The 44283-nt window shown below is 70.9% G+C and carries 39 protein-coding genes and 1 pseudogene; 1 reads left to right on the top strand and 39 read right to left on the bottom strand.

Annotated elements, in window-relative coordinates; translation table 11 throughout:
• Window positions 1-29: 29 nt before the first annotated feature.
• The 15 genes from B1729_RS18085 to rpe all read right to left on the bottom strand — a co-directional run bounded on the left by B1729_RS18085 (window position 30) and on the right by rpe (window position 16134).
• Window positions 30-419, bottom strand: coding sequence for an SHOCT domain-containing protein (locus tag B1729_RS18085; protein ID WP_163617104.1), 390 nt, complete (start codon window positions 417-419; stop codon window positions 30-32).
• Between the two features lie 76 nt (window positions 420-495).
• The gene (pyk, locus tag B1729_RS18080; RefSeq protein WP_163617105.1) at window positions 496-1944 is read right to left on the bottom strand and encodes a pyruvate kinase; all 1449 of its coding nucleotides are present in this window, start codon (window positions 1942-1944) and stop codon (window positions 496-498) included.
• Between the two features lie 47 nt (window positions 1945-1991).
• Window positions 1992-3458: a glutamate synthase subunit beta gene (locus tag B1729_RS18075; protein ID WP_163617106.1), complete on the bottom strand. Its 1467-nt coding sequence runs from the start codon at window positions 3456-3458 to the stop codon at window positions 1992-1994.
• Window positions 3451-7971, bottom strand: a complete 4521-nt coding sequence (gene gltB / locus B1729_RS18070) for a glutamate synthase large subunit (RefSeq protein WP_204318964.1) — start codon at window positions 7969-7971, stop codon at window positions 3451-3453. Before gltB ends, B1729_RS18075 begins: the two co-directional genes overlap by 8 nt.
• A gap of 184 nt (window positions 7972-8155) precedes the next feature.
• Window positions 8156-9133 carry a prolipoprotein diacylglyceryl transferase gene (gene lgt / locus B1729_RS18065; RefSeq protein ID WP_163617108.1) on the bottom strand — a complete coding sequence of 326 codons (978 nt, stop codon included), beginning with the start codon at window positions 9131-9133 and terminating at the stop codon, window positions 8156-8158.
• Between the two features lie 64 nt (window positions 9134-9197).
• The gene (trpA, locus tag B1729_RS18060; RefSeq protein ID WP_163634159.1) at window positions 9198-9992 is read right to left on the bottom strand and encodes a tryptophan synthase subunit alpha; all 795 of its coding nucleotides are present in this window, start codon (window positions 9990-9992) and stop codon (window positions 9198-9200) included.
• A complete protein-coding gene (gene trpB, locus B1729_RS18055; RefSeq protein WP_163634157.1) occupies window positions 9989-11272 on the bottom strand; it encodes a tryptophan synthase subunit beta in 1284 nt (427 codons plus the stop codon). Before trpB ends, trpA begins: the two co-directional genes overlap by 4 nt.
• Complete coding sequence (gene trpC / locus B1729_RS18050; protein WP_163634155.1) at window positions 11269-12078, bottom strand: indole-3-glycerol phosphate synthase TrpC; 810 nt, start codon at window positions 12076-12078, stop codon at window positions 11269-11271. The genes trpB and trpC overlap by 4 nt, the downstream gene beginning before the upstream one ends.
• Before the next feature lie 2 nt (window positions 12079-12080).
• Window positions 12081-12311 (bottom strand): DUF6704 family protein, encoded by a 231-nt coding sequence (locus B1729_RS18045; RefSeq protein WP_163617112.1) that lies wholly within the window; start codon window positions 12309-12311, stop codon window positions 12081-12083.
• 51 nt (window positions 12312-12362) lie between these two features.
• Window positions 12363-12998 carry a Trp biosynthesis-associated membrane protein gene (locus tag B1729_RS18040; RefSeq protein WP_163617113.1) on the bottom strand — a complete coding sequence of 212 codons (636 nt, stop codon included), beginning with the start codon at window positions 12996-12998 and terminating at the stop codon, window positions 12363-12365.
• Complete coding sequence (gene hisI / locus B1729_RS18035) at window positions 12995-13360, bottom strand: phosphoribosyl-AMP cyclohydrolase (RefSeq protein WP_163634153.1); 366 nt, start codon at window positions 13358-13360, stop codon at window positions 12995-12997. The genes B1729_RS18040 and hisI overlap by 4 nt, the downstream gene beginning before the upstream one ends.
• A complete protein-coding gene (gene hisF, locus B1729_RS18030; RefSeq protein ID WP_163617115.1) occupies window positions 13357-14145 on the bottom strand; it encodes an imidazole glycerol phosphate synthase subunit HisF in 789 nt (262 codons plus the stop codon). The genes hisI and hisF overlap by 4 nt, the downstream gene beginning before the upstream one ends.
• Window positions 14145-14987, bottom strand: coding sequence for an ATP phosphoribosyltransferase (gene hisG / locus B1729_RS18025; RefSeq protein ID WP_163617116.1), 843 nt, complete (start codon window positions 14985-14987; stop codon window positions 14145-14147). Before hisG ends, hisF begins: the two co-directional genes overlap by 1 nt.
• 43 nt (window positions 14988-15030) lie before the next feature.
• On the bottom strand, window positions 15031-15294 hold the full coding sequence (locus B1729_RS18020) for a phosphoribosyl-ATP diphosphatase (RefSeq protein ID WP_045302883.1): 264 nt from the start codon (window positions 15292-15294) through the stop codon (window positions 15031-15033).
• A 147-nt stretch (window positions 15295-15441) separates the two neighbouring features.
• Window positions 15442-16134 (bottom strand): ribulose-phosphate 3-epimerase, encoded by a 693-nt coding sequence (gene rpe / locus B1729_RS18015; RefSeq protein ID WP_275575856.1) that lies wholly within the window; start codon window positions 16132-16134, stop codon window positions 15442-15444.
• Between the two features lie 20 nt (window positions 16135-16154).
• Between rpe and glsA the strand changes: the two genes are divergently transcribed.
• The gene (gene glsA, locus B1729_RS18010) at window positions 16155-17327 is read left to right on the top strand and encodes a glutaminase A (protein WP_163634151.1); all 1173 of its coding nucleotides are present in this window, start codon (window positions 16155-16157) and stop codon (window positions 17325-17327) included.
• Between the two features lie 17 nt (window positions 17328-17344).
• Here glsA and B1729_RS18005 read toward each other — a convergent pair whose 3' ends face one another.
• From B1729_RS18005 to B1729_RS17890, 24 genes and pseudogenes are all read right to left on the bottom strand, one after another.
• A complete protein-coding gene (locus tag B1729_RS18005; protein ID WP_163634149.1) occupies window positions 17345-18715 on the bottom strand; it encodes a transcription antitermination factor NusB in 1371 nt (456 codons plus the stop codon).
• A complete protein-coding gene (fmt, locus tag B1729_RS18000; protein ID WP_163634147.1) occupies window positions 18712-19632 on the bottom strand; it encodes a methionyl-tRNA formyltransferase in 921 nt (306 codons plus the stop codon). Before fmt ends, B1729_RS18005 begins: the two co-directional genes overlap by 4 nt.
• 22 nt (window positions 19633-19654) lie before the next feature.
• Window positions 19655-21676: a primosomal protein N' gene (locus B1729_RS17995; protein ID WP_239539705.1), complete on the bottom strand. Its 2022-nt coding sequence runs from the start codon at window positions 21674-21676 to the stop codon at window positions 19655-19657.
• Window positions 21677-21686: 10 nt separating this feature from the next.
• Window positions 21687-22880 (bottom strand): methionine adenosyltransferase, encoded by a 1194-nt coding sequence (gene metK / locus B1729_RS17990; protein ID WP_163617120.1) that lies wholly within the window; start codon window positions 22878-22880, stop codon window positions 21687-21689.
• A 116-nt stretch (window positions 22881-22996) separates the two neighbouring features.
• Window positions 22997-23251 (bottom strand): DNA-directed RNA polymerase subunit omega, encoded by a 255-nt coding sequence (gene rpoZ, locus B1729_RS17985; RefSeq protein WP_018170775.1) that lies wholly within the window; start codon window positions 23249-23251, stop codon window positions 22997-22999.
• 142 nt (window positions 23252-23393) lie between these two features.
• On the bottom strand, window positions 23394-24254 hold the full coding sequence (gmk, locus tag B1729_RS17980; protein ID WP_163617505.1) for a guanylate kinase: 861 nt from the start codon (window positions 24252-24254) through the stop codon (window positions 23394-23396).
• A gap of 82 nt (window positions 24255-24336) precedes the next feature.
• Entirely contained in the window at window positions 24337-25170 is an 834-nt protein-coding gene (gene pyrF, locus B1729_RS17975) for an orotidine-5'-phosphate decarboxylase (RefSeq protein WP_163617121.1), read from the bottom strand.
• Complete coding sequence (gene carB, locus B1729_RS17970) at window positions 25167-28454, bottom strand: carbamoyl-phosphate synthase large subunit (RefSeq protein WP_163634145.1); 3288 nt, start codon at window positions 28452-28454, stop codon at window positions 25167-25169. Before carB ends, pyrF begins: the two co-directional genes overlap by 4 nt.
• A complete protein-coding gene (gene carA / locus B1729_RS17965) occupies window positions 28454-29611 on the bottom strand; it encodes a glutamine-hydrolyzing carbamoyl-phosphate synthase small subunit (RefSeq protein WP_163634143.1) in 1158 nt (385 codons plus the stop codon). Before carA ends, carB begins: the two co-directional genes overlap by 1 nt.
• Entirely contained in the window at window positions 29608-30117 is a 510-nt protein-coding gene (locus tag B1729_RS17960) for a hypothetical protein (protein WP_163617124.1), read from the bottom strand. Before B1729_RS17960 ends, carA begins: the two co-directional genes overlap by 4 nt.
• Window positions 30114-31424, bottom strand: coding sequence for a dihydroorotase (locus B1729_RS17955; RefSeq protein WP_163617125.1), 1311 nt, complete (start codon window positions 31422-31424; stop codon window positions 30114-30116). Before B1729_RS17955 ends, B1729_RS17960 begins: the two co-directional genes overlap by 4 nt.
• Window positions 31421-32434 carry an aspartate carbamoyltransferase catalytic subunit gene (locus B1729_RS17950; protein ID WP_163617126.1) on the bottom strand — a complete coding sequence of 338 codons (1014 nt, stop codon included), beginning with the start codon at window positions 32432-32434 and terminating at the stop codon, window positions 31421-31423. The genes B1729_RS17955 and B1729_RS17950 overlap by 4 nt, the downstream gene beginning before the upstream one ends.
• Window positions 32435-32441: 7 nt before the next feature.
• A complete protein-coding gene (pyrR, locus tag B1729_RS17945; protein ID WP_163617127.1) occupies window positions 32442-32975 on the bottom strand; it encodes a bifunctional pyr operon transcriptional regulator/uracil phosphoribosyltransferase PyrR in 534 nt (177 codons plus the stop codon).
• A 122-nt stretch (window positions 32976-33097) separates the two neighbouring features.
• On the bottom strand, window positions 33098-33637 hold the full coding sequence (locus tag B1729_RS17940; RefSeq protein WP_163617128.1) for a DoxX family membrane protein: 540 nt from the start codon (window positions 33635-33637) through the stop codon (window positions 33098-33100).
• Window positions 33638-33810: 173 nt separating this feature from the next.
• A complete protein-coding gene (locus tag B1729_RS17935; RefSeq protein ID WP_163617129.1) occupies window positions 33811-35385 on the bottom strand; it encodes a Rieske 2Fe-2S domain-containing protein in 1575 nt (524 codons plus the stop codon).
• Window positions 35386-35524: 139 nt separating this feature from the next.
• Window positions 35525-38854 (bottom strand): DEAD/DEAH box helicase, encoded by a 3330-nt coding sequence (locus B1729_RS17930; protein ID WP_239539704.1) that lies wholly within the window; start codon window positions 38852-38854, stop codon window positions 35525-35527.
• A gap of 49 nt (window positions 38855-38903) precedes the next feature.
• Entirely contained in the window at window positions 38904-39314 is a 411-nt protein-coding gene (gene nusB, locus B1729_RS17925) for a transcription antitermination factor NusB (protein WP_163617131.1), read from the bottom strand.
• A 19-nt stretch (window positions 39315-39333) separates the two neighbouring features.
• Window positions 39334-39894, bottom strand: coding sequence for an elongation factor P (gene efp, locus B1729_RS17920; protein WP_163617132.1), 561 nt, complete (start codon window positions 39892-39894; stop codon window positions 39334-39336).
• 129 nt (window positions 39895-40023) lie between these two features.
• The gene (aroQ, locus tag B1729_RS17915; protein ID WP_163634138.1) at window positions 40024-40482 is read right to left on the bottom strand and encodes a type II 3-dehydroquinate dehydratase; all 459 of its coding nucleotides are present in this window, start codon (window positions 40480-40482) and stop codon (window positions 40024-40026) included.
• Between the two features lie 37 nt (window positions 40483-40519).
• Window positions 40520-41068, bottom strand: a complete 549-nt coding sequence (locus B1729_RS17910; protein ID WP_163634136.1) for a GNAT family N-acetyltransferase — start codon at window positions 41066-41068, stop codon at window positions 40520-40522.
• A gap of 31 nt (window positions 41069-41099) precedes the next feature.
• Window positions 41100-42179, bottom strand: coding sequence for a 3-dehydroquinate synthase (aroB, locus tag B1729_RS17905; protein WP_163617135.1), 1080 nt, complete (start codon window positions 42177-42179; stop codon window positions 41100-41102).
• Entirely contained in the window at window positions 42176-42784 is a 609-nt protein-coding gene (locus B1729_RS17900; RefSeq protein WP_163634134.1) for a shikimate kinase, read from the bottom strand. Before B1729_RS17900 ends, aroB begins: the two co-directional genes overlap by 4 nt.
• Complete coding sequence (gene aroC / locus B1729_RS17895; RefSeq protein WP_163634132.1) at window positions 42768-43997, bottom strand: chorismate synthase; 1230 nt, start codon at window positions 43995-43997, stop codon at window positions 42768-42770. Before aroC ends, B1729_RS17900 begins: the two co-directional genes overlap by 17 nt.
• A gap of 30 nt (window positions 43998-44027) precedes the next feature.
• A pseudogene (locus B1729_RS17890) lies at window positions 44028-44283 on the bottom strand (shikimate dehydrogenase); the annotation flags it as partial.

The raw sequence follows: 44283 nt of genomic DNA, 5'->3' as shown, positions 1-44283 counted from the left end.
GAGGCATCCGCTCTGCTGTTGTCGTCCGGCTACGCGCCGAAGTACTGGTTGCCCAGCGCCTTGCTCTTGAGGGCATCGAACTCGCCCTGCGAGATCGTGCCGGCGTCGAGCAGGGCCTTGGCCTTCGCGATGTCTTCCGCGGGGCTGGCCGACGCGCTCGGGCGATAGTCGTCGGATTCGGCGACCACTCCCCCGCGGACGGACTGAGCGCGGGCCGCCATCCCCTTGCCGCGCGCGATGATGTAGACGATCGCCGTCAGGAAGGGCACGAACACCAGGGCGATGATCCACAGCGCCTTGAGCCAGCCGTTGAGGTCATCGTCGCGGAACAGGTCCGTGATGATCACGATCACCACATACAGGTAGGCGATGAAGTAGAAGCTCCACAGCAGGAACCACCAGAAGTCACCGAAGAACATCGGCGTCACCTTTCTCGAAAAAGCCGGGACGGCTGCGACCACAGTAGTGGTCGCAGCCGTCCGCTGGAGAGAGGTGTTACTCCCGTGTCTTGTAGATCGGCGCCTTGCCGTGCACCGCATCGCCCACCTTGTGGATGCGGATGTCGTTCGTGGAGCCGATGATTCCGGGAGGGGATCCCGAGATCACGACCACCTTGTCGCCGACCTTCGCGAGGTCGTTCGACAGCAGGTAGTCGTCGACCTGGATGAACATCAGGTCGGTGTGCGCGACGTGCTCGACGAGCGTCGACTGCACGCCCCACGTCAGCGCCATGCGGCGACGGATCGCCGGTTCGGGTGCGAAGCCGATCATGGGGATGCGCGGGCGCAGCCGTGACATGCGGCGCGCCGTGTCACCGGACTCGGTGAAGATGCAGACGAACTTCGCGTCGACGAACTCGGCGACCTCCATCGCGGCGAGCGTGATCGCGCCGCCCTGGGTGCGGGGCTTGGTCGTGAGCGGCAGGATGCGATCCAGCCCGTGCTCCTCGGTCGAGTCGACGATGCGCGCCATCGTCTCGACGACGACGACCGGGTACTTGCCGACGCTCGTCTCGCCCGAGAGCATGACCGCGTCCGCGCCGTCGAGCACCGCGTTGGCGACGTCGCTGGTCTCGGCGCGGGTGGGCACCGGGTTCTCGATCATCGACTCGAGCATCTGCGTGGCCACGATGACGGGCTTCGCCATGCGACGGCAGAGCTCCACCGCGCGCTTCTGCACGATCGGCACCGCCTCGAGGGGCAGCTCGACGCCCAGGTCGCCGCGGGCGACCATGATGCCGTCGAACGCGTCGATGATCTCCTCGAGGTTGTCGACGGCCTGCGGCTTCTCGATCTTCGCGATGACCGGGATGTGGCGCCCTTCCTCCGCCATGATGACGTGCACGCGCTGGACGTCCTTCGCGTCACGCACGAAGGACAGCGCGATGAGGTCTGCGCCGGCGCGCAGGCCCCAGCGCAGGTCGGCCTCGTCCTTCTCCGACAGCGCGGGGACGTTGACGGCCACACCCGGGAGGTTGATGCCCTTGTTGTTCGAGACGGGCCCCGCGACGATCACCTTGGTGGTGACGACGGTGTCGTCGGTCTCGATGACCTCGACGCGCACCTTTCCGTCGTCGATCAGCAGGAAGTCTCCCGGCTTGACGTCGTGCGGAAGACCCTTGAACGTCGTGCTGACGATCTCCTTGGTACCCAGGATGTCGTCGGTGGTGATCTTGAAGATGTCGCCGACAGCGAGCTCGTGGGGTCCGTTCTCGAACTTGCCGAGGCGGATCTTGGGCCCCTGCAGGTCGACGAGGATCGCGACCGCTCGTCCCGCGTCGTCGGCGGCCTTGCGCACGTTGGCGAAGTTGTTGTCGTGGACCGAGTAGTCCCCGTGGCTCAGATTGAAGCGGGCGACGTCGACGCCGGCATCGATGATCGCGCGGACCATCTCATATGTCGACGTGGCGGGCCCCAGGGTGGCGACGATCTTGGCGCGTCTCATCCGTGGTATCTCCGGGTGGGTTGAAGGTGGCGAGTGCCTCGGCAAGCCTACGCGGGCTGCATGCCGATGGCGACATCGGTCGGGCGGACCGGAGCAGGCAGCTCCGTCTCCCCCATGAGGAAGCGGTCGACGCTGGCTGCGGCGGCACGTCCCTCGGCGATCGCCCACACGATGAGCGACTGCCCGCGGCCGGCATCGCCGGCCACGAACACGCCCGGGGCGGTCGTCTGGTAGTCGTCCTCGCGGCGCACGTTGCCCCGCTCGGTGAAGCGGGCGCCGAGCTGCTCCTCGAGGACCGCGCGCTCGGGACCGGTGAAGCCCATCGCGATGAGCACCAGGTCGGCGGGGATCTCGCGCTCGGTGCCGCTCTTGGGCACGCGGCGGCCGTCGACGAACTCGGTCTCGGCGACGCGCAGGGCGCGCACCTCGCCTGCGCCGTTCGCCAGGAACTCCACGGTCGAGGCGAGGTAGGTGCGCTCGCCGCCCTCTTCGTGGGCCGACTGCATCTCGAACACGAGGGGGTCCATCGGCCAGGGCTGGTGCTCGGGACGCTCGCCCGGAGGGCGGCGGCCGATCGCGAGGTTGGTCACGCTCAGCGCGCCGTGACGGTGGGCCGTGCCGATGCAGTCGGCGCCGGTGTCACCGCCGCCGATCACGATGACGTGCTTGCCCTCGGCCGTGATCTGGTTCGGCACGGAGTCGCCGGCGACGGCCTTGTTGGACTCGACGAGGTACTCCATCGCGAAGTGCACGCCGGCGAGGTCGCGCCCCGGGATGGCGAGCTCGCGCGGGACGGTCGAGCCGGTGGCGATGACGACCGCGTCGTAGCGGGCGCGGAGGTCGGCCCACGAGATGTCGCGGCCGATCTCGACGCCCGCGCGGAAGCGGGTGCCCTCGTCCCGCATCTGGCGAAGACGCGACTCGAGGTGCTTCTTCTCCATCTTGAAGTCAGGGATGCCGTAGCGCAGGAGTCCGCCGATGCGGTCGTCGCGCTCGAACACGGCGACGGTGTGGCCAGCGCGCGTGAGCTGCTGGGCCGCGGCGAGACCGGCGGGACCCGAGCCGACGACGGCGACGGTCTTGCCGGTGAGGCGCCCCGGGGGCTCCGGCTCGATCCAGCCGTTCGCGAAGGCCTCGTCGGCGATCGACACCTCCACCTGCTTGATCGTCACCGCGGGCTGGTTGATGCCCAGCACGCAGGCGCTCTCGCACGGCGCGGGGCACAGCCGCCCCGTGAACTCGGGGAAGTTGTTCGTCGCGTGCAGACGCTCGCTGGCGGCGCGGCCCTCACCGCGCCACGTCAGGTCGTTCCACTCCGGGATGAGGTTGCCGAGCGGGCAGCCCTGGTGGCAGAACGGCACGCCGCAGTCCATGCAGCGACCCGCCTGCCGGCGGAGCACCGCGCCGTCACCCGGCTCGTAGACCTCTTTCCAGTCCATGATGCGCACCGGCACCGGCCGCCGCGGGGGCAGCTCGCGCTCGGTGACCTTGAGAAAGCCTTTCGGGTCAGCCACCCGTCACCTCCAGAATGCGGGTCCAGACGACATCGCCGTCGGGGTCGAGCCCCTCTGCGACGGCCGTCTGGCGGGTCTGCAGCACCGCGGCGTAGTCGCGCGGCATGACCCTGACGAAGTTCGCCAGCTCGGCCTCGAAGTCGTCGAGGAGAGCCTGGGCGAGAGTTGATTCGGTCTCGGCGACGTGCTGCTGGAGAAGGTCGCGGAGGATCTCCGCGTCTCCGGAGCCGAGGTCGCCGAGCTCCAGCTCGCCGGAGGCGAGCGCCTCGCGATTGACGAGCTTGCTGTCGAGCCGGTACACGTAGGCGGTGCCGCCGGACATGCCGGCCCCGAGGTTGCGTCCGGTCGCGCCGAGGATCACCGCGAGGCCACCGGTCATGTACTCCAGGGCGTGGTCTCCCACTCCCTCGACGACCGCAGTGGCGCCGGAGTTGCGGACGAAGAAGCGCTCGCCCACCACCCCGCGCAGGAACATGGTGCCCAGGGTCGCGCCGTAGCCGATCACGTTGCCGGCGATGACGTTCTTGGAGGCGTCGAAGGTGGCGCCGCGCGGCGGCCGGACCACGATCTGACCGCCCGAGAGACCCTTGCCGACGTAGTCGTTGGAGTCGCCCTCGAGACGCAGCGTGATGCCCGACGGCATGAATGCGCCGAAGGACTGGCCCGCCGACCCCGTGAGGTTGACGACGATGCTGCCGGAGCGGAGGCCGTTCTCGCCGCGCGCCTTGGTGACGTGATGACCCAGGAGCGTGCCGACCGCCCGCTCGGTATTGCGGATCGGCAGATCGATCGTGATCTCGCCGCCCTTCGCGATCACATCCTGCGCGCGCTCGATGAGGGCGACGTCGAAGTGCTCGTCGAGTTCGTGCAGCTGCGCCGTGGTGTTGCGCCGCGGCTCGTCCTCGGCGAAGACCGGGCCCTCGAGCACCGGCGCGAGGTCGAGGCCGTTCGCCTTCCAATGCGTGACCGCACCGTTGACGTCGAGCAGGTCGCTGCGGCCGATCGCCTCGTCGAGCGAGCGGAAGCCGAGCGCGGCCAGATACTCCCGCACCTCTTCGGCGATGAACTCCATGAAGTTCACGACGAACTCGGGCTTGCCGTTGAACCGTGCGCGAAGCACCGGGTTCTGCGTCGCCACGCCCACCGGGCAGGTGTCGAGGTGGCAGACCCGCATCATGATGCAGCCCGACACCACGAGCGGCGCCGTCGCGAAGCCGAACTCCTCCGCTCCGAGCAGAGCGCCGATGATGACATCGCGCCCGGTCTTGAGCTGTCCGTCGACCTGGACGACCACGCGGTCGCGCATGCCGTTGAGCATGAGCGTCTGCTGCGTCTCGGCGAGACCCAGTTCCCACGGGGTGCCCGCGTGCTTGAGCGAGTTCAGCGGGCTCGCGCCCGTGCCGCCGTCGTGGCCCGACACCAGGATGACGTCGGCCAGCGCCTTGGCGGTGCCGGCTGCGACCGCGCCGATGCCCGACTGGCTCACGAGCTTGACATGCACGCGGGCGCCGGGGTTGGCGCGCTTCAGATCGTAGATCAGCTGCTTGAGGTCTTCGATCGAGTAGATGTCGTGGTGCGGCGGCGGCGAGATGAGCCCGACGCCGGCGGTCGCGTGACGCGTGCGGGCGACCCACGGGTACACCTTGGTCGGCGGCAGCTGACCGCCCTCGCCGGGCTTCGCGCCCTGGGCGAGCTTGATCTGGATGTCGTCGGCCTCGGTGAGGTACAGGCTCGTGACGCCGAAGCGCCCCGAGGCGACCTGCTTGATCGAACTGCGCCGCTCGGGGTCGAGCAGGCGGTCTGCATCCTCGCCGCCCTCGCCGGTGTTGGACTTTCCGCCGATGCGGTTCATCGCGATGGCCAGGGTCTCGTGAGCCTCGCGCGAGATCGAGCCGTAGCTCATCGCACCGGTCGAGAAGCGCTTGACGATCGAGGAGACCGACTCGACCTCGTCGATCGGCACCGGCGTGCGGCCCTCGGTCTTGAGGGCGAACAGACCGCGCAGCGTCTTCAGCTCGCTGGCCTGGTCGTCGACGAGCTTTGTGTACTCGCGGAAGATGTCGTACCGGCGGGTGCGCGTCGAGTGCTGCAGCCGGAACACCGTGTCGGGGTTGAACAGGTGGGGTGAGCCGTCGCGGCGCCACTGGTACTCGCCGCCCGTCCAGAGTCGCTCGTGGGCGCGGACCGCGGCATCCTGCGGGTACGCGTACGCGTGACGCGCCGCGTTCTCGGCCGCGATGACGTCGAGGCCGACGCCGCCGAGCTTGGACTCGGTGCCGGTGAAGTAGGTGTCGACGAGGCCGTCCGACAGGCCGACGGCCTCGAACACCTGGGCGCCCGCGTACGAGGACACGGTCGAGATGCCCATCTTCGACATGATCTTCAGCACGCCCTTGCCGAGCGCGTAGATCAGGTTCTTGACGGCCTTCTCCGGCGCGATGCCCGTGATGAAGCCCGCCCGGACCAGGTACTCGACGGTCTCCATGGCGAGGTACGGATTGACCGCGGATGCGCCGTACCCGATCAGCGTCGCGACGTGATGGACCTCGCGCACATCGCCTGCCTCGACCACGAGACCGCACTTCATGCGCGTCTCCTTGCGGATGAGGTGGTGGTGCACGGCGGCCAGCATGAGCAGCGACGGGATGGGCGCGAGATCCTTGTTGGAGTCGCGGTCGGAGAGCACGATGAACTCCGCGCCGTCCTCGATGGCCTGGTCGACCTCCTGGCACATCTGCTCGAGGCGCTTCTTCATGCCCTTGTGGCCGGCCTCGACGCGGTACAGGCCGCGGATCGTGACCGACGTCCGCCCAGGGAGGGCGGTGTCGATGTGCTGGATCTTGGCCAGCTCGTCGTTGTCGATCACCGGGAAGTCGAGCGTCACGACACGCGTGTGCTCCGCGCCCCATTCGAGAAGGTTGCGCTCCGGACCGAGGCCCAGGCCGAGGGAGGTGACGACCTCTTCGCGGATCGAGTCGAGCGGCGGGTTGGTGACCTGCGCGAACTGCTGCGTGAAGTAGTCGAACAGCAGTCGCGGACGCTCGCTGAGCACCGCTACGGGGGTGTCGGAACCCATGGCGCCGAGGGGCTCCGCCCCGTTCTGCCCCATCGGGGTGAGGAGGATCTTGACCTCTTCCTCGGTGTAGCCGAACGTCCGCTGACGGCGGGTGATCGAGGCGATGGGGTGCACGATATGCTCGCGCTCCGGCAGGTCGGCCAGGCGCACGCGGCCCGCGTCGAGCCACTCCTGCCAGGGCTCCTGCTCGGCGAGCTGCGCCTTGATCTCGTCGTCCTCGATGATGCGGCGCTGGGCCGTGTCGACGAGGAACATGCGGCCGGGGCGCAGGCGCCCGCGGCGCTTGATGCGCTCGGGTGCGAAGTCCAGCACGCCGGTCTCGCTGCCGATGACGATGAGGCCGTCGGTCGTCTCGGTCCAGCGACCGGGGCGCAGGCCGTTGCGGTCGAGCGTCGCGCCGACGAGGGTGCCGTCGGTGAAGATCAGAGCGGCCGGGCCGTCCCACGGCTCCATCTGCATCGAGTGGAACTCGTAGAACGCGCGCAGCTTGGGGTCGATGTCGGCCTGCTTCTCATACGCCTCCGGCACCATCATCATGATGGCGTGCGGCAGGCTGCGGCCGGTCAGGGTGAGGAGCTCGAGCACCTCATCGAAGGAGGCCGAGTCGCTGGCGCCGGCAGTGCAGATGGGCAGCAGCGGGCGGATGTCGCCCAGGAGCTCGGACTCGAGCTGCGACTGCCGCGCCCGCATCCAGTTGCGGTTGCCGTTGACGGTGTTGATCTCGCCGTTGTGGGCGAGCATGCGCAGCGGCTGCGCGAGCGGCCACGACGGGAAGGTGTTGGTCGAGTAGCGCGAGTGGACCACGGCGAGCTCGGAGGCGAAGCGCTCGTCCTGCAGGTCGGGGTAGAACGGCTCGAGCTGCAACGTCGTGACCATGCCCTTGTAGCCGAGCGTGCGCGCCGACAGCGAGACGAAGTAGGCGTCGAGCTCGGTGCGGGCACGGGCGCGCAGGCGATAGGCACGTCGATCGAGCGCGACCCCCGAGAGCGCGGCACGCTCGCCGGAGCCCGGGTCGGACACGAAGAGCTGCTCGAAGACCGGACGGGCCTCGAAGGCCAGCTTGCCCAGGTGCTCCTCGGACGTCGGCACTTCACGCCAGCCGAGGACGGTGAGGCCCTCGGATGCCGCGATCCGCTCGATGCCCGCCTTCTGCGTGGCGCGCGCCTCGGCGTCGCGCGGCAGGAAGATCATGCCGGCGGCGTACTCGCCCACCGGCGGCAGCTCGAAACCGGCCACCGCACGCAGGAAGGCGTCGGGCATCTGAGTGAGGATGCCTGCGCCGTCGCCGGTGCCGGCGTCCGAACCGATCGCGCCGCGGTGCTCCAGGTTGCGGAGGGCCGTCAGGGCGAGATCGATGATGTCGTGGCCGGCCTCGCCGCGCAGGGTCGCGACCATGGCCAGTCCGCAGGCGTCCTTCTCGAACGCAGGGTTGTACATCCCCTGCTTCCGGGGGAATCCGGCGCGGCCGGACGAAGCGGGGAAGTCAGCCTCCGAAGAGGCGTCGTGACGGGGGCTCGAAGCCATACCTACCGTCCTCACGTTGATAGTCAAGATGGGACGACGTCGGCCCTGGGCGCACGCTCCTCGGGAACTGAGCGGCGTTATTTGGTGGCAACTCTGCTTATTCTGAGCGGCTCAGGGCTGCGCTTGTGGCGCCGGCCTCGCCGACCTCGGACGTCGGGGGTTCGCTGACGTCGACGAAGTCGTCGGTGTTCTGCGATTGTACAGCCTGTCCGGCGTTCCACTCGCGGCCGGACACATAGGGCGACGGCTCCAACCCGAGGTGACGGCGCTTCTGCACGAAGAAGATCACCAGACCGAGGATGACCCCCAGGATGGCGGCCCAGACGTTCGTGCGCAGGCCCAGGAAGATGTCGCTCGGGTCGATGCGGATGGACTCCCACACGATGCGCCCGGCGCTGTACCACATGAGGTACACCGCGAACAGGCGCCCCCACTGCAGGCGGAAGCGGCGGCCGACCCAGACGATGACCAGCACGCCGAGCGCGTTCCAGAGCACCTCGTACAGGAACGTGGGGTGGTAGAGCGTGCCTTCGGGCAGGCCGATCGGCCAGGCGGGGTTCGGATAGTCGATCTCGAGGCCCCACGGCACGTCTGTGGGCAGGCCGTACAGCTCCTGGTTGAACCAGTTGCCGAAGCGGCCGATCGCCTGCGCGAGCAGCAGTGCGGGCGCGAGGGCATCCGCGAAGGTCCAGAAGCGGATGCCGGTCCAGCGGCAGCCGAGCCAGGCTCCCACCGCGCCGCCGATGAGGGCGCCGTAGATCGCGATGCCGCCCTCCCAGATGTACAGCGCCGACAGCGGGTCAGCGCCCTCGCCGAAGTAGAAGCTCCAGTGCGTGAGCACGTGGTAGATGCGGGCCGTGATGATCGCGAGCGGCACGGCGAGCAGGGCGATGTCGATGACGACCCACGGCTCGGCGCCGCGCTTGGTCAGGCGGGCGTTGGTCCAGAGCACCGCGATGATGATGCCCGTGATGATGCACAGGGCGTAGATGTGGATCCGCAGAGGCCCGATCTCGAAATAGCTGATCGACGGGCTCGGGATGCTGGCGACGACGCTCGCGGCGGCGGTGATCATGGGAGAACCGTGTCCTTGCTGGATCCGTGCGGGAGGGATCGGCGCACGCGCCGACCACAGAAGTCTAGTTCGCGCGGCGCGCGGTGCCGTCGGCGAGGCGGCGCGCGGTCTCGGCGAGGCCGTCGACCCCGCCCTCGCGCAGCGCCCGAACGAGCGCCGTGCCGACGATCGCGCCGTCGGCGTACTCGAGCACGCCCGACACCTGATCGGCGTTCGAGATGCCGATGCCGACGCACGCGTGCTCGACCCCGTGATCGCGCAGCCGGGCGACGAGCGTGCGGGCGGCGGCATCCAACTGCGCGCGCTCGCCCGTGATGCCCATCGTCGAGACGGTGTACACGAAGCCGGTGGAATTCCGCACGATGAGCTCGAGGCGCTCGTCGGTCGATGTCGGGGCGGCGAGGAAGACGCGGTCGAGTCCGGTGCGCTCGCTCGCGGCGATCCACTCGGGTGCGGCCTCGGGGGTGATGTCGGGCGTGATGAGGCCCGCTCCCCCGGCGGCGAGCAGATCGTCGGCGTAGCGGTCGACGCCGTACTGCAGGACCGGGTTCCAATACGTCATCACGAGCACGGGCACGTCCACGCGGCGCGTGATCTCGCGCACCGCGGTGAACGTGTCGCGCACTCGGAAGCCGGCGGCCAGGGCCGCCTCGGTCGCCTCCTGGATGACCGTGCCGTCCATCACCGGGTCGGAGTAGGGCGGGCCGAGCTCGAGGACGTCCGCGCCGTTCTCGGCCAGCGCGACCGCCGCGTCGATGCTCGTGCGCAGGTCGGGGAAGCCGATGGGCAGGTAGCCGACGAACGCGCCGCGGCCTGCGGCATGGGCGGCGGCGATCGCCTCGGCGACACGGGAGCTCATAGCTTGGTGCCCTCCCCCTTGGCGGCATCGTCCGACAGCGGGGTCGCGACCGCACCGGCACCCGCCGCTGCCGCGGTCTCTGCCGCAGCGGCGTCGTACAGGTGGAAATACCGCGCGGCGGTGTCCATGTCTTTGTCGCCGCGCCCGGAGAGGCACACCGCGAGGATCGCGTCAGGGCCGAGCTCGCGCCCGAGACGCAGCGCGCCGGCGAGGGCGTGCGCCGACTCGATCGCCGGGATGATGCCCTCGGTCTGGGACAGCAGCCGCAGGGCCTGCATCGCCTCGTCATCGGTCGCCGGGATGTACTCGGCGCGCCCGATGGAGGCGAGCCATGCGTGCTCGGGTCCGACACCGGGATAGTCGAGGCCCGCCGAGATCGAGTGCGACTCGACGGTCTGGCCGTCGTCGTCCTGGAGCACGAACGTCTTCGCGCCGTGCAGCACGCCGGGACGACCGCGCTCGATCGATGCCGCGTGGCGTGGGGTGTCGACGCCGTCACCGGCCGCCTCGACGCCGTACAGCTTGACGTCGTCGTCGAGGAACGCGTCGAACATGCCGATGGCGTTGGAGCCGCCGCCGACGCAGGCGATGACGGCATCCGGAAGCCGGCCGGCCTCTTCGAGCAGCTGCGCGCGCGCCTCTTCGGAGATGACCTTCTGGAAGTCGCGCACCATGGCGGGGAACGGGTGGGGCCCGGCCGCCGTGCCGAAGATGTAGTTGGTCGTCTCGACGCTCGCGACCCAGTCGCGGTAGGCGTCGTTGATGGCGTCCTTCAGCGTGCGTGAGCCGGTCTTCACCGGCACCACCTCGGCGCCGAGCAGCCGCATGCGCGCGACGTTGAGCGCCTGGCGCTCGGTGTCGACCTCGCCCATGTAGATCGTGCACTCGAAGCCGAAGAGCGCCGCAGCCGTCGCGGTGGCGACGCCGTGCTGGCCCGCCCCGGTCTCAGCGATCACGCGGGTCTTGCCGAGGCGCTGCGTGAGCAGCGCCTGGCCCAGCACGTTGTTGATCTTGTGCGAGCCGGTGTGGTTGAGGTCCTCGCGCTTGAGGAACACCCGGGCCCCGCCGGCGTGCTCGGCGAACCGCGCGACCTCGGTGATCGGCGACGGGCGGCCGGCGTAGGAGTGCAGCAGGCGGACGAACTCCGCCTGGAACGCGGGGTCCGCCTTGGCCGCCTCGTACTCGGCCGCCAACTCGTCGATGGCGGCGATCAGGGATTCGGGCATGTAGCGCCCGCCGAACTCGCCGAACAGCGGCCCGGGGGCCTCGCGAAGACTCACGACGTCGCCCTTCCTTCGCTCAGTGCATCGCCCGTGCCCGCCTCCAGGAAGGCGCGCAGGGTGGATACGGGGTCATTGGTGACGAGGGCTTCGCCGACGAGCACGACATCGGCGCCCGCCGCACGGTAGTGGGCGACATCGGCGGGGACGAGCACCGCGGACTCCGCGATGCGGACGGCGCCGGCGGGGATGCGCTCCGCCAGCCGCCCGAACAGGTCGCGATCGAGCTCGAAGGTCGACAGGTCGCGAGCGTTGACGCCGACGAGCTGTGCGCCCAGCTCGGCGGCACGGTCGACCTCCTCGGCGGAGTGCGTCTCGACGAGGGCCGTCATGCCCAGTTCCTGCGTGAGTGCGTGCAGGCGGGCGAGCACATCCTGCTCGAGCGCGGCGACGATGAGGAGCACGAGGTCGGCGCCGGCGGCGCGGGCCTCGAGCACCTGGTATTCGGTGGCGATGAAGTCCTTGCGAAGCACTGGCAGGGAGACCGCGCCCTTGACCGCCTCGAGGTCGGCGAGGCTCCCCTTGAAGCGCCGCCCCTCGGTGAGCACGGAGATCGCCGACGCGCCGCCCTCTTCGTAGCGGCGCGCCTGCAGAGCCGGGTCGGGGATGGCTGCGAGGTCGCCGCGCGATGGGCTCGCGCGCTTGACCTCGGCGATGATCTTGACACGGTCGGAGGTTGCGAGGGCGGCGAGGGCATCGATCGCGGGACGCTGAGCCAGTGCTGCGGCCTCGACCGTGGCCAGGGGCCGCTCCGAGGCGCGAGCCTCGGCATCCTCCACCGCGCCGGCCGTCAGGTCGGCGAGCACGATCAGTGCTCTTTCGCCGCGTACTTCGAGCCGTTCACGCCGTAGCCGACGCGCGACATCACCCAGCCGACGATGGCGCCGACGACGAGGAGGGCGGCCGAGGCCCAGACCAGAGCGGGCAGGTCGAGGAAGTAGAACAGGGTGCCGAGAGCGACGGCCACGAGCATGATCACGACGGCCGTCCAGGCGGCGGGCGAGTGTCCGTGGCCGGGGTCGCCGATGTTGTTGCTCATGGGTATCTCCTCGTGAAGCCTGGGAAGCGCGGGCTGCCGCCAGTCTAGCGGTCAGGCGGTCGGATCCTCGCCACGCGACAGGTCGTCCCAGTCGTCGATGGCCCGGGATCCGGCGGCGTCGTGGGGGCGCGGACCGTCGCCGCCACCGGTCCGCGAAGCTTCTCGAGCGGCGGGGTTCGCGACGTCGTCCGTGCGGTAACGGCGCCCGGTGCGCGACCAGCCGTGCGCGGTGCAGAGCACGAAGACACCTGCCGCGATCAGCACGACCCACACCACGAGGGTTACGGCCGGCCATGCGGTGGCATCGATGGAGGCGACGAGTTTCGCGACGGACGACTCGCCTGCGATCCCGGTGGATTCGGTGACGACGGCGGCGACGGCGGAGACCGGATGCTCGAAGACGACGCGCGCGGTCTGCCAGGCCAGCACGCCCCCGATGAGAACCGCCAGCGCGCCGAACACGTAGCGCAGAACGAGCCCGGCGATCGAGAGCGCGGCACCGAGGGCGAGGACGGCGAGGCTGAGCGGCGCCAGCACCGGCACGGCGGACGCGCCCGGCACCTCGAGCGCCTGCTGAGCGCCGTCCGCGAGCATGACCGTCAGCCACGTCTGGGTGGAAGAGATCACGCCGAGCGCGCCGCACAGGACCGTTGCGGCGACGGCGAGCAGCCGCGCCCTGCGGATCACGCGGCAACCTCAGGGCCGCGGACGGCGGCGAGGTCGTCGGCATCGAAGCAGGTCCGGGTGCCGGTGTGGCAGGCGGGTCCGACCTGCTCGACCTCGACGAGCACGGCGTCGCCGTCGCAGTCCAGCCGCGCCTCGCGCACGAGCTGGATGTGCCCGGACGTGTCGCCCTTGCGCCAGTACTCCTGGCGTGAGCGCGACCAGAAGGTGACGCGCCCCTCGGTGAGCGTGCGGCGGAGGGCCTCGGCATCCATCCATCCGAGCATGAGCACCTCGCGGGTGTCCCACTGCTGGATGATCGCCGCGACCAGGCCGTCGGCCGTGAACGTCACGCGTGCGATGCGTTCGTCGACTGTCTCGGTCACGAGGCCACCTCCCGCACGGCGATGCCCTCGGCGGCCATCGCAGCCTTCACCTCGCCGACGGTGAGCTGGCCGGAGTGGAAGACGGATGCCGCGAGCACGGCGTTCGCGCCCGCGACGATGGCCGGGCCGAAGTCGGCGGCCGAGCCTGCGCCGCCGGAGGCGATCACCGGCACGCTGGCGACCTCGCGCATGAGGGCCACGAGCTCGAGGTCGAACCCCTGCTTCGTGCCGTCGGCGTCGATCGAGTTCACGAGGAGCTCCCCCGCGCCGCGCTCGACCGCTTCGCGGGCCCACTCCAGCGCGTCGAGCTCCGTCTCGGTACGGCCGCCGTGCGTCGTGACCACGAAGCCGGAGGGGATCCGATCGCGGAGCTCGGGCGAGGCGCGCTTGACGTCGAGCGAGAGCACGAGCACCTGCGCACCGAAGCGGTCGGCGATCTCGTCGAGGAGGTCGGGCCGCGCGATCGCCGCGGAGTTCACGCCGATCTTGTCGGCGCCGACCGAGAGAAGTCGCGCGACGTCGTCGGCGGAGCGGACTCCCCCGCCGACGGTGAGGGGGATGAAGACCTCTTCGGCGGTGCGCCGGACGACGTCGTAGGTCGTGGACCGCTCGTCGACCGTCGCGGTCACGTCGAGGAACGTGATCTCGTCGGCGCCCTGCAGGAAATACGCCCGTGCGAGCTCGACGGGATCGCCCATGTCGCGCAGGTTCTGGAAGTTGACGCCCTTGACGACCCGCCCCGCGGCGACGTCGAGGCACGGGATGACGCGGCAGACGAGGCTCATCAGAGCCTCGCGTTGTGGATCGCGGTCACGAGGATGGCGCGGGCGCCGATCGCGTACAGCCCGTCCATGACCTGGTTGACGCCCTTGCGGGGCACCATCACCCGGACGGCGACCCACGCCGGGTCGCGCAGCGGCGAGATCGTCGGCGACTCGATGCCGGGCGCGATCTTCACCGCCGCGTCGACGAACTCCGCGGGCAGGTCGTAGTCGACCATGACGTAGCGCTGGGCGACCAGCACGCCGCGCAGCCGCCGCAGGAGCGTGGCGGTGCCTTCCGCCTCTGTCGGCGCGCCGATCAGCACGGCTTCGGACTTGAGGATCACCGGCCCGAAGACGACGAGGCCCGCCTGCCGCAGCGTCGTGCCCGTTTCCACGACGTCGGCGATCGCGTCCGCGACGCCCAGCTCGACGGCCGACTCCACCGCACCGTCGAGCGGGACGAGGTCGGCCGCGACGCCGTGCTCGTCGAGGAAGCCGTCGACGAGGCCCGGATACGAGGTCGCGATGCGCGCGCCCTCGAGGTCGGTCACCTCCGAGAAGCGCCCGGCGGGTGCGGCGAAGCGGAAGGTGGATGCCGCGAACCCGAGCTGCTCGATCTCTCGGGCGCCGGGCATCCGGGCGTCGAGCAGCAGGTCGCGGCCGGTGATTCCGACGTCGAGGGCGCCCGAGCCGACGTAGGTGGCGATGTCCTTCGGTCGGAGGTAGAAGAACTCGACCTCGTTCTGAGGGTCGATGACGTGGAGGTCCTTGGGATCGCGACGCCCGGTGTAGCCCGCCTCGTGAAGCATCTCTGAGGCGGTCTCGGCGAGCGATCCCTTGTTCGGCACGGCGATTCGCAGCATGGCAGCGTGGCTTTCGGGTTCGAGGACGGGAGGGGACGCGGGCTCAGAGATGTCGGTAGACATCCTCGAGGCTCAGCCCCTTCGCGAGCATCAGCACCTGCAGGTGGTACAGCAGCTGCGAGATCTCCTCGGCTGCGGCATCCGTCGACTCGTACTCGGCCGCCATCCAGACCTCGGCGGCCTCTTCCACGATCTTCTTGCCGATCGCGTGGACGCCCGCGTCCAGCTGCGCGACGGTGCCCGATCCCTCGGGGCGCTCAGCCGCTTTCGCGGCGAGCTCGGCGTACAGCGTGTCGAACGTCTTCACCATGCCAGGGTATCGAACCGGACGGATGCCGCGGCGCCGCGTGACGCGCCGGCCCTGACATGCGGCCGCGCAAGGGGTCGCCGGTCGGTCCCGGGCCTGTTGCTGCAGCCCCGCGCACGGAATGGCGTGCGCTCAGTGGCGGTGCGCTCAGTGGCGGTGCTGCGCGACAGACGCCCGGAGACCCGCGATGGCGGCATCCGGGTCGGCCGCGCCGAACACGGCGGAACCGGCGACGAACGTGTCGGCGCCGGCCTCGGCCGCCTGGGCGATGGTGCTTTCGCCGATGCCGCCGTCGACCTGCAGCCAGACCGACGACCCGCGACGCCGCGCCTCATCGGCCAGGCGGCGGAGCTTCGGCAGGGTCTCGGGCATGAACGACTGGCCGCCGAACCCGGGCTCGACCGTCATCACGAGGATCTGGTCGAAGTCGTCGAGCAGGTCGAAGAGGCCGTCGACGGGGGTCGCAGGCTTGACAGCCACACCGGCGCGGGCGCCGATCTCGCGGAGGCGACGCGCGAGGGCGACCGGCTCCTTCGCCGCCTCGAGGTGGAAGGTGACCGATGCCGCGCCGAGCTCCGCATAGCCGGGTGCCCAGCGGTCGGGGTTCGTGATCATGAGGTGCACGTCGAGGGGCACCGGGCTGGTGGCCTGGATGCGCTCGACCATCTGCGGCCCGAACGTGAGGTTGGGCACGAAATGGTTGTCCATGACGTCGACGTGGACGAAGTCCGCCGTCGCGATCCGTGCGAGCTCGACCTGCATGTTCACGAAGTCGGCGGCCAGGATGCTGGGGTTGATGCGGATGTCGACCTCGTGGCCGTTGGCGTCGATCGGAAGCACGCGTCCATTATGGTCGACCCGTGGATCCCATCACGGCACTGCTGCACGAGGTTCTCGAAGACATCCGGCCGCAGGACGACGGCGCCCCTGCGGGATACATCCCCGAACTCGCCGCGGCAGATCCGGAGCGGCTGGCGCTCGCGGTGGTCGGTCCTCGCGGACGCGTGCGGGCGGTCGGCGACGTCACACACGAGTTCACGATCCAGTCGATCTCGAAGCCGTTCGTGCTCGCCCTCGCCCTGGCCGACCGCGGCCGCGACGCGGTGCTGAGCAAGGTCGGTGCGGAGCCGAGCGGCGAGCCTTTCAACGCCATCAGTCTCGAACCCGGCACCGGGCGTCCGGCCAATCCGATGGTCAACGCGGGGGCGATCGCGACCTCGTCACTGATCCCCGGCGACGCCGTCGACGACCGCACGTCGCGGATCGTCGAGGGTCTGTCGGCCTTCGCGGGACGCTCGCTGTGGGTGGACGAGCAGGTCTACGCCTCGGAGTCGGCGACCGGCGATCGCAACCGCGCGCTGGCACACCTCCTGCACTCGTACGGGGTCGTCGACGGCTCGGTCGAGATCGCCGTCGAGACCTACTTCCGTCAGTGCTCGCTGCTTGTGACCGTTCGCGATCTCGCCGTGATGTCGGCGACCCTCGCCTTCGGCGGCCTCAATCCGGTCACCGGCGAGCGGGTCGTCGCCGAGGGCGTTGCCCGCGACGTGCTGTCGATCATGACGAGCTGCGGCATGTACGACTATTCGGGCGAATGGCTGCTGCGCGTCGGCCTGCCGGCGAAGAGCGGGGTCAGCGGCGGTCTTCTCGCCGTCGCGCCGTCGCAGTTCGGGATCGCCGCATTCAGCCCCCGCCTCGACGAGCACGGCAACTCCGTGCGCGGCATCGCCCTCCTCAAGACGCTCGGCGAGCGGTTCGGCATGCACATGCTCGAGCCGCACGAGAGCGTGGCGGTTCCGGCCTTCACCGTCGAGGACACGGACACGGGACGAGTGCTCCGCCTGGCGGGCGAGCTGGGGCTGGCGGGCACAGAGCGTGTCGTCGCCGTGCTGCGCGAGATCGCCGAAGCGCTGCCGGAGGGTGCCGAAGTCACGGTCGACGCCCGCGACCTGGGCCGCACGCACAGCGCGGCGCTCGTCGCGCTGCGCACGGAGTTCGAGCAGATGCCCCACGGGATCCGCCTGCGCGAGTGAGGGTGTGCTGCGCCGGCTCAGACGCGGCGCAGGAGCGACACCGACATCGCGTCGGTGTTGTGACGATGAGGCCACAGCTGGGCGCGCCCGCTGCCGTCGGCCTGCGACGGAAGCCCGGGGTCGGCATCCGCCACCGAGGTGATGACGTCCCGCGCAGACAGTTCCTCGACGGCCCCGTCCCATTCGCGGCGGATGTCGGCGACCACGCCCGACGTCTCGGCCAGGTGCGGCGAGCACGTGATGTAGGCGACCACGCCGCCGGGCTTGAGGGCGCTCACGGCTTCGGTGAGCAGCTCGCGCTGCAGCTGGGTGAGCGCCGGTACGTCGCTCGGCGCCTTGCGCCAGCGCGCCTCCGGGCGGCGGCGGAGGGCGCCGAGCCCGGTGCAGGGCGCGTCGACCAGGATGCGGTCGTAAGTTTCGGGGGCGTCCTGCGCACGGAGCCGGCCGTCCTCTTCCGACACCGGCACGTCCAGCGGCACACCGGCCAGCGCCTGGCGCACCAGCCCGGCACGAGCCGGCGAGATCTCGTTGGCCTCGAGCGACGCGCCGTGCGCGAGCGCCTCGGCGGCGAGCACGGCGGTCTTGCCGCCCGGACCGGCGCACAGGTCGAGCCACCGCTCACCCGGTGCGATGGGCAGGGCACGGGTCAAGGCGAGCGCCGCGAGCTGCGAGCCCTCGTCCTGGACGCGGATGCGGCCGCCGGAGCCGCGGACGACCGAGTCCGGGTCGCCCCCGCCGAGGCGGAAGCCGATCGGCGAGAACGGAGTGCGGCGCGCATCGTCGGGCACGTCGGCGAGGTCGGGCAGCGCCGCCATCGTGACCCGGGGCGACGCGTTGTCGGCGGTGAGCAGCGCCTCGAGCTCCTCGGCGCGTCCTTCGGCCGCCAGCGCCCGCCGGAACGCGCGCACGACCCACACCGGGTGCGAGAAGAGCAGCCCGAGTTGCTCGTCATCGGAGCGTGCGCTCTCGGCGACATGCGTCATCCAGTCCCCCGGCGTGTCCCGGGCGACCCGCCGGAGCACGGCGTTCGCGAAGCCCGCGGCGCCGCGTCCACCGGCGCCGCGCGCGAGCTCTACGGATTCGTTCACGGCGGCATGCGAGGCGACGCGCGTCGACAGCAGCTGGTGCACGCCCAGCCGAAGCGCGTCGAGCACGGCCGGGTCGATGTCGGCGACGGGGCGGTCGGCGGCGATCGCGATGACCGCGTCGTAGGTGCCCTGGCGGCGGAGCGTTCCATAGGTGAGCTCGGTGGCCAGTGCGGCGTCGGGCGTGGCGAGCCCGGCGCGCGAGATCGCGGTCGGCAGCAGGAGGTTGGCGTAGGCGTCGGACTCGTGCACCGCCCGCAGCGTCTCGTAGGCGACGCGTCGCGCCGCGACCGTGCGGCTCACGATCCGGCCACCGGGGTCGCGTCGCGGAGGCCCCGCCACCAGTCTGCGGCGCGCATCGCACCCTTGCCCGCCGGCTGGACCGTGTCGAGCACGATGGGCGTCGACGCGGTGCCGGCGACGACGTTGCCGCCATGCAGCGCGAGGGCGCCCGGCGCCAGGCGCGGCGCGTCCGAGGGGGCCGGTGCGACGGCGAGCACCTTGAGCCGCGCGCCGCCGATCGTCGTGTGGGCGCCGGGCTCGGGAGTGACTCCGCGGATGCGTCCGAGCACGGCCGGCGCGGGTTCGTCCCAGCGCACCCGGCCGTCGTCGTCGCCGAGCTTGGCGGCGTACGTCGTCTCCCCCTGCTGGGGGTGTGAGACCGCGGAGCCCGCGGCGATCGCAGCCACGACCTCGGAGAGCAGCGCGGCGCCGTCCTCGGCCAGCGCCGCGAGCAGGGAGCCCGCCGTGGCATCGGCCGGCACGTCGACCGCCAGCTCGCCGAAGACGTCGCCGGCGTCGAGGTCCGGCACCAGCTGGAACACGCTCGCACCGGTGCGCGCATCGCCGGCGATGAGGGCGTGCTGCACGGGCGCGGCGCCGCGCCAACGCGGCAGGAGCGAGAAGTGCAGGTTGATCCACCCGTGCTTCGGGGTCGACAGAAGCGGCTCGCGGACCAGCCCGCCGTAGGCGACGATCACGCCGAGATCGGGCTCGAGGGCGGCGATGTCGGCTGTCACGGCCGCGTCGAGCCGGTCGGCGCGGATCACGGGCAGCCGGAGCTCGTCGGCGGCCGCGGCGACGGGCGACGGTGTGAGCACGCGCTTGCGCCCGAGCGGGGCATCCTGCCGGGTGACGACGGTGAGCACGTCATGCGCGGAGGCGAGCCGGCGCAGTGACGGCACGGCCGGCTCGGGTGTGCCGGCGAAGACGAGGCGCATGACGTTCCTGAACGATCGAGGGTCAGAGGTCGAGGTCGGGCACGTCGACCCGAACCTTCAGTGTATGGGCGGCTCCCGGCGTGCGTCCCTTCGCCGGCCTGCGACCCTTGACCGCCTGGCTCACCACGGACGCCCGCAGGCTCTCCGTCACCCGCCCGCCCAGCCCGTAGTCGAACCGCACCAGGGCACGAACCGATTCGCCGTGCGCGAGCGGGCCGAGCACCGCCTCGGAGTCGAGCTCGGGCACCGTCTGGCGGAGCTCGGCCAGAGCGGCGTCCACGGCGCGCCGTGGCCCCTCCACCGCCGCCACCCGCACCGTGGGCGGCATGCGCAGCGGCGCCCGGTCGGCGAGCTCCGCACGGGCGTACGCGGCCTGCGTCCAGGTCGCGAGGGCGCGCGCGATCTCGCCGCCGACGCCGACGAGATGCACGGGCGCGCCGGGTGCGGCGAGAGCGGCTGCGTTGGACCACCACCGGAGGCACGATTCGCCGATGCGCAGATCCTCGGCCATCAGCATCCGATCCCCGTCGAGCAGGATCACCGCGCGGTAGCCGCCGATAGCGAGCGGCTCGGCACCACGCGTCGCGACCACCAGCGCGGGGCGCCCATCGATCTCGGTGACCGGATGATCGCCATCGGCGATGATCACGCGCGTCCCCGGAAAGGCTCTCCCGAGCTCGTCGGCGGTGCGCTCGCTGCCCGAGGACGCCATGCGCAGCAGCGTCGACGAGCACTCCGGGCACGCCCACGCGTGCGCGGCGCGACCGCACCAGGTGCACGTCGGCACCGCGCCCTGTCGCGCGGCGTGCAGCGGCCCGCCGCAGTGCGGGCACCGGGCGGGGTGGCGGCACTTCGCGCACACCAGGACCGGGGCATAACCCGGGCGCGCGACCTGTACGAGGACAGGCCCCTCGGCGAGAGCCTCGCGGGCGGCGGCGAAGGCCGACGACGGGACGCGCGCCCCCCGCGACTCGCCCTCGCGGTGCGCGCTGAGCACCACGCGCGGGCTGAGCCGGCGTGCGGCCGGAAGATCGCGCACCCAGCCCACCGCGACCAGACGCTCGACATCGGTGGTGCGCGTGTGCCCCGCGAACACGAGGGCGCCGCCGTGCAGCTCCTGCCGCAGCAGTGCGGCGTCGCGGGCGTGCACGCCCGGACTGAGCTGCTCGGCGAGCAGCGGGTCGCCGTCGTCCCACAGCGCGACCAGCCCGAGGTCGGCGACCGGCGCGTAGACCGTGGAGCGATTCCCGATGACCACGCAGGGGGCGTCTGCGAGGGTGCGCAGGAACGCGGCATACCGCGCCGGACCGCTCTGCTTGGCGTCGTCGCGCACGAAGGCGTCGGCAGGGATGCGGCTCAGCAGAGCCGCCTCGAGCTGTGCGCGGTCGCGATGGTCGGGGACGGCTATGACGGCGCTGCGCCCAGCGGCGAGCATGTGGGTCGCCGCGGCCGCGAGGAGTACCGCCCACGATCCGACGACGGCGCCGTCGGCCAGCTGCGACGGCACCGGCGGCGCGTCCAGCGCGAGCCGCTCGCCACGCTCGAGCGCGTCGGCGAGGCCCGGATAGACGGCCAGCACCTCGGAGGCCCAGGCGGCATCCTCATCCTCGACGTGAGGATGCGTGGGTGGCTCGGCAGCCAGCCATGCCTTCTCAGCGCGGACCATGCGCTTGGGGATCGCCAGCCGCAGGATGTCGCCGGCCGATCCCGCCGCGCGATCGGCGGCGCGGCGCGCCAGCGCGTACAGTGCGGGCGTCAGCACCGGCACCGGCGAGACGACCGCCTCGAGCTGCGAGAGCGGCCGGTCCGAGGCATCCGGCTCCCCCAGCTCGACAAGCAGGCCGTCCACGACACGTCCCGCGCTGCGCAGTGGCACGCGCACCCGCACGCCGGGCTGCGCGTCGGCGGCGAGCTCCGCGGGGATCTCGTAGTCGAACAGCCGGTCCAGCTGCGGCAGCGGCGAGTCGAGCAGCACACGCGCGACGCGGCGAAGCGGCCTCGGCCCCCCGGTGGGGCCGTGCTCGTCGTCGGGCACCGCGGTCACGCGGCCGGCGTCAGAGCCCGGCGGCCGCGCGCAGGGCGTCGGCGCGGTCCGTGCGCTCCCAGGTGAAGTCGGGCAGCTCGCGGCCGAAGTGGCCGTAGGCGGCCGTCTGCGCGTAGATGGGGCGCAGCAGGTCGAGCTGGTCGATGATCGCCTTGGGCCGCAGGTCGAAGACCTCGAGGATCGCGTTCGTGATCACGTCGTCGGCCACGCGCCCGGTGCCGAACGTCTCGACGTAGAGCCCGACCGGCTTGGCCTTGCCGATCGCGTAGGCGACCTGCACCTCGAGGCGGTCGGCGAGGCCGGCCGCGACCGCGTTCTTGGCGACCCAGCGCATCGCGTACGCCGCCGAGCGGTCGACCTTCGAGGGGTCCTTGCCGCTGAACGCCCCGCCGCCGTGGCGCGAGGCGCCGCCGTAGGTGTCGATGATGATCTTGCGCCCGGTGAGGCCCGCGTCGCCCTTCGGGCCGCCGATGACGAACGGGCCGGCGGGGTTGATGTAGAACTTCACGTCGGGCAGATCGAGGCCGGTGGCCTCGAGCACGGGGTCGATGACCTCGGCGCGGACCGCGGCGCGCAGCGCCTTCTGCGAGATGTCGGGGTGGTGCTGGGTTGAGAGCACGACCGACTCGACGGTCTTCGGCGTGGCGCCGTCGTAACCGAGCGTGACCTGGGTCTTGCCGTCGGGACGGAGGAAGGGCAGCTCGCCCGAGCGGCGCACCTCGGCGAGGCGCTCGGCCATGCGGTGCGCCGTCCAGGCGGCCATCGGCATGAGCTGCGGCGTCTCGGTGGTGGCGTAGCCGAACATGATGCCCTGGTCGCCCGCACCCTGCAGGTCGTGCGGGTCCTGCGAGCCGTCCTCGCGGCGTTCGAACGCCTTGTCGACACCGGCGGCGATATCAGAGGACTGCGCGCCGATCGACACGCTGACGCCGCACGAGTCGCCGTCGAAGCCGGTCTCGCTCGACGTGTAGCCGATGCGGTTGACGACCCCGCGCACGATCGCCGGGATCTCGACGTAGGCCGAGGTGGAGACCTCACCGGCGACGTGGACGAGTCCGGTGGTGACGAGCGTCTCGACGGCCACCCGACCGTTCGGGTCCGCCTCCAGGATCGCGTCGAGGATCGAGTCGGAGATCTGGTCGCAGATCTTGTCGGGGTGTCCCTCGGTGACGGATTCGGACGTGAACAGCCGCAGGTCGGTCATCGGTACTCCAGTTGTCGTGGCGCCGGTCGCGCTGGTGTCCGACGCCGGGGGCGGACACCAGTATGCCCCCGGAGACGGACATCACCGTCTTCGAGGGCACAAGGGTCGTAACGGGATTACTCCGCGCGGCGCAGCCGCAGCTTGTCCTCGTGGATCTCGTGCATCGCGATCGTGAGGGGCTTGTCCTCGACGGTCGAGTCGACGAGCGGGCCCACGTTGTCGAACAGGTTGCCTTCGTGCAGGTCGGAGTAGTAGTCGTTGATCTGACGAGCGCGCTTGGACGCGAAGATCACGAGCTGGTACTTCGAGTCGACCTTCTCGAGCAGGCTGTCGATGGGGGGCTCGATGATGCCCTGGTTCGTTCCGGCCATGGCGAAACCTCCTGGATCGGATGTCGGAATGGGAGTCTGCGGGCCTCGGGGTGCCGAGGCATCCCACCATTCTACGGGACGGATCCCGTCCGGCGGATGTGCGGCCACCGCGGGCGGGTCGGATCGCCGCGGCACGCCGCCGTCAGTGCGCGAGGCGGGCGACCTCATCGGCCGCACGGGCGACGTCGTCGTTCACGACGCGATAGTCGAATTCGCCCTGCGAGGCGAGCTCGGTCTTCGCGGTGCGCAGGCGCCGCGCACGCTCGGCGGCGTCCTCGGTGCCACGGCCGACCAGGCGCTGCACCAGTTCGTCCCAGCTGGGCGGGAGCAGGAACACGAGCGTCGCCGACGGATCCGCCTCGCGCACCTGACGGGCGCCCTGGAGGTCGATCTCCAGCAGGACGGTGCGCCCCCCGGCCAGGGCCTTCTCGATCGGCTTGCGCGGCGTGCCGTAGCGGTACGCGTTGTGAACGGTCGCGTGCTCCAGCAGCTCGCCGTCGGCGATCATCCGGTCGAATTCGGCGTCGTCGACGAAGAAGTAGTGCTCGCCGTCGATCTCGCCCGGACGCGGCGCGCGCGTCGTCGCCGACACCGACAGCAGGATCTGGGGGTGATGCGCCTTGATGTGCGCGGCGACCGTGCCCTTGCCGACCGCGGTGGGGCCGGCCAGCACGACCAGGCGGCTGCGACCGCCCCGAGGCTCGAGCTCGGGCCAGCGGGCGTCCAGGAAGCCTCGAAGGTCCTCCCGTTGACGGGAACCGAGGCCGCCGAGCCGCTTGACGGGCGAGATCTCGAGATCGTGCAGGATGCGATCGCGCTTGCCCTCGCCGATCGCGGGGATGGCGGTGAGGAACTCCGGCACGCGCATCGCGCCGGCGGGTGACGCGGGATCGGCGAGAGCGCGACGCAGGAGCTCCTGCGGCGTGATCACCCGCATGGCGACGTCCTTCTTCAGCGCGGCGCGCTCGCGGCGCGCGGCGACGGCGCGGCGGGAGGCTGCCACACGGTCGACCTCGGGCGGCCGCGCGTGCGCGCCGGAAGTATGGGGCGAGGCCCCTTCAGAAGGGGTGCGCGAATCGGGCATGTCAATCACCACGGTAGAGAAGGGCGCGCTCGGAGATGCGCGCGGCGAGCCGGTCGGGTCCGGCAGCCAGGATGCTGCGGCTCTCCGACGCTATCACCGCTTCCGCCAGGTCGCCGAAGCGCGCGCGGAGGTCGTGCGGTTCGGCACCCTGATGACCGAAGCCCGGAGCGAGGATCGGGGCGACCGGCGAGAACACCCGGAGCCCGGCATCCGTCCAGTCCACCGTCGCGCCGACGACGACCCCGAGGCTCGCCCATTGCCCGTCCGGGGTCGTGCCGGCGTTGCGCTCCGAGATCTCGCGCATGATCGCTGCCGACACCGTCTCGCTGCTCGGGAGCACCGCGCGCTGCGCCGTGAAGGCATCGGGATTGCTCGTCGCGGCGAGCACGAACACGCCCTTGCCGTGGCGTTCAGCGATGACGAACGTCCCCTCGAGAGCGCCCACGCCGAGGAAGGGGTTCGCCGTCACCGCGTCGGCCTCGAGCGGAGAGCCCGGCGTGAGCCACGCCTCTGCGTAGGCGTCCATCGTCGTGCCGATGTCGCCGCGCTTCGCGTCGGCGATCACGAGCAGCCCTGCCGCGCGCGCTGCCGCCATCACGGTCTCGAGCGCCGCGAACCCGGCGGACCCATAGCGCTCGAAGAACGAGACCTGCGGCTTGACGACCCCGACACGGCCCGCAGCCGCGTCCACGACGCGCAGGCCGAACTCCCGCGCACCGGCGGCGGAGGCATCCATCCCCCACTCGGCGAGGAGGTGCGCGTGCGGATCGATGCCGACGCACAGCTGCCCGTGCGTCGCCGTCGCCGCGCGGACGCGCTCGCCGAACGAGGTCATGCCCGCGCCGCCCGATCGGCCGCGTACTCCTGGAGGCTCTTGACGCGGAAGCCTTCGCGCAGCACCGGCAGGGCGCTCACCGCGGCACCGAGCACAGCCATGGTCGTGAACAGCGCCTTGTCGCCGGCCACCGCCGCCGCGCGGATCTCGTAGCCGTCGGCGCGGGCGCTGCCGCCGCTCGGGGTGTTCACCACGATGTCGATCTCGCCGGCGTTGATGAGGTCGACGATGTTGGTTCCGCCCGACTCCTGGGTCTCGGAGTACTTGCTCACCACGCGCACCGCGATGCCGTTGCGGGCGAGGATCTCGGCGGTGCCCTCGGTCGCGACCAGGTCGAAGCCGAGCTCCTGCAGGCGGTGGGCCGGGAGGATCACGGCGCGCTTGTCGCTGTCGGCGACCGAGATGAAGACGGTGCCCGACTGCGGCATGCCGCCGTACGCGGCCTCCTGCGATTTCGCGAACGCCGTGGGGAAGTCGCGGTCGATGCCCATGACCTCGCCGGTGGAGCGCATCTCGGGGCCGAGCACCGAGTCCACGGTCTGACCGTCCGCCGTGCGGAACCGCTTGAAGGGCAGCACGGCCTCCTTCACGGCGACGGGGGCGTCGAGGGGCACGCGCGAGCCGTCCTGCTCGGGCAGCATCCCCTCGGACTTCAGCTCGGCGATCGTCGAGCCCGCCATGATGCGCGAGGCGGCCTTCGCCAGCGGGATGCCGAGCGCCTTCGACACGAATGGCACGGTGCGGCTGGCGCGGGGGTTCGCCTCGATGACGTACAGCACGCCGGCCGAGATGGCGAACTGCACGTTGAGGAGGCCCCGCACGCCGACGCCCTCGGCGATGGCGTGGGTCGCGATGCGGACGCGGTCGATGTCGGTGCGGCCGAGGCTGACGGGCGGCAGCGTGCAGCTGGAGTCGCCGGAGTGGATGCCGGCCTCCTCGAGGTGCTCCATGACGCCGCCGATGTACAGCTCGTCGCCGTCGAACAGCGCGTCGACGTCGATCTCAATCGCATCGTCGAGGAAGCGGTCAACCAGGAGCGGGAGCCCCGGGCCGATGATCGCGGCGTCGGCGATGCGCACGAAGTAGTCGCGCAGCGCCTCGGTCGAGTAGACGATCTCCATGCCGCGGCCGCCGAGCACGAAACTCGGGCGCACCAGCACCGGGTAGCCGATCTCCTCGGCGACCGCGACGGCGCCGTCGACGTCGATCGCGGTGCCGTTGCGCGGTGCCACCAGACCGGCGTCGTCGAGCAGGCGCGAGAACAGTTCACGCTCCTCGGCGAGGTCGATCGCGGCGGGCTTGGTGCCGAGGATCGTGTAGCCGGCGTCCTCGATCCCCTTGGCGAGGCCGAGGGGCGTCTGGCCCCCGAGCTGGCAGATGACGCCGAGGATCTCGCCCGACTGCGCCTCCGCGTGCAGCACCTCGAGCACGTCCTCGAGGGTCAGCGGCTCGAAGTACAGGCGGTCGGAGGTGTCGTAGTCGGTCGACACGGTCTCGGGGTTGCAGTTGACCATGACCGTCTCGTAGCCGGCGTCGGCCAGCGCGAACGACGCGTGCACGCACGAGTAGTCGAACTCGACGCCCTGCCCGATGCGATTGGGGCCCGACCCGATGATGACGACCTTGGTCCGCTCCGACGGCGTCACCTCCGTCTCGAAGTCGTAGCTCGAGTAGTGGTAGGGCGTGAGCGCCGGGAACTCCCCCGCGCAGGTGTCGACGGTCTTGTACACGGGACGGATGCCGAGGGCGTGACGGATGCTGCGGACCTGGGCTTCGGCGTCGGAACGCAGCTCGGCGATCTGGGCGTCGCTGAAACCGTGCTCCTTCGCGATGCGCAGGGTGGCGGCATCCAGCTCCCCCGCCTGGCGCACGAACTCGGCGACCTCGTTGATGAGCACGATCTGGTCGAGGAACCACGGGTCGATCTTGGTCGCCTCGAACGCCTGCTCGACCGTGGCGCCCTTGCGGAGCGCCTGCTGGAGCACGACGATGCGGCCATCGGTCGGGGTCTGGGCGATCTCGAGCAGCTCGTCGGCCGAGCGCGGCTCGTCGCCCCAGTGGAAGCTGGAGCCGCGCTTCTCGAGCGAGCGCAGCGCCTTCTGCAGCGCGGTGGCGTAGTTGCGGCCGATCGCCATCGCCTCGCCCACGGACTTCATCGTGGTGGTCAGCGTCGTGTCGGCGGCGGGGAACTTCTCGAAGTTGAAGCGCGGCACCTTCACGACGACGTAGTCCAGCGTCGGCTCGAAGCTCGCCGGCGTGACCTTCGTGATGTCGTTGGGGATCTCGTCGAGGCGGTAGCCGATCGCGAGCTTCGCGGCGATCTTCGCGATGGGGAAGCCGGTCGCCTTGGAGGCGAGGGCCGACGACCGCGACACGCGAGGGTTCATCTCGATGACGATGATGCGGCCGGTGGCCGGATCGACCGCGAACTGGATGTTGCATCCGCCGGTGTCGACGCCCACCGCGCGGATGATGTCGATGCCGATGTCACGGAGCTTCTGGTACTCGCGGTCGGTGAGAGTGAGCGCCGGCGCGACGGTGATCGAATCGCCCGTGTGCACGCCGACCGGGTCGACGTTCTCGATGGAGCAGACGACGACCGTGTTGTCGGCCGTGTCGCGCATCAGCTCGAGCTCGTACTCCTTCCACCCGAGGATCGACTCCTCGAGCAGCACCTCGGTGGTCGGCGAGTCGCGCAGGCCCGCGCCGGCGATGCGGCGGAGGTCCTTCTCGTCGTATGCGAAGCCCGAGCCGAGGCCGCCCATCGTGAACGACGGGCGCACGACGAGCGGGTAGCCGAGCTCGTCGGCGGCGGCGAGCACCTCGTCCATCGTGTGCGCGATACGGGAGGCCGCAACGTCGGCGCCGGCATCCAGCACCAGCTGCTTGAAGATCTGGCGGTCCTCGCCCTTGTTGATCGCCTCGAAGTCGGCGCCGATGAGCTCGACGTCGTACTTCTCGAGGATCCCGTGCGTGTGCAGGTCGATCGCGGCGTTGAGCGCCGTCTGCCCGCCCAGGGTCGGCAGGATCGCGTCGGGCTTCTCCTTCGCGATGATCGTCTCGATGACACGCCAGTTGATCGGCTCGATGTACGTCGCGTCGGCGAAGTCGGGGTCGGTCATGATGGTGGCCGGGTTCGAGTTGACGAGGATGACGCGCACGCCCTCTTCGCGCAGCACGCGGCAGGCCTGCGTGCCCGAGTAGTCGAACTCGCACGCCTGCCCGATGACGATCGGGCCGGAGCCGATGACCAGGACGGAGCGGATGTCGTCGCGCTTGGGCATTACTTCGCGGCCTTCTTCTGGAGGTTCGCGACGACGAGGTCGCGGAAGCGGTCGAACAGGTAGTTGGCGTCGTGCGGGCCGGCGGCGGCCTCGGGGTGGTACTGCACGGAGAACGCCGGGATGTCGAGGGCGCGCAGGCCCTCGACCACCTGGTCGTTCAGCCCGACGTGGCTGACCTCGATGCGGCCGTAGCCGTTCGGGCTGTCGAACTCGCCGTCGACCGGGGCGTCCACTGCGAAGCCGTGGTTGTGGGCCGTGATCTCGACGCGGCCCGTGGACTTGTCGAGCACCGGCTGGTTGATGCCGCGGTGGCCGAAGGGCAGCTTGTAGGTGCCGAGGCCGAGCGCCCGGCCGAGCAGCTGGTTGCCGAAGCAGATGCCGAAGAACGGCAGTCCGTCGTCGAGCACGCCGCGCAGCAGGTCGACGTGGTCGCCCGAAGCCGCCGGGTCGCCCGGGCCGTTGGAGTAGAACACGGCCACCGGGTCGATCGCACGGATCTGGTCGATCGTGACGTCCTGCGGCAGCACATGCACGTCGAATCCCCGCGCGGCGAGGTTGTCGACGGTCGCCTGCTTCACGCCGAGGTCGAGCACGGCGAGGTTGCCGATGCGCTCGCCGGTCGCCTTCGTCACCTCGGCGACGGCCACCGACACCTGGGCGGAGAGGTTCTGACCGGCCATCTGCGGAGCCTCGCGGACGAGACGCAGCTGCTCCTCGGCATCGATGCTCGCCGCGTCGCCGGAGAAGATCGCGCCGCGCATGCTGCCGGCCGAGCGGATGTGGCGGGTCACGGCGCGCGTGTCGATGCCGCTGATGCCCACCACGCCGTCCCTCGCCAGGGCCGCGTCGAGCGACTCGTCGGCGCGCCAGTTCGAGACGACGCGGGAGGGGTCGCGCACGATGTACCCCGCCACCCAGATGCGGCGCGATTCCGGGTCCTCGTCGTTCATGCCGGTGTTGCCGATGTGCGGCGCGGTCTGCAGCACGATCTGGCCCGCGTACGAGGGATCGGTGAGCGTCTCCTGGTACCCGGTCATGCCGGTGGAGAACACCACCTCGCCGATCGAGGTGCCCTGGGCGCCGTACGCGCGTCCGGTGTGACGGGTCCCGTCCTCGAGCACGAGGACTGCGGGGTCGGTCTGGAAGAGGGAGGTCATGAGTCGGTTCCCGTCTGGTTCGGCGGAAGGATGCCGGCCACAGCGTCCGCGAGAGCGCGGGCCGAGGCATCCTGGGGTCGGAAGTAGCTGTCGACGGTCGTGCCGGCGTCGGTGCGCCAGGTCAGCCGGGTGAGTCCGCCCGGCTCGACCACCCGGTCGATCGCGACGGTGGACTGGTCGACGTCGACGATGCGGTCGGGCGTCAGCACGAACGGGTCCTGTCCGGTGAGGCCGATCGCCACACCCTCGTCGGCGACGATGACGGTCGCCTTCGAGCGGAACGCCATGCCGGGGGCCGCGATCCGCTCCAGCGGAGTGTCGCGGGCGGTCGTCGCGACGTACAGGGCGTCGAAGGACGCACGCACGTGTGCGTCGGCGGGCAGCTCGCCCGAATGGACGAGCGGCGCGGCATCCCGTCGCGTCCGCCGCCACCACGCCCACGCGAGCGCGGCGAGCAGCACGACGGCCACGGCGATCATGACGGCCAGGGCCCCTTCACGGGTCACGCGCGCACCCCCGGGGTGTCGAGCAGAGCGCCGTCGGCGACGGTGACCGTTCCCTGGTGGAGCGTCCAGCGCACCTCGCCGGGAAGCTCGCGGCCGAGGTACGGCGAGTTCAGGCTCCGACCACGCAGATCGTCGGTCGTGAAGGTGCGGCGGGGCGCCGGGTCGTAGAACGCGAGGGATGCCGGCTGGCCCTCGGTGAGCGGGGTGCCGTGCCCCGCGAGGCGGCCGATGCGCGCGGGCTCGCGCGACATCACCCGTGCGACATCGCCCCAGGTGAGCAGTCCGGTGTCGACCATCGACTGCTGCACGACCCGCAGCGCGCTCTCGAGGCCCACCATGCCGTTGGCCGCCGCGTGCCACTCGCACGCCTTCGACTCGGCGGGGTGGGGGGCGTGGTCGGTCGCGACGATGTCGATCGTGCCGTCGGCGAGGCCCTCGCGCACCGCGAGCACGTCCTCCTCGCGGCGCAGCGGCGGGTTGACCTTGAAGCGGGCGTCGTAGTCGCGTACCAGCTCGTCGGTCAGGAGCAGGTGGTGCGGGGTGACCTCGGCCGTCACGTCCACGCCGCGGCGCTTGGCCCAGCGGATGATGTCGACCGAGCCCGCCGTCGAGAGGTGGCAGACGTGCAGGCGCGAGCCGACGTGCTCGGCGAGGAGCACGTCGCGGGCGATGATCGACTCTTCGGCGACCGCGGGCCAGCCGGCGAGTCCCAGCTCCGCGGACACGGCGCCCTCGTTCATCTGCGCGCCCTCGGTGAGGCGCGGGTCCTGCGCGTGCTGCGCGACGACGCCGTCGAACGCCTTCACGTACTCGAGCGCTCGCCGCATGATGAGCGGGTCCCAGACGCAGAAGCCGTCGTCGCTGAAGACGCGCACACGGGCGCGGGAGTCGGCCATGGCGCCGAGCTCGGCCAGGCGCTCGCCCTTCTGCCCGACGGTCACCGCACCGATCGGCTGCACCGTGACGAAGCCGGCCGCCTCACCGAGGGCGAGCTCCTGCTCGACGACACCGGCCGTGTCGGCGACCGGCGAGGTGTTGGGCATCGCGAACACGGCGGTGTAGCCGCCCGCCGCGGCGGCGCGCGATCCGGTCAGGATCGTCTCGGATGCCTCGTACCCGGGTTCGCGCAGATGCGAGTGCAGATCGACCAGGCCCGGCAGCAGCACGAGGCCGTCGACGTCGACCACGGTCGCGCCGGCGCGGCTCAGGCCGGGGCCGATCTCGGCGATGACGCCGTCCGCGACGATCACGTCGGCGAGGGTGGTGGCCTCGACCTGGGCGCCGCGGAAGAGAAGGGTCTCGCTCACGGGGTGTTCTCCTTCTCTGAGCCCACCGGGGCGGGCGCGTTCATCGCGGGTGTGCTGTCGGCTGCGTCGTGCTCCGCGCCCGCCAGCAGCAGGTAGAGCGCGGCCATGCGCACCGAGACGCCGTTCGCCACCTGCTCGAGCACGGTCGAGCGCGGCGAGTCCGCGGCTTCTGCGGAGATCTCCAGACCCCGGTTCATGGGTCCGGGGTGCATGACAATGCTATCCGCTCCGAGCGCCTGAAGGCGGCGTGCGTCGAGGCCCCAGCGGCGCGAATACTCCCGTTCAGTGGGGAAATACGCGGCGTTCATGCGCTCCAGCTGGATGCGCAGCATCATGAGCGCGTCCGGTGCCGACGCGATCGCCTCGTCGAGGTCATAGAGCGTCCGCACCGGCCAGCGCGACATATCCTGCGGCACGAGGGTGGGGGGCGCGACGAGGGTCACGTGAGCGCCGAGGGTGTGCAGCAGCCAGACATTGGACCGGGCCACCCGCGAGTGCAGGATGTCGCCGACGATCGCGACCTTCATGCCCGCGAGGTCGCGGCCGCGGCTGTCGTCGCCGAACCGGCGCTTGCGGATCGTGAAGGCGTCCAGGAGCGCCTGTGTCGGGTGCTCGTGGGTGCCGTCGCCGGCGTTGACGACGCCGGCGCTGATCCAGCCGCTGGTCGCGAGGGTGCGGGGGGCGCCAGACGCGCCGTGGCGGATGACGACGGCATCCGCTCCCATCGCCTGGAGGGTCTGCGCCGTGTCCTGCAGCGACTCCCCCTTCGAGACGCTCGAGCCCTTCGCCGAGAAGTTGATGACATCGGCCGACAGTCGCTTCGCGGCGGCCTCGAACGAGATGCGCGTGCGTGTCGAGTCCTCGAAGAATAGGTTGACGACGGTCTTGCCCCGCAGGGTGGGGAGCTTCTTGACCTCGCGCCGCTGCGTGTCGGCCATGTCCTCGGCCACGTCGAGGATGCGCAGCGCATCCTGGCGGGCGAGCGTCCGGGTGTCGAGCAGGTGCCTCATGCTCCGGTCACCGTCCTTCGATCGTGACGGATTCGGCGCCGTCGGTCTCGTGCAGGCGCACGTTCACGCGCTCTTCGCGGGAGCTCGGCAGGTTCTTGCCGACGAAGTCGGGGCGGATCGGCAGTTCGCGGTGGCCCCGGTCGACGAGCGTCGCCAGCCGCACCGCAGCGGGCCGGCCGATGTCCTGCAGGGCGTCGAGGGCGGCACGGATGCTGCGTCCTGAGAAGAGGACGTCGTCCACGAGCACGACCACCTTGCCGTCGATGCCGCCTGGCGGAATCTGGGTGCGCTGCGGGGCACGCGTCGGATTGCGGTGCAGGTCGTCGCGGTACATCGTGACGTCGAGGGCCCCGATCGGGACGGTGACGCCGCCGAACTGCTCGACGAGCGCGCCGATGCGGTGGGCGAGGGTGACGCCGCGAGTGGGGATGCCGAGGAGGACCAGGCCCTCGGGACCCTTGTTGGACTCGAGGATCTCGTGGGAGATCCGAGTCAGGGCCCGGGCGATGTCGGCCTCGTGCAGCACGGTGCGCGTGCTCATCCGCCGCTCCCTTCTCCGCCTCACGGGACGGGGTTAAAGGTTGCTGTGATCGCCGCCCAGTCTACGTCACCGCGAAGGCCGGCCCCAATCGGGACCGGCCTTCGGGGTGCGCCTCGTGATCGTCAGGGGCGCGTGGCAGGCCCGCGCAGCACCTGCGAGGCGACGACGAGGGCGGCGGCGATCAGCACGACGTTCTTGAAGATGTACTGTCCGGTGAGCGTCGGGCCGGCGGTGCCGAACACCTCGGCAGGCAGCAGCACGAGCGGCGAGAGGATGCCGACGAACGCGAGCGCGAGCACCACGAGGCCGACGCGGGCGAAGGCGCCCCCGGCGATGAGGAGGGCTCCCGCCGCGACCTCGATCAGCGCGGTGGCGACGAGCGCCGCCTGGCCGCTCACGAGTCCGAACGTCAGCTTCTCCCACGTCTGGCTCACGAGAGCCTCGACGGGGCTCACTCCGGGGAAGAACTTCATCGCGCCGAAGACGACGAACACACCGCCGAGGGCGATGCGCAGCGCCGGGATGCTCCAGCGCTGCAGCGCGGTCTTTGTCGCAGCTTCGGCGCGCGCCTCCCATGACAGCAGGGTGCGGATCGTGCTCGGACGGCCGGTGCGTGCGGGGGCGACGACGCCGGCGGCGCCGCGGACGGGAACGGTGGTCATGGCGTGACTCCTTCGGGTTCTGATCGCCCGCGATCGCGGGCACGGTGATCAGGACTCCCTCGGCCGCACGGTGATACGGATCGGCACGGATTGGCACCGGGGATACACACCTTCGGGCGCAGAAACGCCGTCTGGTTGTAGAAGGTCTACAACCAGACGGCGCCGCGGTCCGCTCAGGCGGCGGGCGTCGTCACCTCGCGGTGCGCGTCGTCCTCGACCAGCGACGCACGGATCGGGTGCCCCTGGCTGGTGAGACACTTGCCGCTGGCCAGGTCCCACTTCCAGTCGTGGAGGGAGCAGGTGAGCACGCCGTCCTCGATCTTGCCGGTCTTGGTGAGGTCCGCACGCAGGTGCGGGCAGCGGCGCTGCACCTTCCACTCGCCCAGCCGGGCGTCTTCGGTCTGATCGGTCTGCTCCGCGTACCAGTTCTCGACGTACTCGATCCGGTCTCGCGAAAGGCACTTGAGGAACGTCGTCAGGAACTCGTTGAACTTGCCGCTGCGGCCGACCTCGAACTGCATCGAGAGGAAGATCGAGTTCGACCAGTCGATCTCGTGGTCGGCGATGTTGGTCGAGACCAGGTCGGCCGGGATCGTGTACCAGTAGATGCACTCGTCGTCCTGGTACTCGCGGACCTTCGCCTTCGGGAAGTCCACGACCATGTCGAGGTCGCCGATGCGGAAGCGCACGACGCCGCCGACGCCGTTGCGGATGGTGCGGGCACGGCGCAGTAGCGGCTCCCACCACTCCTTGATCGCGGCCAGCATCTCGTCCGGAGGCAGCACCGCTGCGCGGGTGGCCTCCTCGGCGCGGATCTCGTCCTGGCGGCTGCCCTGCTGTTCGGCGAGATACGACCACTTGTCGTCGAAGATCCGGTCGATCTCGGCATCCGTGTAGAGCGTCTGCGTGACCGAGAGCGCGCCGTCGTTCAGCTCGACCACGGTGCCGGGCACGAACTCGTAGCCCTTCTGGTCGGGGCGGAGGTCCTTCATGTGCTGCAGGAACTGCCGCTGGTCGGTGAAGATGGCGTCGCCGTCGAGGCCGTAGCCGTTGTACTTGAACAGCTCCTCGCGCAGGAACATCGGCGGGCCGGCCATCGGGAAGACGTGCTCGGCGTCGACCTTCTCGATGTAGTACATCGCCCGCTTGTTCTGCGCGTCGCGCTTGAGCTTCGCGAAGTTCTGCTTGGCATCCTGCGGCAGGTCGTAGACCATCGGCCACCAGATGGCGCCCGACACCTGCGTGAAGTACGCCTCGGGCTTCGAGAACGACATCAGCTTCTCGAGGTCGAGCGGATGCGAGTCGTTCTGATTCAGGATGCTGGCGGTCCCGTCGTCGACGCTCAGCGAGGAGTCGCCGATCGGCCCGTCACTGGGGGCGCGGAGGGGCGTCACCATGAGCTTGAGCGGGCCGAACTCGAGCGGCACCCCGGCCTGCGTGTAGACGATGTTGTCGTAGCCGAGCCGTCGCAGGTCCTGCTCGAGATCGTCGGTCGGGTAATCCGGCAGCAGGACCTTGATGTCCTTCGGCACGTGGCGCTGCATGAGCGCCGGGTCGAAGTGGTCGCGGTGGCGGTGCGAGATGTAGAGGAAGTCGGCGTTGCCGTACTTCGCCCAGTCGAGCCCGCGGTTGTCGGGGAACGGGAACCACGACCCGAAGAAGGTCGGGCCGATCACCGGGTCGCAGAGGATGCTTCCTCCCGCCGTCTCGATGAACATTCCGGCGTGGCCGAGGCCCGTGATGCGCATGGGACTCCTCCCCTATCCAGCAGTCGTACCGTCGAACCAGACGAGTCTAGGCGAGGCCGGCCGACGCCACCGCGCGGCCCGGCCGTGCAAAAGCAGATCCCGCCCCGTCCCCGCGCGCTCCGGACCGGGATGGCCCGGATCACTCGTCGAAGAGTCCGCAGATGTCGTCGGCGGTGAGCGCCTGGCCGAACAGGGCGTCGTCGTCCATCACGGAACGGAACAGCCGCGACTTGCGCTGCTGCAGCGCCATGACCTTCTCCTCGATGGTCCCGTTCGCGATGAGCCGGTACACCATCACGCTGCGGTGCTGGCCGATGCGGTGCGCCCGGTCGACCGCCTGCGCCTCGGCTGCGGGGTTCCACCACGGATCGAGCAGGAACACGTAGTCGGCCTCCGTCAGCGTGAGACCGAAGCCGCCCGCCTTGAGGCTGATGAGGAACACCGGCGCCTCTCCCCCGCGGAAGGCGTCGACGGCGGCATCGCGATCGCGCGTCGACCCGTCGAGATACGCGTACGGGATGCCCCGCTCGTCGAGCCGGGCGGAGACGAGGCCGAGGAACGACGTGAACTGGCTGAACACGAGGGCGCGATGCCCCTCGGCGAGGGCTTCGTCGAGCTGCTCGAAGAGCGCGCCGAGCTTGCTCGGCGCGATGTGGGAGTACGCCGGGTCGACGAGCTCGGGGGCGAGGCTCAGCATGCGCAGCAGCGTCAGGGAGCGGAACACGATGAACCGGTTGCGGTCGAGGTCCTCCAACAGCCCCAGCACCTTCTGGCGCTCGCGCTGCAGCACCGTGTCATACAGGGCGCGGTGGGCCGCCCCGAGCTCGATCCGCACCTCCTGCTCCTGCTTGGCAGGCAGGTCGGCGGCGACCAGTTCCTTCGTGCGCCGCAGCACCAGCGGACGGATGCGGCGCCGAAGGCGCGCCAGGCGGCCCGCGCGATAGGCGCCGCCTTCCTGGTTCTCGGGCACTTTGCCCTTCTCGATGGGGCCGACGTACTCCTCCCGGAACCGCCGCGCGGAGGCGAACAGCCCGGGAGCAGCCAGCGAGAGCAGGGCCCACAGCTCGGTGAGGCTGTTCTCGAGCGGCGTGCCGGTGACGGCGAAGACGACGTCCGCCGGCAGATCGCGCGCCGCCCGGTACGCCTTGGTCTGGCTGTTCTTGACGAACTGCGCCTCGTCGAGGATGAGGCCGGCCCATGTGACGCGTGCGAACTCGGCTTCGTCCAGTCGCAGGAGCGTGTACGACGTGACCACGATGACGGCGGCGGCTGCGGCATCCGTCACCGTCGTCCCGCGCTTCGCACGTGTCGAGTCGATGACGGCCACGCGCAGGTCGGGCACGAAGCGCGCCGCCTCGCTCCGCCACGTCGAGAGGACGGATGTCGGCGCCACCACCAGGAACGGGCGCTTCTCACCGGTTTCGCGCGCGTGCGCGATGAGGGCGAGCAGCTGCAGCGTCTTGCCGAGGCCCATGTCGTCGGCCAGGATGCCGCCGAGCCGGTGCTGCCACAGGAAGGCCAGCCAGTCGTACCCGACCCGCTGGTACGGGCGGAGATCCGCCTGCAGCGCGGCAGGGAGCGGTGCGGAGGGAACCCCGTCGGCGTCGCGCAGCGCCTCCACGGTGGCCCGCCACGAGACCGCGGGCTGCGCCTCGTCCGCGAGATCCTCGAAATCCGCCCACAGGGCGGTCTGATACCGGCTGATGCGCGGCCCGGTCTCCCATTCGTCGAGCTCGCCCGCCTCGTCGATGAGGTCGCGCAGGCGCTGGAGCGAGGGATGCGACAGCGAGAAGTACGCCCCGTCGCTCAGCAGGATCTTCTTGCGACCCCGCGAGAGCGCGGTGAACAGCGTCCCGAACGGGATGCTGCGGCCATCGATCGTCACGACGACGCCCAGGTCGAACCAATCGGCGTCGGTCGTCTCGACGGACGTGATGTCGATGCGCGGATCGCCGACGAGCTCACGGTAATGCGGACGTTCGCCTGAGATCTCCACACGGACGTCGGCGTCGGCCTCGAGCAGCGGCAGCAGCTGCGACGCGAACTCCGCCGCCACGATCCCCGACAGCGTGTCGGCGCTCGCGAGGTCGACCGGCGCATGATCGCGCCAGAGCGACTCGACGCGGTCGCGGATCTCGCGCTCCAGCGCCGGGTCGCCGTCGTCGCCGGTCGCATCGAGGCCGAGCAGCTCGCCGTCGCCGTAACGCCACGAGAGCGTGTAGACGAGCCGATGCCCCGGTTCGAATCGCACCAGCACCACGAGCGTCGGCCGGGGCGGCGGGGCGACGTCGATTCCAGGCGCCTCGACATCCACCCGGCGCGCGATGCGCGGCAGGTGCTCGCGCACGAACTCCTCAGCCTCGTCCGCCGGGACGGTCACGGCTTCGCGGGCGGTGAGCAGCGCGGGCACCGGGTCGGGCAGCGCGACGGCCGCCAGCACCAGCTCGATGCGCTCGCGCTGCACCGTGAACCGGTAGACGCCCGTGCGGCCGACCGGACGCAGAGTCGCGGCTGGGCCCACGCGCCCCGAGGCTCCGGACGACGCGCCGGCGGCCGGAGAGGGCGTTGCGAGGGTCTGCTCGCCGTCGATCGTGACGACCGGGACGATCTCGAGGCCGCGCCCGGTGCGCTGCGCCTGCACCGCGACGGTCGCCGCGGACGCCAGTGCGACCGTCGCATTGCGCTTCGTCGGGACGAACGGGATGCCGCGGTCCGCGGCGGACGCCAGGTGCGGCCAGAGAAGGCTCGACTCGATGTCGTCGAGGGTGAGCCAGTCCGAGACGTCGGAGAAGGCGCCGAACGAGCGGACGTCGCGGCCGATGCTGTGCAGCTCGGCGAACCACCGCGCCTGTACAGGGTCGAACGCCGTGCTCGGCCGCCGCAGGGCATCCCACGAGACGCCGCCCTTGATCCATGCGTCGGACCGGGCGGAGCGCTCCAGCGGGCGAAGCCCGACCAGCACGTCGGCGCCGTGCTGATGCAGGCCGCGGGGAGTGGCGGACTCGACACGCGCCGGTGCCCACGCCGACGCGCCGCGACGGATGCGCTGACGCAGCTCGACGCCCAGCGCGAGGGGCGTGTGGGCCCGCGGCGCGGGCGCCGGCGACGCGAACACCGTCCGCCACGACGATTCACCGGGCGACGCCGGGGCCGACGCCGCCAGCCGGTTGGCTGCGAGCAGCGTCGCGACCGTGTGCTTGCAGTCGAACTGCACCGGGCACGTGCACGAGGTCGCGGCGATGGGGTGGTCCGTGCGCTGCGGGTCGAGCCGGACGCGGCAGCGGTACGTCCGCCCGGCGCTGCCGGCCACGACGGCCTCGATCACGCAGGTGACCGGGTCCCAATCGAGTCGCTGCACCGCGCCGTCGGCGAAGTACGCGGCGCCCCGCTCGTACGAGCCGCTGTCGGTGTGCCGGCGGATGTGCCCGGGGTCGACGAACGGCGGGGGTCCGGCGGACGGCGGGGTCACGGCATCCATCCTGCCGAGGCCCGCCGACACCGCGGCGGATGCATCGCGGTCAGCCTGCGCGCGCGATCCGGGCGAGCACGCCGTGGACGAAGGGTCCCGATTCGTCGGTCGAGAACTCCTTGACGAGCTCGACCGCCTCGTCGATGGCGACCGCGGTCGGGACCTCGTCGTTGTAGAGGATCTCCCATGCGCCGATTCGCAGGACGGCGCGGTCGACCGCAGGCATGCGGGCGATGCTCCAGTCCTTGGCGAACGTGGTGATCTGCTCGTCGATGGCGTCCTGGTTGTCGATCACCCCGTCGACGATCTCACGGGCGTACAGCCACGAGGCCTCGCGGGCGGGCTCGTTCGCGGCCCGCTTCGCCTCGGCGGCGAGGACGGTCGCCGGCGCATCGCCGCGGACGTCGGCCTGGAACAGGATGTCGAGCGCGCGTTTGCGCGCCTTCGTGCGGGCACTCATCGGTCAGCGGCCGCCGACCTCAGTTGACGCGGCCGAGGTAGTCGCCGGTGCGCGTGTCGACCTTGACCTTGGTGCCGGTCTCGACGAACAGCGGGACCTGGATCTCGTAGCCGGTCTCGACGGTGGCGGCCTTGGTTCCGGCCGACGAGCGGTCGCCCTGCAGGCCGGGCTCGGTGTACGTGATCTCGAGGACGACCGACGCCGGGAGCTCGACGTAGAGCGGGTTGCCGTTGTTGAGAGCGATCTGCACCTGCTGGTTCTCGAGCAGGAAGTTGGCGGCGTCGCCCACCGTGGCGGCTCCCACGTTGATCTGGTCGTAGTCGGCGACGTCCATGAAGACGAAGTTGTCGCCGTCGTTGTACAGGTACGTGAAGTCGCGACGGTCGACGTTCTCGATGTCGATCTTGGCGCCGGCGTTGTACGTGCGGTCGACGACCTTGCCCGAGACGACGTTCTTGAGCTTCGTGCGCACGAACGCGCCACCCTTGCCCGGCTTGACATGCTGGAACTCGATGACGTTCCAGAGCTGACCGTCGATGCTGAGGACGACGCCGTTCTTGATGTCTGCGGTGGATGCCATGAGGGTGCGAATCCGTTTCGTTGTGGTGTGAGCGACGTGAAGCGAGAGGCGGTCGCTGCCCGTCGACATGCTCGAGGACCGGCAGCGCCGACGTTCGATTCTACGGGATGCCTGGTCCCGGGCGATTCCTCAGCCCTCGGCCTGCCCGGTGAGGATGTCCACGAGGCGTGCGACGGCCGTCGCGTAGCCGGGCACGCCCTCGCCGATGACGTGCACGACGGCGACGTCGGCGACGTAGGAATGACGGCGGAACTCCTCGCGGGACCTCACATCCGAGATGTGCACCTCGGCGACCGGAAGGCCGACGCCCGACAGTGCGTCGCGCAGCACCACCGACGTGTGAGTGAGGCCGCCGGGGTTGATCACGATGCCGGCGCAGTCGTCGCGGGCTTCGTGGATCGCATCGAGGAGCACGCCCTCGTGGTTGCTCTGCACAGCCCGCACCTCGAAGCCGCGCTGCGCGGCGGCATCCGTCGTCACGCGCTCGACGTCGGCCAGCGTCGCGGTGCCGTAGATGCCGGGTTCCCGGGTGCCCAGCAGGTTGAGGTTGGGCCCGTTGACGAGGAGCAGGCGGCGGGGGTGGGTCATGTTCGCACGATATCAGCGCGCCCGGACCGGTTACCCGTCACGGCAGGGGGCGCTCCATGACGATCTGGGGCCCGATCACACTGGCGTAGGTCTCGCCGGTGCGCGCGAAGCCGGCACGTCGGTAGGCGCCCTCGGCGCGCGGGTTGTCGCGGTGGACGTCGAGCGAGATCCGGTCGAGCCCGAGGCTCGCCGCCCATGCGGCGGCCGCGGCGAGCAGGGCGTCGACCGCACCCGTCCCGCGGTGGCCGGGGTTCACGTACACGCCCACGACGTCGGCTCGGCGATCGTCGACGTACCGGCCGAGTGCGTCCTTGTGTCCGGTGGCCCGGATCAGCACCGACAGGCTTCCGACCCAGACATCGTCGACGACCGCGACGAACTGCGCGGCGGTCTCGCTCGTCGCCGCCTTGTCCGCGCGGTCGCGCCAGAACTCATCGGGGCGCTCGGCCACCTGCTCGGGCGTCTCAAGGAACGCGATCCCCGCATCGGGGTCGCTCGTCGACTCCAGCCGAAGTGCCCGCACGGCAGCCCATTCATCGGAGCGGATGCGGCGCACCGTCAGGCGCGGATCGGGCGATGCCGTCATCCGAGCACCCTACCGCGGTGCTGCCGGGTGCTCATCCGCCCGAGACCTCCTGGTAGGCGGCGAAGAGCAGTGATTCGTCGGGTGCCTGCAGCACCGTGGGCTTGGCGACGTCGTCGAGCACGATGAAGCGCAGCATGCCTCCTCGGCTCTTCTTGTCGCGCTGCATGGTCGCGAGCAGCGTAGGCCAGCGCCCGGCGCCGTACGTCGTCGGCAGGCCGAGCGAGCCGAGGATGTCGCGGTGGCGCTGGGCGGCGGCATCCGGAAGCCGGCCGGCGAGCCGCGACAGCTCGGCGGCGAAGACCATGCCGACCGAGATCGCGGCGCCGTGACGCCAGCGGTAGCGCTCGGCGTGCTCGATGGCGTGGCCGAGCGTGTGTCCGTAGTTGAGGATCTCGCGCAGACCCGCCTCGCGCAGGTCCTCCCCCACGACGCGCGCCTTCATCTCGATGGCGAGCTCGATGGTGCGGCGGAACGCGGCGCTCTGCGGGTCGACGGCAGTCTCGGGGTCGGCCTCGACCAGGTCGAGGATCTCGGGCGCCCAGATGAATCCGGCCTTCACCACCTCGGCGTAGCCTGCGACGCGCTCGTTGCGCGACAGCGAGCCGAGCAGATCGAGGTCGCAGATGACGGCGCGCGGCGCCCAGAAGGCTCCGACGAGGTTCTTGCCCTCGGCGGTGTTCACGCCGGTCTTGCCGCCGACTGCCGCATCGACCATGCCGAGAACGGTGGTGGGAACCTGCACGACCTCGACGCCGCGCAGCCACGTGGCCGCGACGAAGCCGGCGAGATCGGTGACCGCTCCCCCGCCGAAGCCCACGACGACGTCGGTCCGCGTGAAATCGGCCTTGCCCATCACCTGCCAGCAGAAGGCGGCGACCTCGATGCGCTTTCCCGCCTCGGCGTCGGGGATCTCGGCGAGCAGCACCTCGCGGTCGCCGACCAGCTGCGCGCGCAGACTCTCGGCCTGTGCCGCGAGCGTCGGCGGGTGGATCACGAGCACCTTGCGGGCAGCGGCCGGCAAGGCCTCGCCGAGGGAGGACAGGATGCCGTGGCCCACGGTGATGTCGTAGCTCGCGTCGCCGCTCACGGTGATGGTCGTGGCGTCGGTCATGGCGTCTGCTCCTTCTCGCGGGGGCTGCTGTCGCGCGGGCTGATCTCACTCGGTCCGGCCGAGCCGCCGGCGGCGTGGTCGTGCGGCGGGGTGCTCTGGCCGCGCACCCACGCGACGAGGGCGTCGACGACGTCCTGCAGCGGGCCGGTGGACGTGTCGAACGTGACGTCGGCGAGCTCTTCGTACACGGGCCGGCGCTCTTCGAAGATCGCGGTCCAGCGCTCGATGGCGTCGTCGCCCCCCTGCAGCAGCGGTCGGTTCGAGTCGCGCACGCGGCCCGCCACGACGCGCGGCGACACGGTGAGGAGCACGACGCGGAGACCTGCGAGCTCTGCACGGGTGTCGGCGTCCATGATCGCCCCGCCGCCGAGCGAGACGATGCCGCCTGTGGCCAGGCCCTCGCGGACGGCATCGCGCTCCGCCGCACGGAAGCGCGCTTCGCCGTGTTCGACGAAGAGCTGCTCGATCGGTCCGTGGTCGCGCACGACCGCGGCGTCGGTGTCGAAGAAGGGCAGGCCGAGCGCGCGCGCGGCCTTCTTGCCGATGCTGGTCTTTCCGGCCCCCATCGGGCCGATCAGCACGACGGCGTCAGAGTGCGAGGTCATGCTCGGCGAGGCCGGCGTCGCTCTCGGCGGCGCTGTGCAGCGCGTCGGGGATCGCCGCGAGGTAGCCCTCGAGGTTGCGTCGCGTCTCGGCGACGCTGTCGCCGCCGAACTTCTCCAGCACGACCTCGGCCAGGACGACGGCGACCATGGCCTCGGCGACGACGCCCGCCGCCGGCACGGCGCACACGTCCGAGCGCTGGTGGTGCGCCGACGCGGCGTCGCCGGTCGCGACGTCCACCGTGCGCAGCGCCCGCGGCACGGTCGCGATCGGCTTCATGCCGGCGCGCACCCGCAGGACGGTCCCGGTCGACATGCCGCCCTCGGTGCCGCCCGCCTTGTCGCTCGAGCGCGTGATGCCGTCCCCCGCCACGAACAGCTCGTCGTGGGCGGCGGAGCCGCGACGGCGCGTGGTCTCGAACCCGTCGCCGACCTCCACGCCCTTGATGGCCTGGATGCTCATGAGCGCGTGTGCCAGCTTGGCATCGAGGCGGCGGTCCCAGTGCACGTGCGAGCCGAGTCCGGGCGGCAGTCCGTAGGCCAGCACCTCGACGATGCCGCCGAGCGTGTCGCCCTCTTTACGCGCGTCGTCGACCTCGGCCACCATGGCGGCGCTCGTCGCGGCGTCGAAGCAGCGGAGCGGATCGGCGTCGAGTGCCTCGACGTCGTCCGGCGTGGGCAGGGCCGCGCCCTCGGGCACGCGCACGGGCCCGATCGAGAGCGTGTGGCTGACGAGACGGATGCCGAGCTCGGCCAGGAACGCTCGTGTGAGTGCGCCGAGGGCGACGCGGGCGGCCGTCTCGCGGGCGCTCGCGCGCTCGAGGATCGGCCGGGCTTCGTCGAAGCCGTATTTCTGCATGCCGACGAGGTCGGCGTGGCCGGGACGAGGGCGCGTGAGCGCGGCGCCGCGGCCGCGGGACTTCTCGGTGAGTTCCACGGGCTCGGGGCTCATGACCTCGACCCACTTGGGCCATTCGGTGTTGCCGATGCGCAGGGCGATCGGGCTGCCGAGGCTCGTGCCGTGCACGACGCCGGACGAGATGGTCAGCTCGTCCTCTTCGAACTTCATCCGCGAGCCGCGGCCGTAGCCGAGCTTGCGGCGCGCGAGATCCGCCTGGATCGCGGCGCGGGAGATGGGGACGCCCGCGGGCAGGCCCTCCATGACGGCGACGAGTTCGGGGCCGTGCGATTCGCCGGCCGTGAGCACGCGGAGCATTGGTCCAGTCTCCCACGCCCCGGACCGCCGTTACGCCGTCGTGGGCTCCTCGAGCACGCGGCGCATCGCCTCCAGCGATTCGTCCTCACGCGCGAGAGGCGCGTCCGGGTCGCCGTTGCGGAAGATCCGGACCTGCAGCAGTGCCTGGTGCAGCAGCATCCCGAGTCCCGACCGCGCCGGGTTCCCGGCACGCTCCCACGCGGCCGACAGTGCCGTCGGCCAGTGCCCGTAAACCACGTCGAGGAGCAGACCGCCGCCGCCAGCCAGCGCGTCGGCCGCGGCATCC

This window comes from Microbacterium sp. B35-04, from assembly GCF_010634885.1.
GTDB lineage: Bacteria > Actinomycetota > Actinomycetes > Actinomycetales > Microbacteriaceae > Microbacterium.
This window is presented reverse-complemented; position numbering and strand designations above follow the sequence as displayed.

What these genes read in the sequence shown, in the direction of transcription:
- B1729_RS18085 (WP_163617104.1), bottom strand. Translation starts at nt 419, where the DNA reads ATGTTCTTCGGTGACTTCTGGTGGTTCCTGCTGTGGAGCTTCTACTTC.
- pyk (WP_163617105.1), bottom strand. Translation starts at nt 1,944, where the DNA reads ATGAGACGCGCCAAGATCGTCGCCACCCTGGGGCCCGCCACGTCGACA.
- gltB (WP_204318964.1), bottom strand. Translation starts at nt 7,971, where the DNA reads ATGTACAACCCTGCGTTCGAGAAGGACGCCTGCGGACTGGCCATGGTC.
- lgt (WP_163617108.1), bottom strand. Translation starts at nt 9,133, where the DNA reads ATGATCACCGCCGCCGCGAGCGTCGTCGCCAGCATCCCGAGCCCGTCG.
- trpA (WP_163634159.1), bottom strand. Translation starts at nt 9,992, where the DNA reads ATGAGCTCCCGTGTCGCCGAGGCGATCGCCGCCGCCCATGCCGCAGGC.
- B1729_RS18045 (WP_163617112.1), bottom strand. Translation starts at nt 12,311, where the DNA reads ATGAGCAACAACATCGGCGACCCCGGCCACGGACACTCGCCCGCCGCC.
- hisF (WP_163617115.1), bottom strand. Translation starts at nt 14,145, where the DNA reads ATGAGCCTCGTCTGCCGCGTCATCCCGTGCCTCGACGTCGCCGCGGGG.
- hisG (WP_163617116.1), bottom strand. Translation starts at nt 14,987, where the DNA reads ATGCTGCGAATCGCCGTGCCGAACAAGGGATCGCTCGCCGAGACCGCC.
- fmt (WP_163634147.1), bottom strand. Translation starts at nt 19,632, where the DNA reads ATGCGCCTCGTCTTCGCCGGCACACCCGAGCCGGCCGTGCCGTCACTG.
- metK (WP_163617120.1), bottom strand. Translation starts at nt 22,880, where the DNA reads ATGACCGACCTGCGGCTGTTCACGTCCGAATCCGTCACCGAGGGACAC.
- rpoZ (WP_018170775.1), bottom strand. Translation starts at nt 23,251, where the DNA reads ATGGCCGGAACGAACCAGGGCATCATCGAGCCCCCCATCGACAGCCTG.
- pyrF (WP_163617121.1), bottom strand. Translation starts at nt 25,170, where the DNA reads ATGACCTCGTTCGGCGAGCGCGTCCGCGCGGCGACGGCGACGCACGGG.
- carB (WP_163634145.1), bottom strand. Translation starts at nt 28,454, where the DNA reads ATGCCCAAGCGCGACGACATCCGCTCCGTCCTGGTCATCGGCTCCGGC.
- carA (WP_163634143.1), bottom strand. Translation starts at nt 29,611, where the DNA reads ATGACCTCCCTCTTCCAGACCGACCCCGCAGTCCTCGTGCTCGAGGAC.
- B1729_RS17950 (WP_163617126.1), bottom strand. Translation starts at nt 32,434, where the DNA reads ATGAGGCACCTGCTCGACACCCGGACGCTCGCCCGCCAGGATGCGCTG.
- pyrR (WP_163617127.1), bottom strand. Translation starts at nt 32,975, where the DNA reads ATGAGCACGCGCACCGTGCTGCACGAGGCCGACATCGCCCGGGCCCTG.
- B1729_RS17940 (WP_163617128.1), bottom strand. Translation starts at nt 33,637, where the DNA reads ATGACCACCGTTCCCGTCCGCGGCGCCGCCGGCGTCGTCGCCCCCGCA.
- B1729_RS17935 (WP_163617129.1), bottom strand. Translation starts at nt 35,385, where the DNA reads ATGCGCATCACGGGCCTCGGCCACGCCGGAATGTTCATCGAGACGGCG.
- nusB (WP_163617131.1), bottom strand. Translation starts at nt 39,314, where the DNA reads ATGAGTGCCCGCACGAAGGCGCGCAAACGCGCGCTCGACATCCTGTTC.
- efp (WP_163617132.1), bottom strand. Translation starts at nt 39,894, where the DNA reads ATGGCATCCACCGCAGACATCAAGAACGGCGTCGTCCTCAGCATCGAC.
- aroQ (WP_163634138.1), bottom strand. Translation starts at nt 40,482, where the DNA reads ATGACCCACCCCCGCCGCCTGCTCCTCGTCAACGGGCCCAACCTCAAC.
- B1729_RS17910 (WP_163634136.1), bottom strand. Translation starts at nt 41,068, where the DNA reads ATGACGGCATCGCCCGATCCGCGCCTGACGGTGCGCCGCATCCGCTCC.
- aroB (WP_163617135.1), bottom strand. Translation starts at nt 42,179, where the DNA reads ATGACCGACGCCACGACCATCACCGTGAGCGGCGACGCGAGCTACGAC.
- B1729_RS17900 (WP_163634134.1), bottom strand. Translation starts at nt 42,784, where the DNA reads ATGACCTCGCACTCTGACGCCGTCGTGCTGATCGGCCCGATGGGGGCC.
- aroC (WP_163634132.1), bottom strand. Translation starts at nt 43,997, where the DNA reads ATGCTCCGCGTGCTCACGGCCGGCGAATCGCACGGCCCCGAACTCGTC.